Genomic DNA, 57671 nt, shown 5'->3' with positions numbered 1-57671 from the left:
CGCGTGGCCGGGCTGATCGAGGTCGGCGCGGGCTTCCACCCCGACCTCACCGGCCGCGACAACGTCTACCTCAACGGCGCCATCCTCGGCATGACCAAGGAGGACATCGACCGGAAGTTCGACCAGATCGTGGCGTTCTCCGAGATCGAGCAGTTCATCGACACCGAGGTGAAGTTCTACTCGTCCGGCATGTACCTGCGCCTGGCGTTCGCCGTGGCCGTGTTCACCGACCCGGACATCTTCATCATCGACGAGATCCTCTCCGTGGGCGACGAGCCCTTCCAGCGCAAGAGCCTGGGCCGGGTCAAGGAGCTCTCGGAGGAGGGCAAGACGCTGCTGGTCGTCAGCCACGACTTCGACGTGGTCCGCAAGGTCTGCGACCGCGGGGTGTGGATCGAGCACGGCAGGGTCCGCAGCGACGGGCCCATCGACGAGGTGATCGAGCAGTTCCGCGCCGCGGAGAACGCCGGCTGACGCCTCCCCACCCGTGCCGGACGACGGGCCGCCCCGCTCCTCCGGGAGCCGGGCGGCCCGTCGTGCGTCGCAGGCCCGTCGTCCGTCGCCGGACGAGCGACCCTCGCGGGATCAGGGGCCGTCGCAGCCGACGACCTCGTAGAGCGCCGCCCCGCCCTCGCGCTCGACCAGCGCGAGACCGGGGGCGACCTGCGGGTCGACGGCGTTGATCCCCGAGTAGTCCCGGGCCTGGCGGGCCTCGGGGATGATGAACTGTGTGCCGAAGTCCAGGACCCACTGCACGTCCAGCTCCTCGGCGGCCGCGCAGGCCGGGCTGCCCGGGGCGGCGTCGTCGATCCCGGTCGCGATCGCGTACAGCTCCGGGTCCAGCTCCCGCAGCTCGACGGCGGGCGACTCGACGTGGTACTGCGTCACGGCCCGGTCCGCGACCGCGTAGGCGAGGGAGCCGCCGTTCCAGGGATTGACGGCGATGACGTCCCCCGGCTCGGTGAGCTCGTCGAGCTCCTGCAGCAGCTCGTACTCGTCCCGGTTGACGATGCTCTCGGGGCCCTCCCACGCGTAGTACTGCTTGCCCCACCGGGTCGCCTGGGTGAGGGACTCGACCTGGGAGTACGGCACCGCGAGCGCCAGCACCACGACCGCCGCGACGGGGAGGGCGGCGCGCCCGGCCCGGGGCCGGCCGGCGAACGTGGCCAGGGACTCGAGGCCGGCGGCCAGGCCGCCCACCACGTGGGCGGCACCGAGGGCGATGAGCGGCACGGCCGTCAGCGGGAGCGTGGCCGCGAGGCGGTACGAGTCGGTGTACCACCCGCCCACCAGCCACTGCCGGGCCGGGCTCTCCTCGCCCGCGGCGGCCACGGCGTAGAGGTAGACGAGCACGAGGTGGGCGAGCACCAGCCAGCGCAGTCGACGCCGGGAGACGGCGGCGTAGATCCCCGCCCCGGTGAGCAGCACGAGGACCCAGGGGACGTCCTCCCGGCCGTTGGCGCCGAAGAGCAGGGCCTCGCCGACGGCCCGCGCCAGGGTGGTGGACGGCTCCCACACGAACGACGTGGTCAGCACGTTCCACAGCAGCAGCCACGCGGCGACCCCGACGGCGGCGAGCGCCACGAGCGCGAGGACGGCACCGCGGCGCCGGGCGCCGGCGGCAGCCCGCAGACCGGTCCACCACGCCGTGGCCGCCAGGGGCACCGCGACGACGAGCAGGGCCAGGAACGCGTTCGGCTGGGAGACGAACAGCGCGCCCAGGGTGACCACCAGGCTGGCGGCCAGGCGCACCCGGCCGGGCGCGTCCGGGGTGCGCGCCGTCCGGTCCGCGGTCACCGCGGGCCCGAGCAGCCGCACGAGCAGACCGAGGGACACGGGGGCGATCGCCAGGGCGAGGATGTTGGGGAAGAGCGGGCCCCACGCCATCAGGCCCAGCGGGAAGACGCTGAAGCCGGCGGCGGCGGTGCCGGCGAGGACGGCCGCCACCGCGGACGGGCCGACCAGGCAGCGGGTCAGGAAGATGCACGAGGCGGGCCAGACGAACCCCGCCACCGCGAGCAGGGTCAGGTTGTGGGCGACGAACACGCTGTCGCCGGTCAGGGGGACCACGAGGGAGGCCAGTTGGTGCCACGCCGCGGGGTACAGGGCGATCGCGCTGTCCGGGCTGACCATCCGGTTCAGCGTCAGGGTCGAGCCGTTGCCCGTCTCCACGACGTAGCGGATGGCGTTGAGGTGGAAGATGTTGTCCCAGCGCTGGGCCATCGCCTCCGGGGCGCCGACCACGGACGTCAGCCGGCGCAGCAGCAGGACCGCGCCGACCGCGAGACCGGCGGCGGCGCCGGCCGGGAACAGCCAGCGGCGCCCGCCGTCGTCGTGCGCCTCCGGGTCCCCCGGGCCCGCCCCGGCGGTGGGCGGGCCGGGCACGTGCCCGCCCCGGGGGAGCAGCCGCCCCACCAGCCACGCGAGCGCCGCCAGCACCAGGGCGGCGAGCACCTGGGACAGGACACCGTAGGGGACGCCCACCAGGTCCAGGACCACGCCGGTGAGCCCGACGACGGCGACGCTGAACGCCGGTGCCGTCAGCAGGATCCGGCCCCCGCGCTGCCCGAAGGCCCACAGCAGGGCCAGGCCGGGCAGCCACAGGAACGCCAGCAGGACCAGGAACGCCGGGAGGTACGGCCACCAGTCCGTCAGCACGTCGGTCCTGCGGGGCTCGGCCTGGCAGCGGGCACGGTCTCGTCCTCACGGTGGGGGGAAGGGTCGGGACGATCATAGCGGCCGCCCCGGGCCCCGCCTCCGTCCTGACGGGCGGGTCCGGTCCCCTGTGCGAGAATGTCCGGGTGAGTCGTTCGTGGATCGTCATGCCCGTGTACAACGAGGCGGCCGTCGTGGGAGAGGTGCTGAAGGAGCTCCGGAAGACCTTCCCGCACGTCGTCTGCGTCGACGACGGATCCTCCGACGACTCCGCCCGGATCTGCGCCGAGGCCGGCGCCGTCGTCGTCCAGCACCCCATCAACCTGGGGCAGGGCGCGGCGCTGCAGACCGGGTTCGAGTACGCCCTGCAGGACCCGGGGATGGACTGCGTGGTCACGTTCGACTCCGACGGCCAGCACCGCGTGGTGGACGCGTGGGACATGGTCGAGCGGATCCGCTCGGGAGAGGCCGAGGTCGTGCTCGGCTCCCGCTTCCTCGACCGGAGGACTCGGATCTCCGCGCTCAAGCGGATCGTGCTGCGCACCGCCGCGTTCTTCTCGAAGCTGTCCACCGGCATGGACCTCTCCGACGCCCACAACGGGCTGCGCGCCATCGACCGGGGCACCCTGTCCCGGATCCGGCTGACCCAGAACCGGATGGCGCACGCCTCCGAGATCGTCAACCAGCTCGCCGACATCCGGCCCCGCTGGGTCGAGCACCCGGTCGAGATCATCTACACGGACTACTCGAAGTCCAAGGGGCAGTCGCTGCTCAACGGCGTGAACATCCTCGCCGAGCTGTTCGTCAAGTAGTCCGCACCGAGTCCGCATCCAGTCCGCATCCAGTCCGCACCGTCGAAGGGAAGAGCCGTCCGATGATCTACGCCGTCCAGATCCTGCTGGTCCTGGCCGTGGGCTACGGCGCGCTCGCCCTGATCCGCGGCGGGGCCAACGCCAAGCACCAGGCGATCCGCCGCGTGGTGGGCCTGGCGTTCTTCGTCTTCGCCGCACTGTCCATCTTCTTCCCCGACCTGCTCACGGGCGTCGCCCACTTCTTCGGGATCGGGCGCGGCACGGACCTCGTCCTGTACGGCTTCGTGGTGATCTTCATGATCACCCAGGCCACCTCCGCGCTGCGCAACCGCCAGCAGGAGGTCAACGTGACCCGGCTGGCCCGGCACATCGCCGTGACCGAGGCGGAGCGGCCGTGGGCACCGGTCCCGGCCCACGCCGAGCGGTCCTCGGTGCGCTCCTTCGCGAAGACCTCCCCGGGGCAGCGCCCCGCGGGCTGACCGCCCCCGGCGCGGCTCAGGCCTCCCGGAGTACCCGGGAGAGCAGGTCCGGCCGGTCGGTCATGACGCCGTCCACGCCCCACTCCAGCAGGCGGCGCATGTCGTCCTCCCGGTCGATCGTCCACACGTCCACCCGCAGGCCCGCCCGCTGGGCGGCCCGCAGCAGCCCGGGCGTGAGCACGCGCAGCCCCAGGAGCGTGTCGGGCGGCTGCAGGCCCTGGAACGGCAGGGCGTGGTGGTGGTGCCGGCCCAGCAGGCACAGCACCCGGAAGGCCGCGAACTCCGTGACGGCGGCCGCCGTGGGGACCGTCCCGCCCGAGACCTGGCGGAAGCGCCGGATCGAGGCCGTGCGGTTCGTCGCCACGAGCGTGCGCCCCTGGGCGCCGGCCGCCCGGACGGTCCGCCAGACGATCTCCTCGGCGCCGGGACGGTTGCCCTTGAGCTCGATCGCCACGCGGTGCTCGGGGAACGCCTCGTAGACCTCCGCGAGCGTGGGGACGTGCACCCCGCGCCCGCGCCACGGGAAGGTGCTGCCGTCGAGGGTGAACGCGTGCCCGGCGTCCAGGCGCCGCAGCTGCGCGGTGGACATCAGCGCGACGGCCCCGGTCCCGTCCGTCGTGCGGTCCACCGTGAGGTCGTGCATCAGCACGGCCGCGCCATCGGCGGAGGCCTGCACGTCGAGCTCCAGCACGACGTCCCCGAGGTCGGCGGCCGCCCGGAACGCCTCGAGCGTGTTCTCCGGCGCGACCTCGGCGCCGCCACGGTGGGCGAAGGCGGTCGGCCAGTCCCGGGGCACGGGGGCCCTCGGACCCGGCGACGGAGCCTCCAGGTGCCGGCCGAGGGCCGCACCGACCCCGCTCGTGAGCAGGTTCCCGGCGAACGGGACGGCCGCTCGGAGCAGCGCCCTGGCCCGGACGGCGAGATCGGGGTGCGTGCCGTCCGGCGCGGTGGTCATGGGGGTCACGGGGGTCCTTGCGTTCGGCGACGGCGTCGGCAGCACGGGCGGTGCCGTGGTGCGGACGCCCGGTGCGGGGGGCGTGCCCGCCCGTCACACTACGGCCCCGCGGCACGGCGCGCACGCCGGCGAGGGCGGGGCGGGGCGGTGCCGCCACGGGGCAGATTTCATGCGCTCGCATCCTGTGACAGACCGTGTGTTCCCGGACGGGAACAACAGCGCAGGTCAGCGACGGCTGTCCACAGGAGGCCGGCCGGGGGTTGTCGGGACGACGGCGGACTGGCCTATGTTCCTGTGCATGCGCTCCGCAGGGGAGCCGCCGGCGCGGATCCCGCGCAGGGGAACGCACAGGGGAACGCGCAGGGGGACGGATGACGGCACTGCTCTCGGAGGACGCGCTCGGACTCGTCGAGGCCGAGGTGCGCGAGCTGATCCGGCGCCGGGGCCTGGACCCCGTGCTGGAGCTGGAGCGGACCCGGGAGCTGGTGGACGCCGCGGTGCGCGACTACGACCAGCGTTCGGCTCGCGGAGTGCTGCCAGCCCTGGCGGACCTGGACGCCGCCCGCCGGGTGCTGCTGGACCTGGTCGCCGGGTTCGGCCCCCTGCAGCCGCTGCTCGACGACCCGCGGATCGAGGAGATCTGGATCAACGGCCCGGCGGAGGTCTACGCCGCCCGCGGCGGGGAGTCCGAGCTGACGAGCCTGGTGCTGACCGAGGCGCAGATCCGCAACCTCGTGGAGCGCATGCTCAAGTCGTCGGGACGACGCCTGGACCTGTCCTCCCCGTTCGTGGACGCGGCGCTGCCGGACGGGTCGCGGCTGCACGTGGTGATCCCTGACGTGACGCGCCGGCACTGGGCCGTGAACATCAGGAAGTTCGTGGCCCGGGCGCGGCGGCTGGACGACCTCGTGGAGCTGGGCTCGCTGCCGCCGAGGGCGGCGCGGTTCCTCGACGCGGCCGTCGCCGGCGGGCTGAACATCCTGGTCTCGGGCGCCACCCAGGCCGGCAAGACCACGCTTCTGAATTGTCTGTGCGCCTCGATCGGCCCGCGGGAGCGGGTGGTGACGGTCGAGGAGATCTTCGAGCTGCAGGTCCCGCTGCGCGACGTCGTGGGGATGCAGTGCCGTCAGCCCAACCTCGAGGGCACGGGCGAGATCCCGCTGCGCCGGCTCGTGAAGGAGGCGCTGCGGATGCGCCCGGACCGGCTCGTGGTCGGAGAGGTGCGGGAAGCCGAGAGCCTGGACATGCTCATCGCGCTCAACAGCGGTCTGCCGGGGATGTGCAGCCTGCACGCGAACTCGGCCCGGGACGCCGTGACCAAAATCTGCACCCTGCCGCTGCTCGCCGGGGAGAACATCAGCACTGCTTTCGTGGTGCCCACGGTGGCCTCGTGCTTCGACCTCGTGGTGCACTGCCACCGCGACCACCACGGTCGGCGCCGGGTGAGCGAGATCCTCGCGATCGGCAACCGGGTCGAGAACGGCGTGATCGAGACGTACCCGGTCTTCGCCGACGTCGGCGGATCCCTGCAGCCGGTGGCTGTCGAGGCGCCGGCTGCGTGGAAGTTCGAGCGGGCCGGGCACCGGGTGAGCGAGCTGCTGGCGGACGACGGACCGGTCGGAGCAGCGCGGTGAGCGCGGCGCTGGGAGTGCTGCTGGGCGCGGGCGTCTTCCTGCTCTGGTGGTCCTGCTGGGCCGACGACGCGCCGCGCCCGGTCGGCTCGCCCCGGCCCGGCCGGCTGCGCGAGCTGCTGCTGCGCGCGGACCTGCCCCGGGTCGGCCCGGCCGGGCTGCTGGCCGCCTGCGCCGTGGCCGGGACGCTGGGCGGTCTGCTCGTCGCCGCGGTGACCGGCGCGGCCGTCCTCGGCCTGTGCGCCGCGCTCCTGGGGGCGTGGGTCCCCGTGGCGGTGGTCCAGCACCGGGCCCGGAGCCGGGCGGCCGCCCTGCGGGAGGTGTGGCCCGACGTCGTCGACCACCTGCGCTCGGCGATCCGTGCCGGGATGTCGCTGCCCGAGGCGCTGATCCAGCTGCAGTACCGCGGGCCGGAGCCGGTCCGTCCGGCCTTCGCCCGGTTCGCCGCTGACTACCGGGCGTCGGGCCAGCTGCAGGGCGCGCTCACCCTGCTCAAGGACCGGCTGGCCGACCCCGTGGCCGACAACATCGTCGAGGCCCTGCGGGTGACGCGGGAGGTCGGCGGGACCGACCTCGGCCGGCTCCTCGGGACGCTGTCGGAGTTCCTGCGGGAGAACGCCCGCACCCGCGGAGAGCTGGAGGCCCGCCAGTCCTGGACGGTCAACGCCGCCCGCCTGGCGGTCGCCGCACCGTGGATCGTCCTGGCTCTGATGGCCACCCAGCCCGCCGCGATCCGGGCCTACGACACCCCGGCCGGCGCCCTCGTGCTGCTCGGCGGGCTGCTCGTGTCCGTGACCGCCTACCGCCTCATGCTGCGGATCGGGGCGCTGCCCGAGCCCGCCCGGGTGCTGCGGTGAGTGCCTCCCCCGCCCTGCTGGTGCTCCTCGGCCTGGTGCTCGCCGCCGGGCTGTGGCTACTGCTGACCGGGGCCCGGGTGACCGGTGGCCCGTCCTTCGCGACCCGGATCTCCCCGCAGCTGCGCTCCGTGGAGGTCGAGTCTGCGCTGCTCGCCCGCCCCGGGCACCGTTCCGCCCGCGCCCCGGGCCGGGCCACGGGGGGACTGGAGCCGCTCGTGCGAGCCCTGGCCCACCGCGTGTTCCGGCACGCCGCCCCGTCGGCGGGCCTGGAGCGACGGCTGGCCCGCGCGGGCGCCGCGACCACGGTGGCGGACTTCCGCGCCGAGCAGCTCCTGTTCGCGACCGGGGGTCTGCTGGTCGGCGTCCTGCTCGGCGTGGCCGCTGCGGCTCGCTGGGGCACGGGTCCCGGTGGGGTGCTGCTGGCCGTGGGGGTCACGACGGCGGCCGGGCACCTGATGCGCGGACACCTGCTGAGCCGGCGGATCCGGGTCCGTGAGGCCAGGATGCTGGCGGAGTTCCCCGCCGTGGCCGAGCTGATGGCGCTGTCGGTCGGCGCGGGGGAGAGCGCGGTGGGTTCGCTCGAGCGGGTGTGCCGGGTCGCGGAGGGCGAGCTCACCGCGGAGTTCCGCGGCGTGCTCGCGCAGACCCGGTCCGGCGCCGGACTGGTACACGCCCTCCAGGACTTCTCCGCCCGCACGCCGGTGGCACCGATCGGCCGGTTCGTGGACGGCATCGTCGTGGCCATCGAACGCGGCACGCCTCTGGCGGACGTGCTGCGGGCCCAGGCCCAGGACGTGCGGGACAACGACAAGCGCGAGCTGATGGAGGCCGCCGGGCGCAAGGAGATCGCCATGATGGTCCCCCTGGTGTTCTTCGTGCTGCCGCTGACGGTCGTGTTCGCCGTGTACCCGGGTCTCGCCGTCCTCGAGCTCGGCTTCTGACCTCTCATCCGGGCGGCCGGAGACGGGCCGCCCACCAGGAAAGGACACACCCCATGACACACCTCCACCGGCTGGCCGCCCTGCTCGGCGTCCTCGCCCTCACCCTGACCGCCCTGCGCGCGCGGCTCTCCGCCGACGACCCCGACCGCGGCGACGTCCCCGGCTGGGTGATGCTGACCCTGATGTCCGCGGTGCTCGTGGCCGGGCTGCTGCTGGTGGCGCAGCCGGCCCTGGAAGGACTCTTCCAGGACGCGATGGCCCGCGTGAGCCAGAACTGAGGATGGACGAGGAGCGCGCCCGTCCGGGTGTCGGACCCCCGGAGGCGGACCGGGGCAGCGCGGTGGTCGAGTACGTGATGGTGGCCGGTCTCGTGGCGATGATCTTCGCGGCCACGCTGCAGCTCGCCCTGGCCCTGCACGTGCGCAACACGCTGGTCGACGCCGCCGCGGCCGGCGCCCGGTACGGCACCCTGGCCGACCGCTCGCCCGAGGACGGCGTCGAACGGACCCGGAGGATCGTCTCCGGCGCCCTGGGCCCCCGGTACGCCCAGGACGTCGTCGCGACCCCCGTGACGGTGGGCGAGCTGCGGACCCTGGAGATCACGGTGGTCTCGCCGCTGCCCGTGGTGGCGCTGTTCGGCCCGCCCGACTCCCTGGAGGTGCGCGGCCATGCCGTGCTCGGCGACTGAAGCACCTGAAGCACTTGAGACACGTGGGACACGTGGAGCAGCTGGTGCACGTGGTGCACGTGGTGCACGTGGAGCACCTGCAGCGAGCGGAGCACCTGGGGCGACTGCGGCCGCCGAGGAGACCGGATCGACCGGGTCGGCCCGCCGCACCGGGGGGCTGTTCGACGTGCTCGGCAGGCCCGCGGACGGTGACGAGGGCAGTGCGGTCGTGGAGTTCGTCGCGCTGGGCACGCTGCTGCTCGTGCCCGTGGTCTACTTCGTGCTCGCGGTGGCCCAGGTCCAGGCCGGCGCCTTCGCGGTGGTGGCCGCCGCGCAGCAGGCCTCCCAGCTGCTGGCCCGGGCCGAGCCCGGTGAGCTCTCGGACGCCGGGCTCACCGCGGCGGCGCAGCTGGCGGCCGCGGACCAGGGCTTCGCCCCGGACCGGCTGGGGATCCGGCTCGAGTGCTCCGACGGGGCCTGCGCGGCGCCCGGGGCGGTGGCCACGGTGCACGCCACCCTGGAGGTCCCGCTGCCGCTGGTGCCCGGGTTCACCGACCTGGACGTCGCCGTGCTGACCTCCTCGGCCACGGTCGTGATCGGCCGCTACGGATGAGCGGGCGGGCCGCCGGACCGGACCCGCGCCGGGCCGGGAGCCGGGACCACGGCCGGGACCACGACCGGGACCACGACCGGGGCGAGGACCGGGACGACGGGCAGGTCACGATCCTGGTCATCGGCTTCGCGGTCGTGCTGCTCCTGCTGACGGTCGTGGTCATGGGGGTCACCGCGGTCTACCTGGGGGAGCGGAAGCTGCAGGTGCTGGCCGACAACGCCGCGCTCGCCGCGGCCGACACGTTCGTGGAGCTGCGCCCGGGAGCGCCCGGAGCACCACCCCGCACCGTGCTGGACGACGACGCCGTGGCGGGGGCCGCGGCCGCCTACCTCGACACGGTCAGCGCCTGGGCAGGGACACCGGGCCTGGCGCTGGCCGCACCCACCGGGAGCCCGGACGGGCGGACCGCGGAGGTGACCCTGTCCGCCGTCGTGCACCCGCCGGTGGTCAACCTCCTGGTGCCCGACGGCATCCCGATCACCGCCACGAGCGAGGCCCGCGCCCGGTTGGGGCGATGACGTCACCCACCCGGCGCCGTCCACCCGCGCGTGAGCGCTCGGGGGGGTCGGCGCGGCAGGACCGGCCCCGCGCGAGGCGACGGGAATGGTCACCATTCGGGTGCTGTTCGGCGCGATCTCATTGACCGGCCGGGAGCGGGGGCGCACGCTGGTGCCGAGGGATGTTCCTCCGGACCGGCTCTCGTGATCGCATCGGTCCTGGTGGGGAGGAGGTGCCGCGACGACGTCCGGTGCGGCCGCACGGCCGGCACCGCAGTGAGCGGAACGCGCACCACGGAAGCACCCGGTGCGCGCGGTCCCGTCCGACACCACATCGAGGTCTCGACATGAGTACTGTTCGCGCGCGGGGGCGGTGGAGCGCGCCGGTGCAGGGCGTGCTGACGCTGCTGTTCGCGCTGGCGCTGGGCATCGCAGGGCTTCCGTCGTCGGCCGCCCGGGACGATCCCGGGGACGTCCTGCGGACCGCGGCCCGCCCGCTCTCCTACGACGACACCGTCCGGAAGGACGGACCCGCCGCGTACTGGGCCATGCGCAGCCCCGGTGCGAGCACGGAGAAGGACCTCGTGGGCAGGCTCCACGGCAGCTACCACGGCAAGCCGAAGCGGGCGACCCTGCCCAACGGCGACCCGGCCGCGGACTTCGACGGCACCGGTCAGTACCTCCAGGTGCCCGACGCCGCCGCCGTCAGCGCCGGCACGCGCGGCGTGCTCACCGTCGAGGCGTGGATGCGCCCCGACGCGCTGGACCTCCGGTCCCAGGAGGGCTCGGGGTACGTGCACTGGATGGGCAAGGGCGCACCGAGGAACCACGAGTACGTGGCGCGGATGTACTCGAAGAGCAACTCCGAGAACCGGCCCAACCGCATCTCCGGGTACGCGTTCAACCTCTCGGGGGGAGAGGGGCCGGGGTCCTACTTCCAGGTGCCCGTGCGCAAGGGGGAGTGGATCCACTACGTGCTCGTCATCAATGCCAACGACAAGGGCGGGGACTATCCGCACGGCTACACGAAGATCTACCGGAACGGGAAGCGCATGGACCAGGACGACCTGAAGCACGACGGCAGGGTCGTCGTGCCCCGGCGCGGCAGCGCGCCGTTCCGCGTGGGCACCCGGGACCTGAGGTCGTTCTTCGACGGGGCCGTCGGCAAGGTGGCGGTCTACACCAAGGAGCTGCCCGCGGAGCGGATCGAGCAGCACTACCGGGTGATGACCAGGAGATGAGGACCGGGACCCCGCCCGGGCCGGGCGGGGGACGGCGCTCCGGGGACGGCGGGCCGTGACCGGGACGCTCCCCGGCTTCTCAGCCGGCGAGAACACCCCTGGTGCCCACCACCGTGGAGTTCCTACGCTGGCGAGCACCCGGGAGAGGATCCCGAACGGCACGGCGAACGACCTGCCGGCCCCGTCGTCGAAGGAGAAGGCCATGGACGCTCCCGTCCGCTCCGTCATCAGCCCAGGACGCTACGTCCAGGGACCGGGCGCCATCGCACGCCTGGGAGAATATCTCGCCGCCATCGGGCGGACACCCCTCGTCGTGGCCGACGACGTCGTCTGGGGGTTCGTGGGCCACGACGTGGAGGCGTCCCTGACGCGGGCCGGCATGGCGACCACGCGCGAGACGTTCCACGGCATCCCCTCGGCCGGGGAGATCGACCGGCTCACCGCGGTCATCCGCGACACGGGGGCCGACGTGGCCGTGGCCGTGGGCGGCGGCAGCAACATCGACGCAGTCAAGGCCTCGGGGTTCCTCGCCGGGATCCGGTGGGTCAGCGTCCCCACCGTCGCCTCCACCGACGCGCCGACCTCGGCGCTGGCGGTCGTCTACACCGACGAGGGCGTCTTCGAGGAGTACCGCTTCTTCCCCCGCAACCCCGATCTCGTCCTCGTCGACTCGCAGCTGGTGGCCGACGCGCCGGCGACCTTCCTGGCGGCGGGCGTCGGCGACGCCCTGGCCACCTGGCTGGAGGCCCGGGCCACCGCCGCCTCGGGGTCGTTGACGATGGCCGGGGGGACGGCCACCCTCACGGGCACCGCCCTGGCCCGGCTGAGCTGGGACGTGCTCTGGGAGAACGCCCTCGTCGCGATGGACGCCGCCCGCGACCACGTCGTGACCCCGGCGCTGGAGAAGGTCATCGAGGCCAACACGCTGCTGTCCGGCCTCGGTTTCGAGTCGGGAGGACTGGCGGCGGCCCACGCCGTCCACAACGGGCTGACCGCGGCGCCGCAGACCCACGGCCTGGCCCACGGGCAGAAGGTCAACATCGGCTCGATCACCCAGCTCGTGCTGGAGGGCGCCCCGAGCTCGGAGATCGCGGACTTCATCGAGTTCACCACCCGCGTCGGGCTGCCGACCACCCTCACGGAGATCGGGCTGCGCCCGGAGGACACCGAGGAGATCTGGGCGGTGGCACGGGCGGCCACCGTGGAGGGCGAGACCATCCACAGCATGCCCTTTACCGTGCGGGCGGAGGACGTCGCCGCGGCGCTCACCTCGATCGAGCGGCTGGGCCGGCGGGTGCGTGCGCGCGCCGGCCTGCCCGAGCCGCAGCCCTACCGCCAGGCCCACTAGCGGTCCGACCCGCGCAGGACCCTCCCCGCGCAGGGCCTTCCCGGGGCCGACGGGCTCAGAAACCGCCGGGCAGGGCCGCCGCGCGGTCGAACTCCTCCGTGGCGCGGACCATCCCGTCCTCGTCGATGAGCGTCACGCCCTTCGCGGAGCCGCGGCGGCTGCCCCCGGAGATGTCGGCGCCTACGTCGGCCACGACGTTCTCGAGGGTCACCCCGGCCCCCACCCGGACGCGGTCCAGGAGCACCGAGCCGCGCACCGTGGCGCCCTCCTCGACGACGACGCCGGGCCCGAGCACCGAGTGCTCCACGGCGCCGCGCACGATCGCGCCCGCCGCGACCATGGAACCGCGCAGGTCGGCGCTGCCGGCGATCCGGGCGGGCACCCGCTGCGGCTGGGCCGAGAGGATCGGCCAGTCGGGGTCGTCCAGGGTGACGCCCTCGCCGTCGAGCATCTGCATGTGGGCGGTCCAGTAGGACTGCAGGGTGCCCAGGTCCATCCAGTACCCGTCCAGGCGGTGCTCCACCACCGTGCGGTGCGCCACGAACCACGGGACCAGGTCGTTGCCGTAGTCCTCGAGCCGGCCCTCCTGCTGGTGCAGGACGTCCAGGGCCTCCAGCAGCCGGTCCGCGTCGTAGAGGAACATCTCGCCGGCGACCAGCCGCCCCCGGGGCTCGTCGGGCTTGTAGTCGAATGCGGTGACGCGCCCGGCGTCGTCGGTCTGGACCACGCCGTAGCGGGAGGGGTCCTCGTCGACGAGCGTGGTGACCACGGTCAGGTCGGCGTCCTGCGCGAGGTGGGTGTCGATCACGTCGAGGAAGTTCAGCGTGTAGAGATGGTCGGCGCTGAGCACGAGGACCAGGTCCGGGGCGAAGTCGCGGATCAGGTCCTTCTGCCGGTAGAGGGAGTCCGCGTTGCCCTCGGCGAAGCCCTCGCCCTCGGTGCCCTCGTAAGGGGGCAGGACCTGGAGGCCGCCGTGGGTGCGGTCGAGGTCCCAGGGGCGCCCGTTGGCCAGGTGCTGGTTGAGACGGTGCGGGAGGAACTGCTCGACGACCCACACGTCGGAGATGTGGGAGTGCACGAGGTTGGACAGGGCGATGTCGATGAGCCGGTAGGTGCCCGCCACGGGCAGGGCGGGCTTGACCTTCCTCTCGGTCAGGGCACCGAGGCGGGAGCCCTTCCCGCCGGCGAGGACCAGGGCCAGCGTGCGGGGGATGCGCATCGTGCTTCCTCTCTCTCGCCCCCATCCTGCCAGAGCGGGACCGGGCGGGACCGGGGGGATTTGCCCCCATGGGATAATCTTGGCTTCCATGGCCTCCCTTGACTTCCCGGCAGAGATCTCCGCCCTCCGTTCCACGTTCGCGTCCATCGAGGCCGTGAGCGACGTCGACGCCATCAAGCGGGACATCGCCGAGCTCTCGCAGCTGGCGACGGCCCCGGACCTCTGGGACGACCAGGCCGCGGCGCAGAAGATCACCTCCAAGCTCTCGCACAAGCAGTCCGACCTCGAGCGGCTCGAGGAACTGGGCGGCCGCATCGACGACATCGAGGTCATGGTGCAGCTGGCCGCCGAGGAGGACGACGCCGAGACCCTGGAGCTCGCCGTGGAGGAGCTCGCCGCGGTCAAGAAGGCGCTCTCCCGGCTGGAGGTCCAGACGCTGCTCTCGGGCGAGTACGACGAGCGCGAGGCCGTGGTGACGATCCGCTCCGGCGCCGGCGGCGTGGACGCCGCCGACTTCGCCGAGATGCTCATGCGCATGTACCTGCGCTGGGCCGAGCGCCACGGCTACCCGACCACCGTGCTCGACACCTCCTACGCGGAGGAGGCGGGCCTGAAGTCCGCGACCTTCGAGGTCAAGGCGCCCTACGCCTTCGGCACCCTGTCCGTGGAGGCCGGCACCCACCGGCTCGTGCGCATCTCCCCGTTCGACAACCAGGGCCGGCGCCAGACCTCGTTCGCGGCCGTGGAGGTCATCCCGCTCATCGAGCAGGACGACTCGATCGAGATCCCCGAGTCGGAGATCAAGGTGGACGTCTTCCGCTCCTCGGGCCCCGGCGGGCAGTCCGTGAACACCACGGACTCCGCGGTGCGGATGACCCATATCCCCACGGGCATCGTCGTGTCCATGCAGAACGAGAAGTCCCAGATCCAGAACCGCGCCGCCGCGCTGCGGGTGCTCCAGTCGCGGCTGCTCCTGCAGCGCCAGGAGGAGGAGAGCGCCAAGAAGAAGGAGCTGGCGGGGGACGTCAAGGCGTCCTGGGGCGACCAGATGCGCTCCTACGTCCTGAACCCGTACCAGATGGTCAAGGACCTGCGGACCAACCACGAGGAGGGCAACCCCTCCGCGATCTTCGACGGCGCGATCGACGGCTTCGTCGACGCCGGGATCCGCTGGCGCGCCGACCAGCGCCACGCCCCGGCCGACGCCTGAGCGCCCGCGGGATCCCCGTCGGGGCCCCGGCCGGTCCGACGACCGGCCGGGGCCCCGCGCTCAGCGGCGCAGGAAGCGCGCGACCGTCCGTCCCGGCAGGGCACGGGTCTCCGGTGCCGCAGGGCCGTCCTCGGGGGGATCGACCGCCGGGTACAGCTCCTCCGCCTCCCGCAGCTTCGTGCGGTGCAGCCGCGCGGCCGTGGCCGGGAAGGAGGACGACCGGGCGGGTGCGGCCGGTTCCGTGCTGCCGGTCGGCGTGACGGACCAGCCCGTGCCGGCCTCCAGCAGGGACTGGTGCTTGACGCGGTAGTAGTCGGGGCTGACCTCCAGCGCGGTGCCCTCCGCGCCGCACGCGGCGGCGAGCAGGTGGAAGTGGAACCGGGAGGTGAGCCACGTCTGGCCCGGGCGGGCCGGGAAGCCCTCCTGCCACACCCGGGTGAACGGCACGAAGTTCTCCTCCGGGACGAGGTCGGCGAGCCGGTCGAAGGCCGCGCGATCCGCACCCGGGATCGCCTCGAGGTAGCGCACGGTGCGGCCGGCCAGTGCCGGACCCGTCAGCGCGGCCCGCACGGCGGCGACGGCGTCGTCCAGGACCCCGGGCTCGGACATGTCGCTCTGCAGGCACACCCACACGTCGCCGTCGGCGGCTCCCCCGGTCGGGGCGCCGCTGAAACCCGCGAGGCCCGGGAGGCCGAGGAAGGCGTCGTCGGGAGCGCGGTCGGCGCGGGCGAGCCGGGCGCTGGGCGCGTCGCGGACCGTGGCGTGGTCGAAGGCCCCCAGCGCGGCGCGCAGGTCCTCGGCGTCGGCCGCGGGGGACAGGCCCAGGCCGGTGGCGACGAGGCGCGCACCGGAGACCTCGCGCAGCCGCAGGGCCGCGCGCAGCAGGCGCGCGTGGTGCGGCCAGATGGAGTTCAGGTACCCGCCCCCGATGAAGTGGACCGAACCGGCCCGGCGGGCGCCGAGCAGCCCGAGGTCGTAGCGCGGGGACCCCAGGTGCGTCACCACCCGGTCCACGTGGGCGTCCGCCGCGACCGGGTCCATCCCCGCCGTCTCGACGGCGAGCCGCCACAGGGTGTCGGTGGTCCGCAGCCGCGGGTGCAGGCCGTCGAAGAGGTGGGACGCCAGCCCGGGGTTGGGGCAGTCGAGCCACACCTCGGCGCCGGGCCGCGCGCGGGCGAGGAAGCGCAGCCACGAGGCGGCGATGAACTCGTCGCCGAAGTTCGGGTGGCCGCTCGTGCCGACGAGGTACAGGACGTCCGCGGCGGGCGGGCGCTCGGTGGGGGCTGAGTCCAGCATCCGCCCAGCTTAGCGGGTGCCGCGGCGGTGACCTGGGGCGACGCTCCTACGCCGGGGTCATCGGGTCCGGCCGCCGGCCGGCGGTCCCGCGGGAGCGCCGTGGCGTAGGATGGAGGACCTGCCGTGTGCCCCGGTGCGCGGGAGGTCCCCGTCCGCACCGTCCTCAGGGAGGAGGCCCATGGCCAAGAAGGACACCGGCCGCCAGGTGGTCGCCAACAACAAGAAAGCCCGGCACGACTACCACATCCTCGACACCTACGAGGCCGGTCTCTCGCTCATGGGCACCGAGGTGAAGTCCCTGCGCATGGGGCGCGCGTCGCTCGTGGACGGGTTCTGCCAGTTCACCGACGGCGAGCTGTGGCTCGAGGGCGTCCACATCCCCGAGTACCTGCAGGGTTCGTGGACCAACCACTCCGCCCGCCGCCGCCGGAAGCTGCTCCTGCACCGCAGCGAGATGGACAAGATCCAGCAGAAGACCCGGGAGTCCGGTTTCACGATCGTGCCGCTGTCCCTCTACTTCGTCGACGGGAAGAGGGCCAAGGTGGAGATCGCCGTGGCCAAGGGCAAGCGGGAGTACGACAAGCGCCAGAGCCTGCGGGAGCAGCAGGACAACCGTGAGGCCCAGCGGGCCATGCGCTACAAGAACCTGGGCTGAACGGCCCGCCCCGACCCTTGCGGCCGGTCGTACCGCGCGGTAGACTGGGCTGTCCCGCTACGGTGGGGTGCTTGACAAACGAATACGGGGATGATCGGTTTCGACGATGTGAGTTGAGACAGGGGAAGCGGGTCGAGGACGCAGAGTTATCTCGTAAACGCTCTCTGTAAAACAATAGTTGCCAATTCCAAGAGCAACGCCACGCAGTCCACGTTCGCGCTCGCCGCGTAACTAGACTCACCAGTGGCTGTCAGCCCGGGTTCGCCTTCGACCCGGGGCCTGGCATCAGCTAGAAGGCCACTGCTCCAGACGGGTGTCGCGGACGTCTGGGGAACATCAACTCGCGACTGAGTCCGTCGGCCACGTGTCTGCGCGAGGGCCGGGACTGAGAAAACGTCAAGCAGACTGCACCCGGAGAAGCCCTGACAATGCTGCATCGGACGGGGGTTCAATTCCCCCCATCTCCACGAGATCCCTGACCGGGGAGCGCCGCGAGGCGCTCCCCGGTTTTTTCGTGCCCGGTCCCTCGCCCCCGACGACCGGCGTGCCCGCTCCACCGGGGCCGTGCCCCGGTGGAGCAGATGGGAACTCCCGGCGGACCGTGTGACAAGCTGGTGCCGTACCGCCGACGACCGAAAGGGCAACGCCATGAGCCAGAACGACAACACGCCAGACCAGAGCGGCACCGGTGCCGGCGGGTCGTCGAGCTCCGGCCGCCAGGACGTGCCCGAGTACGGCCAGCGCGTCGAAGGAGCGCCCTCCGGTCCCTCCTACGAGCCGCCGCGCTACGGCCAGGGAGCCCCCGGTGACCAGTACTCCGCGCCGCAGTACGGCCAGGGGCAGCAGGGCTACCAGAGCCAGTACCACCAGGGCCAGTACGGTCAGGACTCCGCCGACCAGGGCCAGTACGGCCAGGGTCAGTACAACCAGGGGCAGTACGGCCAGGGTCAGTACAACCAGGGGCAGTACGATCAGGGCCAGTACGGGCAGGGCCCCTACGACCAGGGCCAGTACGGCGGTCAGGGCTACCAGGGGCAGCAGGGGCAGTACGACATGGGCCAGTACGGTCAGGGCCCCTACAACCAGGGCCAGTACGGCGGTCAGGGCTACCAGGGGCAGCAGGGGCAGTACGACATGGGCCAGTACGGTGCGGGTGCCAAGCCCGCGGGCACGGGCCTGGGCATCGCCGCCCTGGTGCTGGGCATCGTGGCGCTGCTGACGTGCTGGTTCGTGCTCGGCATCATCCCGGGTCTCGTCGGCCTGGTGCTGGGCATCGTGGCGCTGCGCAAGCTGGGCAGGACGCCGGGCGCGTCCAAGGCCCTGCCGATCATCGGCATCGTGCTCAGCGTCCTGGCCGTCCTGGCGAGCATCTTCTTCATGGTGGTCTACGGGGCGGTGATCGACTCGATCCTCAACGGCGAGTGCGCCCAGTACCTCCAGGCCAACGACGAGGCCGGCTTCCAGCGCTGCATCGAGCAGGAGTGGGGCGTCAGCACCATGGACCAGTGATCGTCCGGTGATCCCGCCCCGCCCGGGCGGACACGGCGCACGGAGGGGCCCGCACCGACCGGTGCGGGCCCCTCCGTCGTCCGGAGGGTCCGGGCCGGACGGTCCGGACCGGACGGCCGGGACGGGGTGCTTCAGGAGCCGGTGGCCAGCATCCCCAGCACCTCGTCGTGGAGCAGCCCGTTGGTGGCCAGTGCATTGCCGCCGAAGGGGCCGGGCTCGCCCTCGAGGGACGTGAACCGGCCGCCGGCCTCCTCGACCACGGGCACGAGCGCGGCCATGTCGTGCAGGCTGAGCTCGGGCTCGCAGGCGATGTCCACGGCGCCCTCGGCCAGGAGGCAGTAGGACCAGAAGTCGCCGTAGGCCCGGGTCCGCCAGACCTCGTCGGTGAGCTCCAGAAAACGGTCGCGCACGCCGCGGTCCCGCCACCCGGTGAGCGAGGAGTAGGACAGGGAGGCGTCGGACAGCCGTCCGACCTGGGAGACGTGGATGCGCTGGGCGTTGGCGAGGGACTTGCCGGTGAATGCGCCGGTGCCGGACGCCGCCCACCAGCGGCGGCCGAGCGCCGGTGCGGACACCACGCCGACCACCGGCCGGCCCTCGTCGACGAGGGCGATCAGGGTGGCCCACACCGGCACGCCGCGCACGAAGTTCTTGGTGCCGTCGATGGGGTCCACGACCCACTGCCGGGCACCGCTGCCGGTGGCGCCGTACTCCTCGCCGATCACGGCGTCCCGGTTGCGCGTGCGCCCCAGCTGGGCGCGGATGAGCTGCTCGGCCTCGCGGTCGGCGTCGGTGACGGGCGTGAGGTCGGGCTTGGTCTCCACCGCGAGGTCCTGGGCCTTGAACCGGCGCATGGTCAGGCGGTCCACGGCGTCGGCCAGGATGTGGGCGAGGCGGAGGTCGTCGGTGTAGTTGCTGGGGCTGCGCATTGGACCAACCTACCCCGAACCGGTCCCGAGCCTGGTCGGACGGGGGTGGTGCTCCGCGGCCCGGCGGGTCACTGGACGCCGAGCTCCTTGTCCTCGCGGGCCTCCCCGGGGCGCTCCCCGGCCCCGAGCAGCCGGCGCAGGGAGACCAGCCGGGACTCGCCCGCGTCCCCGGCGCGGCCCTGCGCCACCCAGGCGTCCAGGGCGCAGCCGGGGGAGGTGTCCGTGTGCCGGCAGCCCTTGGGGCACTCGGCGATCGCCTCGGCGAGCTCGTCGAAGGACTCCACGATCCGGTCGTGGTCCACGTGCGCCAGGCCGAAGGAGCGGATGCCGGGGGTGTCGATGATCCAGGACCCGGGGGAGGCGTCCTCGACCTTCAGGGCCAGGGCCGACGACGACGTGTGCCGGCCCCGTCCGGTCACCGCGTTCACGCCGCCGGTGGCCCGGTCGGCGCCCGTGAGGGCGTTGACGAGGGTGGACTTGCCCACGCCGGAGTGTCCGAGCAGCACGGAGACGCGTCCGTCGAGGCGCTCGCGCAGGGCCTCGACGAGCGCGGGATCGAGGGGCAGCGTGGTCCCGTCGTCGTCGGCCGGGACGTCGCGGGCGGGTCCCGAGACGAGCACGGGCAGCTCGAGCGCGGTGTAGTGGGAGATCAGCTCGGCGGGGTCCCGCAGGTCGGTCTTGGTGATGCACAGCAGCGGCTCGATGCCGGCGTCGTAGGCGGCCACGAGGGAGCGGTCGATGAACCCGGTGCGGGGCTCGGGGTTGGCGGCGGCCACGACGACCACGAGCTGGTCCGCGTTGGCGACGACGACCCGCTCGACCGGGTCCGTGTCGTCCGCGCTGCGCCGCAGGACGGTGGAGCGCTCCTCGATGCGCACGAGGCGGGCCAGGGTGTCCGGGGCTCCGCTGACGTCCCCGACGAGACCCACGAGGTCCCCGGCGACCACCGGCCGGCGGCGCAGCTCCTTGGCGCGCACCGCCACGACCAGCCGCTCCCGCGGCGTGTCCTCCTCGAGGATCGCGGTGTACCGGCCGCGGTCCACGGTGACGATCCGCCCGGTGACCGCGTCCTCGTGGGCCGGCCGCTCCTTGGTGCGCGGCCGGGAGCCGGACTTGCTGGGGCGCACGCGCACGTCCGACTCGTCCCAGTCGCGCCGGACGGAGTCCCTACGCGCCACGGCTCGTGCCTGTGAGCTCCGCCCACAGCCGCGGGAACTCGGGCAGGGTCTTGGCGGTGGTCGCGATGTTCTCGACCCGGACGTCCGGGACCACGAGGCCGATCACGGCGCCGGCGGTGGCCATGCGGTGGTCCTCGTAGCTGTGGAACGTCCCGCCGTGCAGGGGCGCCGGCCGGATCACCAGCCCGTCCTCGGTCTCCTCGGCGTCGCCGCCGAGCCGGTTGATCTCGGTGACGAGCGCCGCGAGCCGGTCGGTCTCGTGGCCCCGCAGGTGCGCGATGCCGCGCAGCCGCGAGGGCGTGCCGGCGAGCGCGCACACGGCGGCGACGGTGGGCGCGAGCTCCCCGGCCTCGCCGAGGTCGAGGTCGACCCCGGAGACCGCGCCCGGGCCGGTGACGGTGAAGGTCCCGTCCGCGAGCTCCACCGCCGCGCCGAACGCGGGGAGGATGTGCTTCCAGTGGTCGCCGCCCTGGGTGGTGCGGGCGGGCCAGCGGGGCACCGAGACCCGTCCGCCGGTCACCACGGCGGCGGCCAGGAAGGGTCCCGCGTTGGAGAGGTCCTGCTCGATGCTCACGTCGAAGGCCCGCACCGGTCCCGGGGCCACCCGCCACTCGTCGGGCGCGGAGTCGTCCACGGAGACCCCGAGGCCGCGCAGCACCTCGACGGTCATCTCGACGTGCGGCATGGACGGCACGCCGCGCCCGTCGGCGCCGCGGTGGCGCAGCACGAGCCCGTCGTCGAAGCGGGCGCCGGCGAGCAGCAGGGCGGAGACGAACTGGCTCGAGCCGGTGGCGTCGATCTCCAGCTCCCCGCCGCGTGCGCCGCCGGTGCCGTGCACGGTGAAGGGCAGGCGGCCCCGGCCCTCGTCCTCGACGCGCAGACCCAGACCGCGCAGGGCGTCGATCACCGGCCCCATGGGGCGCACCCGGGCGCCCGGGTCGCCGTCGAAGGTGACGGGGCGCCGCGCCAGCGCGGCGAGGGGCGGCACGAAGCGCATCACGGTCCCGGCCAGACCGCAGTCGACCACGACCGGCTCCGTGGCGTCCCACGCGGCGGGCTCGACGAGCAGGTCGGGGCCGAAGTCGCCGTCCCCCGGCACCTCCTGCACGTCGGCCCCCAGCGCGCGCAGGGCGTCGACCATGAGCCGGGAGTCCCGCGAGTGCAGGGGGGAGCGCAGCCGGCACGGACCGTCCGCCAGGGCGGCGAGCAGCAGGTACCGGTTGGTGAGGGACTTCGAGCCCGGCACCGTCAGCTCGGCGACGACGGGACGGGGCCCGACGAACGGAGCCGGCCACAGCTCGTGCTGAGGGACCGGCTCCGCGGCGTCGGGACGGGCTGCGGGGGCGGGGGACTCCGACGGCTTCACGACGGGGGGACCGTGGCCTAGCCCTGCTTGACGGCGTGCTGGAGGGCCTTCTCGGCCTTGGCCACCTGCTTCTGGGTGTCCTTGCCCAGCTTGGAGGCGTTCTTGCGGACGTCCCCGGCGAGGTGCTCGGCGCGCCACAGCAGGGACGGGTTGCCCTCGGTGTCCACGGCGGCGAGCATGACGGCGCCCACCAGGGAGGAGTTCTTGAAGGCGGTGGAGCGGCGGGCGGCCTTCTGCTCCGGGGTGCTCGCCTCCGCGGCGCGGTAGTCGGCGTAGGCGTTGAGCGCGGTGGTGGTGACGAGCACGCCGGCCGAGAGGCGGGGCAGCTTGCCCAGTCCGAAGAGCACGGCGGCGCTGACCTGCGCCGCGGCCAGGCCCTGGGCCACCACGGCGTGGTTCTGCAGCGCGGGTCCGGCCTGGGGGAAGGCCTTCGTGGCGGCGGAGATCGCCGGGGCGAGGTGCTGGGCGGCCTGGGACGAGTTGCGGAAGCTCTCCACCCCGTTGGCGACGTAACCGGTGGCCAGCAGCGGGCGGGCGATGCGACGGACGATGCTCATGGGTTCCTCCTCGGCGGCAGACGGTACCGCGGGGCTGTGTCGGGCGGGTCTGGTGCGGCGGACGGCGCCGCTCGTCCCATCCTATCCACGGGGACCGCACCGGGGGTGAGCGCACGGTTCCCGAGACGGGAATAGGCGTCACCGTGTCCTTCGTTGTGCAGGACAGCAGCCGGCCCACAGGGGTCGGTGACCACCACAGTCCATCGAGCGGACCCGCACGGCCGGGGGAGAGGAGCAGTCATCACCGCCCCCACGAGCGTTCTCGAACCGGCCCCGGCCCGCGCGCACGTCCCCGTAGACTGGTCCGTGATGAACGAGCAGAACCAGCAGGGGGCCGCCCCGCAGCGCACCGAGCCGCCCGTCGACGTCGAGACCGAGAGTCCCGAGGCCCGGAAGGCGCGCTTCGAGCAGGACGCCATGGAGTACGTGGACCAGCTCTACGCCGCCGCCCTGCGCATGGCTCGCAATCCGGCGGACGCGGAGGACCTGGTCCAGGAGGCCTACACGAAGGCCTTCTCCGCGTTCCACCAGTACAAGCCGGGCACGAACCTCAAGGCCTGGCTGTACCGCATCCTCACGAACACGTACATCAACCTCTACCGCAAGCGGCAGCGCGAGCCGCTGCAGGCGAACACCGACACCGTCGAGGACTGGCAGCTGCACCGCGCCGAGTCCCACACGTCCTCGGGGCTGCGCTCCGCGGAGGTCGAGGCGCTGGACCACCTGCCGGACAGCGACGTCAAGCGCGCCCTGCAGGAGCTTCCCGAGGAGTTCCGGCTCGCGGTGTACTTCTCCGACGTGGAGGGCTTCGCGTACAAGGAGATCTCCGAGATCATGGACACGCCGATCGGGACGGTGATGTCCCGCCTGCACCGCGGGCGCAAGCTGCTGCGCGAGAAGCTCGCCGACTACGCCGCCGAGCGCGGCTTCGACACGTCCAGGGTGACCGGCGACAAGAAGAAGGAAAAGGACCAGTAGACATGGCCGACTGCGAGAGCCTCGGAGGCTGCACGGACGAGAGGATCCGCCTGATCTACGAGTACCTCGACGGGGTGCTCCCGGCGGACGACCTCGACGAGATCCACGGCCACCTCCTCGAGTGCGGGGAGTGCGCCCGCGAGTACGACCTGGAGTGCGTGATCCGCTCCGTGGTCCGGCGGTCCTGCGCGGAGACCGCGCCCGCCGACCTGCGGGTCTCCATCCTCGCGCGCCTGCACGGGCAGCGCCAGGGACCCCCGGCCGCCTGAGCACGGCGCCCCGACCCCGGGCGCACGGGAAGGGCCCCGGACCGCTGGCGCGGTCCGGGGCCCTTCCGTCACGGCGTCGCCGGGGTCCGGGGAGGACCTCAGGCGTTGGGGCGCTTGCCGTGGTTGGCGCCGCCCTTGCGGCGGTCCTTGCGCTTGCGTCCTCGCTTGCTCATGCGAGCCTCCTGTCTGTCCGCGGTCGCCCGCGGCGGATCGTGGGTGTCGGCGTCCGTTCCCGCGTGGTCTGGTGATGTCAGCGGCGGCCGGACGGGGCACTGCCCGCCATTCTCTCACACGCGGGGTGGGCGGGGCTCACTGGGGCTCGGGCAGGTCCAGCCAGTCGTACCAGCCGCGGTGCAGCACGAGCCAGGCCATCAGGCCGTAGCCGGCCTGACCGGGATGGCCGTGGTTGGCCGCGAGGTCCTTGCGCCACTGCTCGTGGTGCTGCAGCGGGTTGAACGTGTCCACGTAGACGTGGTTGCGCCGGGTAGTGACGTCCGCGTAGGCGGCCGAGAGGTCCGCGATCCGGCGGTTGCGCTCCGCGTCCATCGTGGGCGGAGGGCCGACGACGAGGACCCGCACGTTGTGCTGGGACGCGGTGTCGATGATGTTCGCCATGTTCAGCCGGGACCGTGCACTCGTGATGGACAGGTCGATGTCCAGGGTGGAGGGCGCGATGACCAGGCGGTTGTCGTGGCCCGGGGAGAAGCGGCGGGCCGCCTCCTCGAACCAGCGCTCGTTCAGCGACTCGCTGCCCTCGCCGGGCGCCGCCAGGTTGTAGGCGGACACGGGCACCACGTGGTGCGGGGTCCGGGCCATGACCCGCCCGAACCAGCCAAGGCCCCGGGGGTCGCCCTCGCCGGCCAGCAGCTCGTCACCGACTGCGACAATTCTGATCCTTCGTTGCTCCACGTCGTTCTTTCTGGTCGGGGGTGCGGGATGTCGGGGGGACGAGCGGCGCCGGCCCGTGGGCACGGGCCGGCGCCGGACTCGCTGGGGACGTGCGGGAGGGCAGGGGCACGGGCCCCCGCCCTGCCGGGACGGTCTCAGTCGCGCTCGAAGGCCGTCTGCACCAGGGTCTCGAGCTCGGCCGCGTGGCGCTTGGCCGAGCCGTTGGCCGGGGACGCGGACGCGGGACGGGACGCCAGCCGGACCGGGCGGTCCAGCTGGGGCACCAGGTTGACCGCCATGAACGGCCAGGCGCCCTGGTTGGCGGGCTCGTCCTGGGCCCACGTGAGCCGGGCCTCCGGGTACTTGCCGAGCTCCTCCCGGAGCTCCGCGAGGGGCAGCGGGTACAGCTGCTCCACGCGCACGATCGCCGTCGTCCGGTCCTTGCGCTCCTCGCGGGCCGAGGCGAGGTCGTAGTAGAGCCGGCCGGAGACCAGCACCACGTCCGTGACCTCGGAGGCCTCGAGCCCGGCCTGGTCGCCGATCACCGGGCGGAACGCGCCGGACGTGAACTCCTCGATCGGGGAGGCCGCCGCCTTGAGGCGCAGCAGCTGCTTCGGAGTGGCCACCACCAGCGGCTTGCGCGGTCGGCTGTAGGCCTGCCGGCGCAGCAGGTGGAAGTGGTTCGACGGCGTCGAGGGGTTGGCCACGACCATGTTCTTCTCGGCGCACAGCGTGAGGAAGCGCTCGATGCGGGCCGAGGAATGGTCCGGGCCCTGCCCCTCGAACCCGTGCGGCAGGAGCATGACCAGCGACGAGCGCTGGCCCCACTTCTGCTCGGCGGAGGAGATGAACTCGTCCAGGATGATCTGGGCGCCGTTGACGAAGTCGCCGAACTGGGCCTCCCATACGGTCAGGGCCTCGGGCCGCTCCACGGAGTAGCCGTACTCGAAGCCCAGCACCCCGTACTCGGACAGCAACGAGTTGTAGATGGCCAGCTGCGCCTGGTTCCCGGAGAGGTGGTTGAGCGGGGTCCACTCCGCGCCGGTGCCGGAGTCGTAGAACACGGCGTGGCGCTGGGTGAAGGTGCCGCGCCGGACGTCCTGGCCGGACATCCGGACCGGGATGCCCTCCATCATGAGGGAGCCGAACGCCATGAGCTCGCCCATGCCCCAGTCCACCCCGCCCTCGCGGGTCATCGCCTCGCGGCGCTCGAGGAGCTTGCGCAGCTTCTTGTGCACGGTGAAGTCCTCGGGGACCTCCACGTGCACCGTGCCGATCCGCTCGGCCGCCTCGGCGGAGATCGCCGTGGTGCGCGGGATCGACACCCCGGAGTCCGCCTGCTGGGCGGAGGGCCGCTCGATGTTCGAGATCGCGGCGGAGTCCCCGGTGACCAGCGGGATGGAGGAGGTCTGCGCCTCGTGGGTCTCGGCGAAGACCCGCTCCAGCCGCTCCTGGTAGTCCTTCAGCGCCCGGTCGGCCTCCTCCTGGGTGATGTCGCCGCGGCCCACGAGGTTCTCGGTGTAGATCTTGCGGGTCGAGCGCTTCTCCTCGATGAGGTTGTACATCAGCGGCTGGGTCATCGAGGGATCGTCGCCCTCGTTGTGGCCGCGGCGCCGGTAGCACACCAGGTCGATGATGACGTCCTTGTGGAAGGCCTGCCGGTAGGCGAACGCCATCTGGCCCACGTGCGTGACGGCCTCGGGGTCGTCGGCGTTGACGTGGAAGATCGGCGCCTGGAGGCCCTTGGCGATGTCCGTGGCGTACGTGGTGGAGCGGGCCGCGGACGGGGCCGTGGTGAAGCCCACCTGGTTGTTCACGACGACGTGGATGGTGCCGCCCACGGTGTAGCCGGGCAGCAGAGCCATCTGCAGGACCTCCGCGACCACGCCCTGGCCCGCGAAGGCGGCGTCGCCGTGCACCTGGATCGGTAGCACGGGGTAGGTGCCGTCGCCCTCGGGGCCGGCCCCCAGGACGTCGGTCTTGGCCCGCGCGATGCCCTCGACGACCGGGTCGGCCGCCTCGAGGTGGGACGGGTTGGCGGCGAGGTAGACCTGGGTCTCGTTGCCGTTGTCGGAGGTGAAGGAGCCCTCCGTGCCGAGGTGGTACTTCACGTCGCCGGAGCCCTCGGTGGTGCGCGGGTCCTGGCTGCCCTCGAACTCGCGGAAGACCTGGGCGTAGGACTTGCCGGCGATGTTGGTGAGCACGTTGAGCCGGCCGCGGTGGGCCATGGCGATGCCCACGCCCGCGAGCCCGCCGTCGGCGGCGTCCGAGATGATCTCGTCCAGCAGCGGGATCAGGGACTCTCCGCCCTCGAGGGAGAACCGCTTCTGGCCCACGTACTTGGTCTGCAGGAACGTCTCGAACGCCTCGGCGGCGTTGAGCCGGCCGAGGATGCGGAACTGCTCCTCACGGCTGGGCTTCTGGTACCCGTGCTCGAGGTGGTCCTGGAACCACTCGCGCTCCTCCGGCTCCTGCAGGTGCATGTACTCCACGCCGAGGGTCCGGCAGTAGGCGTCCCGCAGCCGGCCCAGGATGGTGCGCAGGCTCAGCACGTCCGCGCCGCCGAAGCCGCCGGTGGGCCACTCGCGCTCCAGGTCCCACAGGGACAGCCCGTAGGTGCGGATGTCGAGGTCCGGGTGCTTGCGCATCACGTACTCGAGCGGGTTGGTGTCCGCCATGAGGTGACCGCGCACCCGGTAGGCGTGGATGAGCTGCTGGATCCGGGCGACCTTGTTGACCTGGATCTCGGGGTTGACCTGGTTGTCCACGGCCCAGCGCACGGGCTCGTAGGGGATCCGCAGGGCCTCGAAGATCTCGTCGTAGAAGTCCTCCCCGCCCAGCAGGTAGGACTCGATCAGGCGCAGGAACTCGCCGGATCCCGCGCCCTGGATGACGCGGTGGTCGTAGGTCGAGGTCAGCGTGATGATCTTCGAGACCGCGTGGCGCGCGATGGTCTTGGGGGAGGAGCCGCGGTACTCGGCGGGGTGGTCGAGCGCGCCCACGCCGACGATGCACGCCTGTCCCTTGGACAGCCGGGGCACCGAGTGGACCGTGCCGATGCCGCCCGGGTTGGTCAGGGACACCGTGGTGCCCTGGTAGTCCTCCATGGTCAGCTCGTTGGCGCGCGCGCGGCGGACGACGTCCTCGTACGCGTTCCAGAACTGCATGAAGGACATGTCCTCGGCGCCCTTGATGTTCGGCACCACGAGGTTGCGGGAGCCGTCCTTGTTCGGGATGTCGATGGCGATGCCGAAGTTGACGTGGGCGGGGTGCACCGCGACGGGCTTGCCGTCCTGCTCGTCGTAGACGACGTTCTGGGACGGGTAGTTGGCCAGCGCCTTGATCACGGCGTAGCCGATCAGGTGCGTGAAGGAGACCTTGCCGCCACGGTTGCGGGAGAGGTGGCTGTTGATCACGATGCGGTTGTCGATCAGCAGCTTCGCCGGGACGGCGCGGACCGTGGTGGCGGTGGGCACCGTGAGGGACGCGTCCATGTTGGCGGCCACGGCCTTCGCGGGCCCGCGCAGCTTGACGACCTTGTCCTCGGCCGGCGCGTCGTGGTTGGGGGCCGTGGCGCGGGCGCGGGCGGGCTGGGCCGGGATGGGCCTCTTCGCCTCCGCGGCCTCGCCCTCGCCCTGATCGGACTCGGGACGGCCCTCCGCCTTGGCGCCGGACTTCGTGGGCGCGGGTGCCGCCGCGGGCTTCGCCTTCGGGGCGGAGGAGGTCCGGTCAGCGGTCCCGGAGGCGGTCTTCTGGGCCGCGGGGGGCTCGGGGGCGGCGGCGGTCCGGGGCTTCGCGGCGGCGGCCTCGGGGGCCGCCTCCTTCGCGGTGGACGCCCGGGGGGACGGCGCCGTTCCCTGGGCCTTCGACGCGGGCGCCTTCGACGCCGGGGCCTTCGCGGAGCTCGACTGCTCCGCGGGGGTGCCGTTGTCCGCGCTCATCGACTCGAAGATGGGCCACCACTTCTCGTCCACCGAGTTCTTGTCCGTCCGGTACTTCTCGAACAGTTCGTCGACGAGCCACTCGTTACCTGCGAATTCTTCAGGGATGGGGTGTTGTGGCTGATGTGGCACGGGGAATACGCCTCTTCCATGGTTGATCGCGTGGAGGCCGTCTGCCCGGTCTCCACAGTGTCGGTCCCGGCAGCGTCCGGACCGCCGCCGGTCTTCGTCGCCGGCCGTCTCCCGCGACAGCCGCCGGCGTCCGCCTCCGGACCGGCCGGACGGTCGTGGACCGGGCGCGGCCGTACCTCCGGCGAGTCTAGTGATCCGCGCGGCGGCATGGCTAGTCCGCCGCCCCGCCCCAGGGGCGCGTGTCGCGGGCCCCCGGCTAGACTGGCGCGCGTGCGCTTCCTCAACACCCCCACCTCAGACCTGACCTACAGCGACGTCTTCCTCGTCCCCTCGAGCTCCCGGGTCACCTCCCGCTTCGACGTCGATCTCACCCCGCGCGACGGCACGGGCGCCACGGTGCCGCTCGTGGCCGCGAACATGACGGCGGTCACCGGCCGCCGGATGGTCGAGACGCTCGCCCGGCGCGGCGGACTGGGGATCCTGCCGCAGGACATCCCCCTCGACGTGATCGCGGACGTCACCTCCTGGGTCAAGGACCGCTCGCCGCGCTTCGAGACGCCGGTGGTCCTCGGCGCCGAGGACACGGTCCACGACGCGCTGGGCATCATGCACAAGCGCCCCCACGGCGCCGTGGTGGTGTGCGGGCCGGACCGGTCCTACCGGGGGGTGGTCCTCGCGGCGGACTGCGCCGAGGTGGACCGCTTCACCCAGCTCGGCTCGATCATGCGCACCGACGCCCCGGTGTTCACTCTGGCGGAGGTCCGGGCCGGCTCCGGCGACGATGTCCTCGCCGCCGCCTACGACCGGCTGACCCAGACCCGCGCCCACGTGGCGCCCGTGCTCGACGGGGACACGGTCGTGGGCGTGCTGACCCGCAAGGGCACGGTCCGCTCCACCATCTACACCCCCGCGCTGGACGGCGCCGGCCGGCTCCGGGTGGGCGCCGCCGTGGGCATCAACGGGGACGTCCGGAGCAAGGCCCGTGCCCTGCTCGACGCCGGCGTGGACGTGCTCGTCGTCGACACCGCCCACGGCCACCAGCGCAAGATGGTGGAGGCCCTCGAGCAGGTGCGCGCGGCGGCCCCCGACGTGCCCGTCGTGGCGGGCAACGTGGTCACCGCCGACGGCGTCCAGGACCTCGTCGACGCCGGCGCGGACATCGTGAAGGTCGGCGTGGGACCCGGGGCGATGTGCACCACCCGGATGATGACCGCCGTGGGCCGGCCCCAGTTCTCCGCCGTGCTCGAGTGCGCCGAGGCCGCCGCCGGACTGGGCCGGCACGTCTGGGCGGACGGCGGTGTGAAGCACCCCCGGGACGTCGCCCTGGCGCTCGCGGCCGGCGCCAGCCAGGTGATGGTGGGCTCCTGGTTCGCCGGCACCCACGAGGGCCCCGGCGAGCTGAACGTGGACGCCGACGGCCGCATGTACAAGGAGAGCTTCGGCATGGCCTCGACCCGCGCGGTCCGCGAGCGCACCCGCGGTGAGGGCGCCTTCGCCCGGGCCCGCAAGGGCCTGTTCGAGGAGGGCATCTCGAGCTCCAAGATGTACCTCGACCCCGGGCGTCCCGGCGTGGAGGACCTCGTGGACCAGATCACCGCCGGTGTGCGCAGCTCCATGACCTACGCGGGGGCCACGAGCCTCGAGCAGTTCGCGTCCCGGGCCGTGGTCGGCATCCAGTCCGCCTCCGGCTACGAGGAGGGCAGGGCGCGCCCCGTCAGCTGGTCCTGAGCCACGCGCCGGGCGGGTCCCGCTCCGGTACTCTGGAGCTCTCATGGACTCGTTCAGTAGTTGCCGGCCCGGCCGCGGCGTCCCCCGCCGCGGCCCCCGAGCCGGCTCACCCACCGTCCCCCGCTCCGCCCCCGGCCGCACGGCGGTCGCCCGCCCGGCCCCCGCCCGGCGCGCCGCCACGGGAGGCCGCTCCTGATGGAATGGCTGCTCCTGGCGGCAGGCCTGCTCCTGATCCTCGGCACGGGCTTCTTCGTGGCCGTGGAGTTCTCCCTCGTGGCCCTCGACCAGACCACGGTCCGCCGGGCGGTCGCCGAGGGCGACCGGGCCGCGGAACCGCTGCTCAAGTGCCTCAAGTCCCTGTCCACGCAGCTCTCCAGCTGCCAGCTGGGGATCACCCTGACCACCCTGCTCACCGGCTACACCCTGGACCTGGCCCTCCAGTCCTTCCTGCGGGAGCCGATCGCCGAGCTCACGGGCCTGTCCGTGGCGGCCGCCGGGGGAGCGACCCTCGCGCTGTCGATGCTCATCTCCACGCTGCTGTCCATGCTGCTGGGCGAGCTCGTGCCGAAGAACTGGGCCATCGCGGAGGCGTTCCGGGTGGGCCGGCTGGTCGCCCGCCCCCAGCTCGTGTTCACGGCGGTGTTCAAGCCGTTCGTCGTCACGCTCAACGGCGTGGCCAACCGCGTCCTGCACCTCTTCGGGATGGAGGCCAAGGAGGAGCTCTCGGGCGCGCGCTCCCCGGAGGAGCTGTCCTCGATGGTCCGCCGCTCCGCGAAGATGGGCACCCTGGACGCCGGCACCGCCGCGTTCGTGGCCAAGACCCTCACGTTCGCGGAGCGCACGGCCGCGGACGTCATGACGCCCCGGATCCGCGTGCAGATGCTCGACTCCCACGAGTCCGTCGCGGACGTCGTGGCCGTGGCCTCCCGCACGGGGCACTCCCGCTTCCCCGTGATGGACGACTCCCCGGACGACGTCCGCGGCGTGGTCCACATCAAGAAGGCCGTGGCCGTGCCGTCGGAGCGCCGCGCCGCCCTGGAGTGCGGGGCGATCATGGAGGACGTGCTGCGCGTGCCCGAGACCGTCCACCTGGACTCGCTGCTCGTGCAGCTGCGCTCCGGCGGGCTCCAGATGGCCGTGGTCGTCGACGAGTGGGGCGGCACCGCCGGTGTCGTCACCCTCGAGGACCTCGTGGAGGAGGTGGTCGGGGAGGTCTCCGACGAGCACGACCGGCTCAGCCTCGGCGCCCTGCAGTCCGCGGCGGGCGAGTGGTACTTCCCCGGTCTGATGCGCCCCGACGAGGTCTCCGAGCAGATCACCGAGCTCGACATCGAGGACGGTCCCGCCTACGAGACGATGGGCGGCTTCATGATGGACCGGCTCGGGCAGATCCCGCAGCCCGGGGACGTGGTCCCCGTCCAGGCCGGCGTGCTCGAGGTCGCCCGGATGGAGGGGCGCCGCGTGGACCGCATCCGCTTCGTCCCCGCACCTGCCGAGCCCGAGGACGCCCCCGCAGGGGCCCCCGAGAGCGGCGCACGAGAGGAGGACGCACGATGAGCGACTGGGCAGGCCTCGCGTGGCTCGTGGTGCTCCTGGCGGGCAACGCCTTCTTCGTGGGCGGCGAGTTCGCCGTCATGTCCGCGCGGCGCAGCCAGATCGAACCGCTGGCCGAGGAGGGCAACAAGCGGGCCCGGACGGCGCTGTACGCGATGGAGCACGTGTCCCTCATGCTGGCCTGCTGCCAGCTGGGCATCACCGTGTGCTCGCTGCTGATCCTCAACATCTCCGAGCCGGCGCTGCACCACATCGTCTCGGGCCCGCTGGTCCACCTGGGCGTGCCGGCCGAGGTCGCCGACGTCAGCGGGTTCCTCACGGCCCTGCTCGTGGTCACCTTCCTGCACGTGGTGTTCGGGGAGATGGTGCCGAAGAACATGTCGGTGTCCGCCGCGGACCGGGCCGTGCTGCTGCTGGCGCCCCCGCTCGTGTTCGTCTCCCGCATGGTCAAGCCGGTGATCGCCTCGCTGAACTGGGCGGCGAACCACGTCCTGAAGCTCATGGGCATCGAGCCGAAGGACGAGGTCTCCTCGACCTTCACCCTGGACGAGCTCCAGTCCATCGTGGCGGAGTCCACGAAGGAGGGCACGGTGGCGGACCAGACGGGCCTGCTGTCCGGCGCGCTCGAGTTCTCGTCCAAGCGCACCGCCGACGTCATGGTGCCCCTGCACCAGCTCGTCACGCTGCCCGAGGACGCCTCCGCGGCGGAGGTCGAGAAGGCAGTGGCCCGCACCGGGTTCTCGCGCTTCGCCCTCACGGAGGACGACGGCGAGCTCAACGGCTACCTGCACATCAAGGACGTCCTGTCGATCCCGGAGAGCCGCTACAACGAACCGGTGCCGGTGACCCGCGTCCGCTCGCTGGCCAACCTGCGTCCCGGCATCGAGATCGACGACGCGCTGGCGGCGATGCAGCGCACGGGCTCGCACCTGGCGCGCGTGATCGACGCCGGCGGGCAGACCCTGGGCGTGCTGTTCCTCGAGGACATCATCGAGGAGCTGGTGGGTGAGATCCGCGACACCACCCAGGACCGGCGGCAGCGCCGCGGGGACCGGGTGGACACCTCCGAACCGCCGCGCTGAGCGGCCGACGACCGCCGACCGGCCCGCCGTGGGGACTCCCGCGGCGGGCCGGCGCGTTGTCGTCACCCCGACGGCTCGGTAACATGGAGCGCTCGATGATAATCATTTGCATCAAAGGCGCCGGCCCCGGCGCGCCGCGGCGGTCCCTCCTGGGTCGCGACCGCGGAGAAACGGATCCAGCATGACCGCACTCCTTGCCCCCGCGCGCCCGCGCGCCGTCCTCCGGGCCACCGCCCTCGCCGGCGCCGCGCTCCTGGGCCTGACCGCGTGCGCGGCCGGCGCCGCCGAGGACGCCGGGAGGGACGACGCCCTGACCGTCGTGACCACCACGACGGTCTACGCCGACGTCGTGCGCGAGGTCGGCGGGGACGCCGTGGTGGTCGAGCCCGTCATCGACTCCACGGCCCAGGACCCCCACTCCTACGAGGCCACGGCCCAGGACCGCCTCGCCGTGGCGGACGCCGACCTCGTGGTGCTCAACGGCGGGGGCTACGACGCCTTCATGGAGGACCTCGCCGCCCAGGGCGACGCCCTCGTGGTCGAGGCCTACGGGACCTCGGGCCTGGCAGGTGCGAGCGCCGAGCCGTCCCCGCACGAGGGGCACGAGCACGAGGGCCACGAGCACGGCGGGAGCAACGAGCACGTCTGGTACGACCTCGACGCCATGGACGACGTCGCCGACGCGGTCGCCGACCGGCTCGCCGGGCTCGACCCGGACGGGGCCTCCGCCTACCGGGACAACGCCGCGGCCTTCGCCGACCGGCTCGCGGCCCTGGAGCAGCAGCTCGCCGAGGTGCCCGCCGACAACGCGGCCTTCGTGGCGACCGAGCCCGTGGCGGTCCACCTGCTCGAGGACGCCGGGCTCCACGACGACACCCCCGCGGAGTTCACCGCGGCCGTCGAGAACGGCACCGACGTCCCCCCGCTCGTGCTGCAGCAGGTCCGGGAGGAGCTGCGGAGCGGCCACGTGCAGCTGCTCGCGGTCGACGCGCAGACCGCCTCGGGCCAGACCGCGCAGCTGCGCGACGACGCCCGGGCCGCCGACGCGGCGTTCGTGGAGTTCACGGAGACCCTGCCCGAGGGCACCTCCTACCTGGAGTGGATGGACGGCAACGTCACCGCGGTCGCGGACGCCCTGGGCGCGCTGCGGCCGACGGCCTCGGGCCCGGCCGCCGAGTGAGCACGGGCCCCCGGCCGGCGGCGCTCGATGGGGACCACGTGCTCCCCCCGGTCCTCGTCCTCGACGACCACGGCGAGACGGTCGCGCTGCACAGCACCTCGATCCGGGCGGGCGCCATGCTCGTCCTGGCGCTGCTCATCGATCCGGCGGCCGAGCCCAGGCGCCGCTGAGCAGGTGCGGCCGGTCCGGGGCTCAGGCCAGGACGCGGACCGCGGCGGGGAGGACGTCCACGCGCACCGGCAAGGGGCCGAGGCGTTCCCCGTCGGCGTAGGCGGTGACGTCCGCGGCGTCCACGGCCACGGAGCGGACCCGCTCGATCCGCACGCTCTCCAGGGCCACGTGCCGGCCCGAGAACAGCCGCGGGAACAGGAAGAGGAAGCGGGCCCGCCCCAGGGGCGCCACGGTGAACAGGTCCAGCAGCCCGTCGTCCTCCCGGGCCCCGGGCACGATCGACAGACCGCCCCCGATCGACGAGGTGTTGGCGACGTTCAGCAGGACCCCCTCCCGGCGCTCCGTGCGGCACCGTCCGCCGGCGTCCTCGATCTCGAGCCGGTAGCGGACGGTGCGCAGCCGCACGATCTCCACCAGGACGGCCAGCAGGTACTTGGTGGATCCGCCCAGGCGCAGCCATCTGTTGGCGCGCTCGTTGACCACGGCGTCGAAGCCGGCGCACAGGGCGGTCGCGAAGCAGCACGTGCGCCCGTCCGGGAAGCGCACCCGGCCCACGTCGAGGCGGCGCGGCTCGGGGTCGTCGAGCCGGCGCAGGATCCGGCCCGCCGCGGCCACCGGGTCCCGCAGCGGGACCCGGTAGTGGCGGGCGAGGTCGTTGCCGGTCCCGCAGGGCACCACGCCCAGCGGGATGTCGACGCCCTGGGCGGCGAGCTCCACGAGCACCCCGAGACCGGCCTGGACCATCCCGTCGCCGCCCACGACCACGAGCGCCCGGGTCGTGAGGGCCCGTTCCCGCAGGTGGTCGCGGACGAGTTCCAGCAGGGCGGTGAGGTCCCCGGCGGAGAGCACCACGGCCTCGTCGCCGCCGGTGCGCAGCAGCTCCGCGGCCCGGTGGGCGTCCGCGAGGGCCCGTCCGCGGCCGGCGCAGGGGTTGACCGCGAGGACGAAGACGCCGCGGGGCGGGCCCGGCTCAGCCATCGGCCCGTCGCGCCCCGCAGGCCGCGCACAGGCCGGTGATCTCGACCGTGTGGTCCACCTCGGTGAAGCCGTGGGCCGCGGCGGTGCGCCCGGCCCACTCCTCGATCGTGGGCGCCTCGAGCTCCACGGCGGCGCCGCAGCGGCGGCACACGAGGTGGTGGTGGTGGTGCTCGGCGGCGCAGCGCCGGTAGATCGCCTCGCCGTCGTCGCTGCGCAGGACGTCCAGCTCCCCGAGCTCGGACATCGACTGCAGGATCCGGTAGGTCGTGGCCAGGGACACGGAGTCGCCGCGCTCGCGCAGCAGGGCGTGCAGGTCCTGCGTGGAGATGAAGTCCTCCAGGGACGCGAGGGCCCGGGCCACGGCACGGCGCTGCCGGGTGTTGCGGACCTCCCCGGCACCGCCCCCGCTGGTTCTCACGCTCACGCCTCGTCCTCTCGTCGCTGGTGCCCGGGCTGGTCACCAGCTTAACAAGGACCGCCCGACACGTCCTCCGCCGCCCTGCGGGCCCGGACGGAGCCGGGGATAGGGTGGGCCCATGGAGCTGATCAAGTACACCCACTCGTGCGTGCGGCTCGAGAAGGAGGGCCGGGTCCTGGTCCTCGACCCGGGCAAGTTCTCCGGGCGGGAGGAGCTCGCGGAGGTCCTCGACGGGGCCGACGTCCTGCTCGTCACGCACGTGCACCCCGACCACCTCGACCCCGAGCCGGTGCACGAGCACCTCAGGGCCCACCCGGAGATCCAGGTGTACGCCCCGGCGCCGGTCGCCGCGGGGCTCCGGGAGGCCCTGGGGGAGGGCCACGCGATCCACGACGCCGAGCCGGAGACCGTGCTGGAGCTCGACGGCTTCACCGTGCGGACCTTCGGCGGCCAGCACGCGCTGATCCACCCCCTCATCCGCACCGTGGACAACATCGGCTACCTGGTCGACGACACGGTCTACCACCCCGGCGACTCGCTGGTGGTCCCGCACGGGCTCACCGCCCCGGTGCTGCTGGCCCCGATCCACGCCCCCTGGAACAAGCTGGCGGAGGTCATCGACTTCGTGGTGGCCGTCCGTCCCGAGCGGGTCTTCCAGATCCACGACGGGCTGCTCTCCGACAACGGCTTCGGGGTGATCGAGGGGCAGCTGAGCGCGTTCGCCGCGAAGTACGGGGTCGAGTACCGCCACCTGGCCACCGGCGAGCGCGTGGCCCTGTAGTCGCCGGTCCGCCGCCCCGCGCGGAGGCCGCGGACCGATCCACCCCGACCCACCACCGAAAGGCAGCACCTGTGAGCACCGTCTTCACGAAGATCATCGAGGGGGAGATCCCCGGCCGCTTCGTCTGGCAGGACGAGCGCTGCGTCGGCTTCCTGTCGATCGACCCGCTCTCGCAGGGCCACACCCTCGTGGTCCCGCGCGAGGAGCACGACCACTGGATCGACCTGCCCGAGGACCTGGCGGCGCACCTGATGGTCGTCTCCCAGCGGATCGGCCGGGCCATCGACGCCGTGTGGCGGCCGGCGCGGGTGGGGCAGATGATCCAGGGCTTCGAGGTCCCGCACACCCACGTGCACGTGTGGCCGGCGAACTCGGTCGAGCAGTTCCAGTTCGCCAACGTGCTCCGCGACCCGGAGCCCGCCTGGATGGACGAGGCCGCCGAGCGGATCCGGGCCGCCCTGCTCGAGGCGGGGCACGGGGCCTCCGTCCCCCAGGGCTGACCAGCACGCCCGGACCGCGGACCGGATGCGCGGGCCCGGTGCACAGACCCGACCCGCGGGCACGGTGCACGGAGCGGGTGCGCAGGACCGGTGCGCGGACGTGCGCACCGGTTCCGGCCTGCGCGGACCGCCGGCCGGTCAGGCCCGGGCGCCCTCGAGGGCGTCCTTGAGGGACCTGCGGATCCGCTTCTCCGAGACGGTGTGGGCGGTCCCCAGCTCCTGGGCGAACAGCGAGACCCGCAGCTCCTCGATCATCCAGGCCACCCGGCGCAGCTCGTCCGGGACCGGCGCGTGCGGCGGCAGGGAGTCCAGCGCGGCGTCGTAGTCGTCCTCGAGCTTCTGCACCGCGAGCATGCCGACCGTGTCCCGCTGCAGGTGCCCGGCGAGCTTCTCGAGCCGCACCTCCATCGCCCGCACGTAGCGGGGCAGGTGCTGGAGCTGGTCGTAGCCGGTGGCGGCGACGAAGCCCGGGTGCACCAGGTGCTCGAGCTGCGCCTTCACGTCGTTGAGCGAGTTGACCGCGGCGAGCGAGGACGACCGCTTCAGCTGCTTGCGGATCCGGGCCGCCCCGGAGAGCACCTGCTCCACGAGCGCGGTGACCTGGAAGACGGTGTCGATGAGCTCCGCCCGCACGTGCTCGTGCAGCCCGTCGAACTCCGCGCGGGTGTAGGGGGGCTCGGGCGGCGTGAGCTTGTCGATCGCCGCGACCGTGCAGTCCGCGATGAGCTCGGCCACCGACCCGTGCGGGTTCTGGGTGAAGACCAGCTTCTCCCGGTTGTTGAGGTGCTCCAGCACGTACCGCTCGGGGGAGGGGATGCGCAGCTGCAGCAGCGTGATCACCCCGCGGCGCTGGGCGGCCCGCTGCTCGGCGGCCGAGGAGAGGATGCGCACGGCCACCGTGGCCTCCCGGCCCGCCGCCCGCTGCGCCGTGCCTCGCGGGCGCTCGGGGACGAGCGCCGGCCAGCCGGTGATCCGCCGGCCCGCCACCGTGGTCTCGACGCTGCGCGGCAGGTCCACCTCCGGCCACGCCGTCAGCCCGGAGCGCTCGAGCGCCGGCGGCGCCGGCTCCGCCGCCGGGGGCCGGGGCGCCGGGGAGCGCGAGCCCTTCCGGGCGGGACCCCCGGGCGGGTTCCCGGAGGGGGTGCCGGGCACGGCGCCGAGGGACTCGGCCAGGGCCGAGCGGATCTCGTCGTGCAGCTCCGACCGGAGCACCTCGAGGTCCTCGCCCTCGCCCAGCACCCGGTTGCGGCGGTCCCGCACCTCGAAGCGCATCCGCAGGTGGGCCGGGACCGCCTCCCAGTTCCAGGACCCCGGCGGGACCACGTGGCCCTTGAGCCGGCGGAGGACCAGCTCCAGGGACGGCTCGAGGGCGTCGACGGCGGGGTCGAAGTCGGCCTCGAGCATCGCCACCGCCTGGCGGGCGACGTCCGGGGCCGGCACGAAGTTGCGGCGCACGGCCTTCGGCAGGGACTTGATGAGCGCCGTGACGAGCTCCGTGCGGAAGCCGGGGATCTGCCACCGGAACTGCTCGGGGTCGACCTGGTGGAGGAACAGGACGGGCACGCGCACGGTCACGCCGTCGGCCTGGTCGGAGCCCGGGGCGAACTCGTAGACGAGGTCGAGCACCAGGTCCCCGTCGCGGGTGCGCCGGACCCACTGGCGCGGGTACAGGGACTCGTCGTAGCCGCCGGCCTCCTCGTCGATCAGGTCCTCGGGATCCAGGTCCAGGAGGTGCTCGTCCTGCTGCCGGGCCTTCTTCCACCACGCGTCGAAGTGCCGTGCGGAGACCACGGACGCCGGGATCCGGGCGTCGTAGAACTCGAACAGGGCCTCGTCATCGACCCTCAAATCCTTGCGGCGCAGCCGGTTCTCGAGCTCCTCGACCTCGGCCAGGCGCTTGCGGTTGCGCGCCCAGAACCGGTGCCGGGTCTGCCAGTCGCCCTCCACGAGGGCATGGCGGATGAACAGCTCCCGCGCCAGGTCGGGATCCACCCGCCAGAAGTTGATCCGGCGCTGCGCCACGACGGGCACACCGTAGAGGGTGACCTTCTCGTAGGCCATCACGGAGCCCTGCGCCCGGGACCAGTGCGGCTCCGAGACGCTGCGCTTGACCAGGTGCGGGGCCAGCTCCTCGGCCCACAGCGGGTCGATCGCCGCGTTGACGCGGGCCCACAGCCGGGAGGTCTCCACGAGTTCCGCGGACATGATCCAGTCCGGGGACTTCTTGAACAGGTTCGAGCCCGGGAACACCGCGAACCGCGAGCCGCGCGCCCCCTGGTACTCGCGCTTGCGCTCGTCCTTGAGCCCGATGTGGCTCAGCAGCCCCGCCAGCAGGGAGACGTGGATCTCCCGCTCCTTCCCGGAGGGGTCCACCTCACGGCCCTTCCCGACCCGGATGCCGACCTGCTGGCCCATCTGGCGCAGCTGGGCGTAGAGGTCCTGCCACTCCCGGATCCGCAGGAAGTTCAGGTGCTCCCGCCGGCACAGCTTCCGGAACCGGGTCGAGGACAGCTCCTCCTGCTGCTCCTGGACGTAGCGCCACAGCAGCAGCCAGCTCGTGAAGTCGGAGTTCTCGTCGAAGAAGCGCCTGTGCAGCTCGTCGGCCTGCTGACGCTGCTCGAGCGGGCGCTCGCGGGGGTCCTGCACGGTCAGCGCGGCGGCGAGGACCATGACCTCCCGCGCGCAGCCCCGCCGGTCCGCCTCCACGATCATCCGGCCCAGCCGCGGGTCCACCGGCAGCTGCGCCAGCTGCCGGCCCACCGGGGTCAGCGGCCCGCCGTCGTCCTCCCGGGGACCACGCGGATCCCGCGGGGACGCGCCCCGGGGTTCCTTGAGGGCGCCGAGCTCCCGGAGCAGGGCCACCCCGTCCTTGACGGCCCGGGACTCCGGCGGCTCCACGAACGGGAAGCGCTCGATGTCCCCGGGCTCCTTGACGACCCCCACCGAGGTCATCTGCAGGATCACGGCCGCCAGGGACGTGCGCAGGATCTCGGGATCGGTGAACTCCGGGCGGGAGAGGTAGTCCTCCTCCGAGTAGAGCCGGATGCAGATGCCGTCCGAGACGCGCCCGCAGCGCCCCGCGCGCTGGTTCGCCGAGGCCTGGGAGATGCGCTCGATCGGGAGGCGCTGCACCTTGGTCCGCGCCGAGTAGCGCGAGATGCGGGCCGTGCCCGGGTCGATCACGTACTTGATGCCCGGGACGGTCAGGGACGTCTCGGCCACGTTGGTGGCCAGCACGATCCGGCGGCGGCCCGACGGTGCGAACACCCGGTGCTGCTCCGCCATGGACAGCCGGCCGAACAGGGGCAGGATCTCGGCGTCGGCCAGGCCCCGGACCCGTTTCAGGGTGGCCTGCAGCGCCTCCTGGGCGTCGCGGATCTCCCGCTCCCCGGCGAAGAAGATGAGGATGTCCCCGGGCGGCTCGGAGGAGAGCTCCTCGACGGCGTCGCACACGGCGTCGATCGGGTCCCGGTCCTCGTCCTCCAGCCCGTCGCCGGCGTCCTCGGCGTCCTGGCCGCCGTCCCCCGAGCGCGGCTGGGACAGGGGGCGCCAGCGGACCTCCACCGGGTACGTGCGGCCCGAGACCTCGATGACCGGCGCGGGCTCCTGCTCGGCGCCCTCGGCCGCCTCCGGCGCGAAGTGCCGGGCGAAGCGCTCGGGGTCGATCGTGGCCGACGTGATGACGACCTTGAGGTCCGGGCGCCGGGACAGGATCCGCCGGAGGTAGCCGAGCAGGAAGTCGATGTTCAGGGAGCGCTCGTGGGCCTCGTCGATGATGATCGCCGAGTACTTCTGCAGCAGGCGGTCGTGCTGGATCTCGGCCAGCAGGATGCCGTCGGTCATCAGCTTGACCCGCGAGTCGGCGCCCACCTCGGAGGTGAAGCGCACCTGGTAGCCGACCGTGCCGCCGACCTTCTCGCCCAGCTCCGAGGCGATGCGCTCGGCGACGGAGCGCGCGGCGATCCGCCGCGGCTGGGTGTGCCCGATCAGGCCGCGCTCGCCCAGGCCGAGCTCCAGGCACATCTTGGGGATCTGGGTCGTCTTGCCGGATCCGGTCTCGCCGGCGATCACGACCACCTGGTGAGCGGAGATCGCGTCCATGATGTCCGCGCGGCGCGCGGAGACCGGGAGGTCCTCGGGGTAGACGATGGCGGGGGGGCTGCTCAGGGATGCTGACATGACCTCCCGATCCTACCGGGGACACGGGCCGCGGAGGGTCCGGCCCCGGTGGACGATCGGGCACCTCCGACACGCCGTCGGCGCCGTTCTGTCACCACTTGTGAGCTGCCTCTCATTTTGTGAACGAACGGAAGGTAATATCGCTGACACCACTCGTTCCCGAAAGGACCCACCATGAAGCGACTGTTCCCGATGACGGCGGCCCTCGCCTCCACCGCCCTGCTGCTCACGGCCTGCGGCGGCTCCGACACCCAGACCGCCGGCGGCGGAGGAGGCAGCGGCGAGGCCGTCGAAGAGGCCACCGTCGGGATCAGCCAGTTCGTGGAGCACCCCTCCCTCGACGCCGCGCGGGAGGGCTTCGTCGCCGCGCTCGAGGAGGGCGGCTACACGGAGGGGGAGAACCTCACCCTCGACGTCCAGAACGCCTCCGGCGACCAGGGCACCTCCACCAGCATCGCGTCCAACATGGCGTCCTCGGACGCCGACCTCGTCCTGGCCGTCGCGACGCCGTCCGCCCAGGGCCTGGCCCAGGCGGTCACCGACCGCCCGGTGCTCTTCACGGCCGTCACCGACCCGGTCGAGGCCGGGCTCGTCGACTCGCTCGAGAGCCCCGGCGGCAACATCACCGGGACCACCGACATGAACCCGGTCGCCGAGCAGATCGCGCTGATCAAGCAGCTCGACCCCGAGGCGCAGTCCGTGGGCATCATCTACAGCTCGGGCGAGACGAACTCCCAGGTCCAGGTGGAGCTCGCGAAGAAGGCCGCCGAGGAGGAGGGGCTGGAGGTCGTCGAGAAGGCCGTGACCAACACCTCCGAGGTGGCCCAGGCCGCCGAGTCCTTCGACACGGACGCCATCTACGTGCCCACCGACAACAAGGTGGTCTCCGGCCTCGAGGCCGTGATCGCCGCCGCCGAGTCCAAGCAGATCCCCCTGATCGCGGGCGAGGGCGACTCCGTGGAGCGCGGGGCCCTCATCACCCAGGGCCTGGACTACGAGCAGCTCGGCCGCCAGACCGGCGAGATGGCGGTGCGCATCCTCGCCGAGGGCGCCGACCCCGCCTCCATGCCCGTGGAGTCCCAGGAGGACACGCAGCTCATCATCAACCTCAGGGCCGCCGAGCGGATGGGCGTGGAGGTCCCCCAGGAGCTGCAGGACTCCGCCGACCAGGTCATCGAGTAGTCCCGGGCGGGCCGGGCCGGCGACCGGAGACCCCGGACGCCGGCCCGCCCGGCCCCTCGGCACCCCACCCCGACGGGGGGCGCGCCCGCCCGATCGGCGGACGGACCCCGTCCCACCACCAATCAGAACGGATCCAGCAGAAGTGATAGCCGGTATCGAACTCGGACTGCTCTACGCGGTCATGGCGCTGGGCGTCTACCTCACGTTCCGGGTGCTCGACTTCCCCGACCTCACGGTCGACCAGTCCTTCACCACGGGCGCCGCCACCACGGCGATGATCATCCTCGGCGGCGGCAGCCCCTGGCTCGCCACCGCCGCCGGCTTCGTGACCGGTGCGCTCGCCGGGCTCATCACGGGCCTGCTCCACACCAAGGCCCACATCAACGGGCTGCTCGCGGGCATCCTCACCATGACCGCGCTCTACTCCATCAACCTGCGGGTCATGGACGGGCGGGCGAACCTCTCCCTGCTGCGGGAGGACACGATCTTCACCCCGCTCGCCGAGCTGGGCGTGCAGGGGACGTGGATCGGCATCGCCCTGTTCCTGCTCGGCGTGGCCGTGGTCAAGGTCCTCCTCGACTGGTTCCTCTACACGGACGCCGGCCTCGCGATGCAGGCCACCGGCGACAACCCGGAGATGATCCGCTCCTTCGGCGTGAACACGGACCACCAGAAGATGCTGGGCCTGTGCCTGTCCAACGGGCTCGTGGGCCTCGCCGGGTCCCTCGTGGCCCAGTACCAGGGCTTCGCCGACATCGGCATGGGCATCGGCCTGATCGTCGTCGGGCTCGCCTCCGTGATCCTCGGCCAGGGGCTCTTCGGCTCCCGCACGGTCGTGCTGGCCACCCTGGCCGTCGTCCTCGGCTCGGTCGTCTACCGGCTGGTCATCACCGTGGCCCTGCAGGCGGGCCTGAACCCGTCCGACATGAAGCTGATCTCCGCGGTCCTCGTGGTGGCCGCGCTCGTGGTGCCGCAGCTGCAGTTCTTCAAGCGCCGCCGGGAACGGCACCAGGCGAGCGAGGCGGCACGTCTCGTCGACGACCTCACCGACACCCCCGCGACCACGAAGGCAGGTGCCTGAGCCGTGCTCACCATCGACAACGTCCACAAGACGTTCTTCGCCGGGACCGTCAACGAGCGGCGCGCCCTGGCCGGCGTCTCGCTGACCCTGCAGGAGGGCGACTTCCTGACCGTCATCGGGTCCAACGGCGCCGGCAAGTCGACGATCCTCAACGCCATCTCCGGGTCCCTGATCCCGGACACGGGCACCGTGCGGGTCGACGACACCGACGTCACCCGGCTGCCCGAGCACAAGCGCGCCCGGTACCTGTCCCGGGTGTTCCAGGACCCCATGAAGGGCTCCTCGCCGACCATGACGGTCGAGCAGAACATGGCGATCGCGCTCCAGCGGGGGAAGTCCCGGGGCCTCGCCCCGGGCCTCACGAACACCCGCCGCCAGCTCTTCCGCGACAAGCTGGCGAGCCTCGAACTGGGCCTGGAGAACCGGCTGGGCGCCAAGGTGGGCCTGCTGTCCGGCGGCCAGCGCCAGGCCCTGTCCCTGCTCATGGCGACGTTCTCGGAGCCGCGCATCCTGCTGCTCGACGAGCACACGGCGGCCCTCGACCCGCAGCGCGCGGACCTCGTCTCGCGGCTCACCGCGGACATCGTGGCCGAGCAGAACCTCACCACGGTCATGGTCACGCACAACATGGACCAGGCCCTGCGCCTGGGCAACCGGCTCATCATGATGCACGAGGGCCGGATCCTCTTCGAGCTCGACGCCGACCAGAAGCGGTCGATGACCGTGCCCGGCCTGCTCGAGCAGTTCCGCCGGCTGCAGCCGGGGGCGCGGCAGGAGGCGTTCGACGACGCTACGCTGTTCGAGAGCGTCAAGACCGAGGACGGTTCCTGACCGGCCGCCGCAGCCCGACGACGGTCCCCGACCGGCACGGACGGCGACGGGGCGGGCCGGTTTCGGCCCGCCCCGTCCCGCACGTCCGGGCCGTCCGCCCGGTCCCGTCCAGCACCAGGAGAGCACCACCGTGAGCCAGACCCCCGACCCGCGCCACCCCCGCCGCCGGCGCACCGGGGGGTGGTTGATGGCCGTGGGCGTGCTGGCCCTGTTCCTCTCGACCTTCACCGTGCCGGAGGCCATCCACCTGATCGCGCGCGTCTCCGCAGGAGAGGCCGAGGGCCTGAACGGGCGCGGGCTGGTGGTCACCGTCGTGGGGGCCGTGACCCTGCTCGGCGGAGGCGCCCTGGCGATCGCCGGGTTCAACTGGCGCCGCTCGGCGGGGGAGGCCCCCAGCCCGGAGGACCGGCTGCTGGACGAGCAGTTCGGCGACGGGCCGGTGCTCCCCTACGACCCGGACCGCTTCCGCGGTCCGGGTGACCGGGACCCCGACGCCCGCGACTGATGCGCCGGCGCCGCCCCGCACCGGCGGGACGGGCGCCCCGGCCGGAACGGCGCAGCCGCGGCTCGCCCGACCGCAGCCGGGGCCGGGGGAGCGCCCCGGCGGCCGCGACGGGGCACGACGAAGGCCCCGGACCAGCTGGTCCGGGGCCTTCGTCCCGAGTGGTGCCCGCGGTAGGATTCGAACCTACGGCCTTCTGCTCCGGAGGCAGACGCTCTATCCCCTGAGCTACGCGGGCCTTTCACCGCCTCAGCGATGAACCTCGACGATACTAGCAGGTTTCGCGGGGTGGTCGACGACCACCCCGGCACGGGCGCGCCACAGCACCTGGTTACACTGGTCCGGTGACTCCAGAACAGCTTTCTCTCGCCGTATCCGCATGCCTGCAGGACGCCGTGGCCCAGGGCGACCTCGCCCTCGCCGACGGCGCCCGGCTGCCGGAGGTGCGGATCGAGCGACCGAAGAACCGGGAGCACGGGGACTGGGCGACCAACATCGCCATGCAGCTCGCCAAGAAGGTGGGGCGGGCCCCGCGGGACGTCGCCGCCGTGGTCAGGGACCGGCTGCAGGACACCGCGGGCGTGGCCGCCGTCGACGTGGCCGGCCCGGGCTTCCTCAACATCACCCTGGACGCCGCGGCCGCCGGGGAGATCGCCCGGACCGTCGTGGAGCAGGGCGAGGCCTTCGGCAGGACCCGGTTGCTGGCCGGGACGGCCGTGAACCTGGAGTTCGTCTCCGCGAACCCCACCGGCCCGGTCCACCTGGGCGGCACCCGCTGGGCCGCGGTCGGCGACTCCCTCGCCCGCGTGCTCGAGGCGCAGGGCGCGGACGTGGTGCGCGAGTACTACTTCAACGACGCCGGCGCGCAGATCGACCGCTTCGCCCGCTCCCTGCTGGCCCGCGCCCAGGGCGAGCCCGCCCCCGAGGACGGCTACGGCGGGGAGTACATCACCGACATCGCCGGACGGATCGTCGCCGAGGACCCCGGCGTCCTCGAGTCCGGTGACCCGCAGGAGGCGTTCCGCGCCGCGGGCGTCGAGCTGATGTTCGCCGAGATCAAGTCCTCGCTGCACGACTTCGGCGTGGACTTCGACGTGTACTTCCACGAGCAGTCCCTGTTCGCCAACGGCGCCGTGGAGAAGCTCCTCGAGCAGCTCAAGACCTCCGGCGCCCTCTACTTCGCGGACGGCGCGTGGTGGCTGCGCTCCAGCGCCTACGGCGACGACAAGGACCGCGTGGTCGTCAAGTCGGACGGGCAGGCCGCCTACATCGCCGGGGACATCGCCTACTTCAAGGACAAGCGGGACCGCGGGGCGGACCTGTGCATCTACATGCTCGGGGCCGACCACCACGGCTACGTGGCCCGGCTCAAGGCCGCCGCCGCGGCCCTGGGCGACGCCCCGGACCGGGTCGAGGTGCTCATCGGCCAGATGGTCAACCTCGTCCAGGACGGCGTCCCCGTGCGGATGTCCAAGCGCGCCGGCAACGTGGTGACCATGGAGGACCTGGTCGAGGCCGTCGGCGTGGACGCCGCCCGGTACTCGCTCACCCGCTTCTCCGTGGACTCCAACATCGACATCGACCTGGGCCTGCTGACCCGCCGCTCCAACGAGAACCCGGTCTTCTATGTCCAGTACGCCCACGCCCGCACGTGCGCCGTGGGGCGCAACGCCGAGGCGGCGGGAGTCGCCCGCACGGACGAGCGGGGCGCGGCCGTGTTCGACGCGGCGCTGCTCGACCACCCGATGGAGGGGGAGCTGCTGGCCGCCCTCGGCCAGTACCCGTCGGTGCTCGCCCAGGCCGCCGAGTTCCGCGAGCCGCACCGCGTGGCGCGCCACCTCGAGGTGCTGGCCGGGACCTACCACCGCTGGTACGACGTCTGCCGCGTGGCGCCGCAGGGCGAGGACGAGGTCACCGACCTGCACCGCACCCGCCTGTGGCTCAACGACGCCGCGCGCCAGGTCCTGGCCAACGGCCTCGGCGTGCTCGGCGTGTCCGCCCCGGAGAGGATGTGATCGCATGACCGTCGACCGGACCACCCGCACCGGGGGCTCCCCGCTGGCGCCCGACTGGCTCCGCGTGCCCGAGGACCTCGACGCGCTCGACCCCGTCATCTGGCCCGAGGCGTTCCGCCGCGGCGCGGACGGCGCGCTGGCGGTCTCGGGGATCCCCGTGACGGAGCTCGCCGAGCGCTACGGCACCCCCTCCTACGTGTACTCCGAGGACACCTTCCGGGCCCGCGCCCGCGAGTTCCGCTCCGCCTTCACCGAGGCGTTCGCGCGGATCGGCGCCGAGGTCTCCGTCTACTACGCCGGCAAGTCCTTCCTGACCACCGAGGTGGTGCGCTGGCTGCGCGAGGAGGGCCTCAACGTGGACACCGCCTCGGGCGGGGAGCTGGCCGTCGCCCTGCGCGGCGGCATGGACCCCGCCCGGATCGCCCTGCACGGCAACAACAAGTCCGCGGCCGAGATCACCCGCGCCCTCGACCACGGCCTCGGGCGGATCGTCGTGGACTCCCTCGCCGAGATCGAGCTCGTGGCCCACCTGGCGCGCACCCTCGGTGTCGTCGCCCCCGTGCTGATCCGCGTCACCCCCGGGGTGCACGCGTCCACGCACGAGTTCATCGCCACCGCCCACGAGGACCAGAAGTTCGGCCTGTCCCTCGCCGCCCCCGAGGGCGGCGGGGACAGCCCGGCGATGCAGGCCGTCGCGGCCTGCGTCCTGGAGCCGGAGCTGGACCTGCGCGGGATCCACTGCCACATCGGCTCCCAGATCTTCGACGCCGACGGCTTCGGGATGGCGGCCGAGCGGGTGCTCGCCTTCATGGCCGACGCCGACGAGCGCTTCGGCCTGACCCTGCCGGAGCTCGACCTCGGCGGCGGCTACGGCATCGCCTACACCGAGGCGGACACCCCCCGCCCGGCCCGCGAGATCGCGGAGGCGCTCGCGGACCAGGTGGCCGCCACCGCCCGGTCCCTGCGCATGGCCGTCCCGCACCTGTCCATCGAGCCCGGCCGCGCGATCTCCGGGCCGGCCGCGTGCACCCTCTACACCGTGGGCACCCTGAAGACCGTCACGGCGGAGTCCGGTGCACCGCGCCGGTACGTCTCCGTGGACGGCGGGATGAGCGACAACGCCCGGCCCGTGCTCTACGGCGCCGACTACACCGCCGTGCTCGCGAACCGCCGCGCCGAGGGGGACCCCGTGCTCTCCCGGGTCGTGGGCAAGCACTGCGAGTCCGGGGACATCGTGGTCCGGGACGTCTACCTGCCCGCGGACCTCGCCCCCGGGGACGTCCTGGCGGTGCCCGCCACGGGCGCCTACTGCTGGGCCCTGTCCAGCAACTACAACTGGATCGCCCGCCCGCCGGTCGTCGCCGTCCGCGCCGCCGGAGGCCCGCCGGAAGCACGGCTCATCGTGCGGGGCGAGACCGAAGAAGACCTGTTCGCCCGCGACCTGGGAGCCTGATTGACCGCCTCGACCCCTGAGCCCACCCGCCCGCCCTCGACCGTGAAGGTCGCCCTGCTCGGTGCCGGCAACGTCGGCGCCGAGGTGGCCCGGACCCTGCTCGACCACGGCCCCGAGTTCGCCGCCCGCGTGGGCGCGCCCGTCGAGCTCATCGGGATCGCCGTGCGGGACCTCACCGCCCGGCGGACCGTCGAGCTGCCCGAGGAGCTGCTCATGACCGACGCCGACGCCCTCGTCGACGCCGCGGACGTGGTCATCGAGCTGACCGGTGGCATCGAGCCGGCCCGCAGCCGCATCCTGCGGGCCCTGCACGCGGGCAAGCCGGTGATCTCGGGCAACAAGGCCCTCATCGCCCGGCACGGCCGCCAGCTCCAGGACGCGGCCGACGCCGCCGGCGTGCCGCTGTCCTACGAGGCCGCCGTGGCCGGCGCGATCCCGATCGTGCGGCCCATGCAGGACTCCCTGGCGGGGGACCGGGTGGACCGCGTGCTGGGCATCATGAACGGCACCACGAACTACATCCTCGACCAGATGGACACCACGGGCGCGCCGTTCGACGACGCCCTCGCCGAGGCGCAGCGCCTCGGCTACGCCGAGGCGGACCCCACGGCCGACGTGGAGGGCCACGACGCCGCGGCGAAGGCCGCGATCCTCGCGTCCCTGGCCTTCCACTCGACCTTCACCATCGACGACGTGTACTGCCGGGGCATCACCGGGGTCACCGCCGCGGACGTCGCCGCCGCCCGCGAGGCCGGCTACGTGATCAAGCTCCTGGCGGTCTGCGAGCGCTGCGGGGACGGCGTGAACCTGCGGGTCACCCCGACCATGATCCCGCGGGAGCACCCGCTGGCCGGCGTGCACGGCGCCTACAACGCCGTGTTCGTCGAGGCCGCGAACGCCGGGTCCCTCATGTTCTACGGCGCGGGCGCCGGCGGTGCCGCCACCGCCTCGGCCGTGCTCGGCGACTTCGTCTCGGCCGCGCGCCGGCTCGTGCTCGGCGGCCCGGCCCAGGGCGCGGACCCCCACGCCCAGCTGCCCGCCGCGCCGATGGACGACGTCCGCACGAGCTTCTCGATCACCCTCACGGTCCAGGACCGGCTCGGCGTCCTGGCGCGGATCGCCCAGATCTTCGCCGACCACGGGGTGTCGATCTTCACGATGCAGCAGAAGGACCACCCGCACGGCGACCCGCGGCTGTCGGAGATCCGGCTCGTGACCCACCGGGGCGCCAACAAGGACCTCGTGGCGACGGTGGACGCCCTCCGCGAGCTGCCCTTCGTCGAGGAGGTCGCCGGTGTGATCCGCGTGGAGCACGCCGACTGAACCGCCCGGCGGGGCCGCCCCGGCCCCCGGCGGGCCCCCCCCCCGCGGGGGGGGGGGGGGGGGGGGGGGGGGCGGCGGGGGGCCCCCCCCCCCCCCCCCCCCGGGGGGGCCCCCCCCCCCCCGGGCCCCCCCCCGCCCCCGGAGGCGCCCCCCCCCCCCCCCGCGCACCCCGCGCCGCACGAGCACACCCCCCGCACCATCGAGTCCACAGGAAGAGATCCAGCACATGGCACACGTCTGGCAGGGCGTCATCAACGAGTACCGGGACCGGCTGCCGGTCTCCGAGTCCACCGAGGTCATCACGATGGGGGAGGGCGGCACGCCGCTGATCCGGGCGCGTGCGCTGTCGGAGCTCACCGGCAACACCGTCTGGCTGAAGTTCGAGGGCATGAACCCGACCGGCTCGTTCAAGGACCGGGGCATGACCATGGCCATCACGAAGGCCAAGGAGGAGGGGGCCGAAGCGGTGGTGTGCGCATCGACGGGCAACACGTCCGCCTCCGCCGCGGCGTACGCCAAGCAGGCCGGGCTCACGTGCGCGGTGCTCGTGCCCGAGGGGCGGATCGCCATGGGCAAGCTCTCCCAGGCCGTGGCGCACGGCGCGGACATCATCCAGGTGGACGGCAACTTCGACAACTGCCTCGAGGTGGCCCGCAAGCTCTCCGAGTCCTATCCCGTGTTCCTCGTGAACTCCGTGAACCCGTACCGGATCGAGGGCCAGAAGACCGGGGCGTTCGAGGTCGTCGACACCCTCGGCGACGCGCCGGACCTGCACATCCTCCCCGTCGGCAACGCGGGCAACATCACCGCGTACTGGAAGGGCTACCAGGAGTACGCCCGGCCGTACGACTCCCCGACCTCGGGCGCGCTGCCCGCCGTCTCGACGAAGCTGCCCGTGATGTGGGGCTTCCAGGCCGAGGGGGCGGCGCCGCTGGTCCTCGGCCACCCCGTCACGGAGCCCGAGACGATCGCGACCGCCATCCGGATCGGCAACCCCGCGTCCTGGGACTCCGCGATCGCCGCCCGCGACGAGTCCGGCGGGCTCATCGGCTCCGTCTCGGACGACGAGATCCTGGCCGCCCACCGGTGGCTCTCGGCCAAGGAGGGCGTGTTCGTCGAACCGGGCTCCGCCGCGGGCGTCGCCGGCCTGCTCCAGAAGCACGCCGCGGGGGAGGCCCCCACGGGGAAGACGATCGTCATCACCGTGACCGGCCACGGCCTCAAGGACCCGCAGTGGGCGATCAAGGCCGCCGAGAAGGAGGACCCCGCGCTGGTCGAGCCCCAGCGCGTGCCCTTCGACGTCGTGGCCGTCGCCGCCGCGCTGGGCCTGGAGTAGTCCCGGATGTTCGAGATCGGCCAGCGGGTCGCGGTGAGCGTGCCCGGGTCCAGCGGCAACGTGGGCCCCGGCTACGACAGCCTGGGCCTCGCGCTCGGCCACTACGACGACCTCGCCGTGACCGTGACCGGCGGCGGCCTCCAGTTCGAGCTCCACGGCGAGGGCTCCGCGTCCGTGCCCCGGTCCGCGGAGCACCTGGTGGTCCGCGCCATGCGGGCCGCCTTCCGGGCCGCCGGCGTCGAAGAGCTGCCGGGACTGCGGCTCGAGGCGACCAACCGGATCCCGCACGGCCGCGGCATGGGCTCGAGCGCCTCGGCCGTGGTGGCCGGCGTGCTCGCGGCGAACGCGCTGCTGCCCGCGGACCGCGTGCTCGACGACCGGCGCCTGCTCCAGGTCGCCGCCGCGATGGAGGGCCACCCGGACAACGTGGCCCCGTCCCTCTACGGGGGCCTCGTGATCTCCTGGACCGACGCGGACGGCTACCGCAGCGCCCCCGTGACGGTCCACGAGGACGTCGTCCCGGTGGTCGCGATCCCCGACTTCGAGGTCCCCACCCGCCTCGCCCGCTCCCTGCTGCCCGCGACCGTCCCGCACCACGACGCCGCGGTCAACGCCGGACGGACGGCTCTGCTCGTCGAGGCCCTGACCCGGCGCCCCGAGCTGCTGCTGCCCGCCACCGAGGACCGGCTGCACCAGCCGTACCGGGCCTCCGCCATGCCCCCGAGCGCCCGGCTGATGACCGCGCTGCGGGAGCGCGGGCTGCCGGCCATGATCTCCGGTGCCGGTCCGACCGTCCTGGTCCTGGCTGCGGACCGGCACCAGGCGCAGGAGACGGAACGGGCTCTCGGGGAGCTCGTGGGGCCCGGGGCCGGCACCGGATCCGTCTCCTGGCGTGTCCTCCGTCTGCGGGTCGACGGCCAGGGTGCTAAGCTGGAGAGGCACCCGCAGCAGATCCAGGGGTAGGAGACCGCGCCCGGCGCGGTGAGGACAGCGGGCATCATGAGGGGCAGCGCCCCGGTCCGATGCGCCGAGGTCCTCGGCTCCACCGCCTCAGATCCTCCGGTGATCCCCCGCCGGCACCGGCTTCTTCGATGCCGTCGGCGCACCGGCCCGCACCGACACGGGCCGGGGCGCACCACGATCCTGCGGGCAACACCTTGTTCGCCCAGGCTGCCGCGCCCTGAAGTGCGCCCCGCCGCAGGCGGCCCGCCATCGCGGCCCGCCGGGAACCATCCACGGTCCTGGACTCTGAGATCCATGGGCCCCCCACCGAGGGAGAAGGACACTTCGTGACCGAGACCACCGACCTTTCCACGGGTACGGAAGAGACCACCACCAGCGATCCCCGGAGTGCGGGCCTGTCCGCGCTCAAGCTGGCCCAGCTCCAGGCGCTCGCCTCGCAGCTCGGGATCACCGGCGCCCGCCGGATGCGCAAGAGCCTGCTGGTCGACGCGATCGCCGCCCACCAGCGCGGCGGTGCCGTGGCCGACCGGGACCGGGCCGTCGAGGAGAAGATCGCGCAGACGGTCGAGAAGACCGCCGAGAGCGGCGCCGACCAGGGCCCCGCCCCGGCCGCCGCGAGCTCCGGCGAGGACTCGGCCGGCGCGCAGGGCGCCGAGAGCGGCCAGCCGCAGCGGCGCTCGCGCTCACGCCGGGCCACGAGCACCGGCGTGGTGTCCGACACCGAGCAGCAGGGCACTGCGCAGCAGGGCACTGCGCAGCAGGGCACCGAGCAGCAGCCGGCCGAGCGCCCCGCCGCGTCGTCCGAGCAGACCGCTCCCGCCGAGGACTCCTCCGGCTCCGAGAGCGAGGGCGGCCGCAACCGCAACCGCAGCCGCCGCAACCGCAACCGCGACGACAACGGCCAGGGCGGCGGCCAGGACGCCGGGCAGCAGTCCGAGGGCGCGCGTTCCTCGACCGAGGGCCGTGACGACGACCAGTCGAAGCAGGACCGGAACCGCAACCAGAACCGGGGCCAGGACAACCGGGGTCAGGACAAGGGCGGGCAGGACGGTCGCCAGGACAACCGGGGCCAGGACAAGAGCGGGCAGGACGGTCGCCAGGACAACCGAGGCCAGGACAACCGGGGCCAGGACAAGGGCGACGGCCGCACCAAGCGGGAGAACCGCTCCGAGGGCGGGAAGTCCCAGGACGGCAAGGGCCAGGACGGCAAGGGCCAGGACAACCGTCAGGACAACCGCCAGGACAACCGGGGCCAGGACGGCGACGGCGGCAGCCGCCGCAGCCGGCGCAACCGCAACCGCAACGACCGCGACCGGGACCGCAGCGACCGCAACGACCGCGCCGAGCGCAACGAGCGCCGCAACCGCCGCGGGCGCAGCACCGGCCCCGAGGTCGACGACACGGAGTTCACCGAGGACGACGTCCTGCTGCCCGTCGCGGGCATCCTGGACGTCCTCGACAACTACGCGTTCGTGCGCACCTCCGGCTACCTCCCCGGCCCGAACGACGTCTACGTCAGCCTCGCCCAGGTCAAGAAGCACAACCTGCGCAAGGGCGACGCCGTGGTCGGCGCCATCCGCGCCCCCCGCGAGGGCGAGCAGCAGAACAACACGCGGCAGAAGTTCAACGCGCTGGTCCAGCTGACCACGGTCAACGGCAAGAAGACCGAGGAGAACAAGGACCGCGTGGACTTCGGGAAGCTGATCCCGCTGTACCCGCAGGAGCGGCTGCGCCTCGAGACGGAGCCCAAGAAGATCGGGCCCCGCGTCGTCGACCTCGTCGCGCCCATCGGCAAGGGCCAGCGCGGCCTCATCGTCTCCCCGCCGAAGGCAGGCAAGACGCTGATGCTGCAGGCGATCGCCAACGCGATCACCACGAACAACCCCGAGGTCCACCTCATGATGGTGCTCGTCGACGAGCGCCCCGAGGAGGTCACGGACATGCAGCGCACGGTCAAGGGCGAGGTCATCGCCTCGACCTTCGACCGCCCGGCGGACGACCACACCACGGTCGCCGAGCTCGCGATCGAGCGGGCCAAGCGGCTCGTGGAGATGGGCATGGACGTGGTGGTCCTCCTGGACTCCATGACCCGCCTGGGCCGTGCCTACAACCTCTCGGCCCCCGCGTCCGGGCGCATCCTCTCGGGCGGCGTGGACTCCGCGGCGCTCTACCCGCCGAAGAAGTTCTTCGGCGCGGCCCGCAACATCGAGAACGGCGGCTCGCTCACGATCCTCGCGACCGCCCTCGTGGAGACCGGGTCCAAGATGGACGAGGTCATCTTCGAGGAGTTCAAGGGCACCGGCAACATGGAGCTGCGGCTGTCCCGCTCGCTCGCGGACAAGCGGATCTACCCGGCCGTGGACGTCAACTCCTCGGGCACCCGCCGCGAGGAGAACCTCCTCTCCCCGGACGAGATCAAGATCATGTGGAAGCTGCGCCGCGTCCTCTCCGGGCTCGACCAGCAGCAGGCCCTCGAGCTGCTCACGAACAAGCTGCGGGACACCCAGTCCAACACCGAGTTCCTGCTCCAGGTGCAGAAGACCACGCTGTCGGCCCGCGCCGAGAGCGACCGCTAGCACGCCCGCAGCCGCCGCGGCCCGCTCCGGATCCCCGGACCGGGCCGCGGCGGCGTCGTCGTGCCCGGGCCCCTCCCGCGCGCGACCCGACCGCCGTCGTCACCGCCGCCCGATGAAGGAGCGTCCCATGCCGGACCCGATCCAGTCCCTGCTCGACGAGCACGCCGAGCTGCAGCGGCAGCTCGCCGATCCCGCCGTCCACGCGGAGCAGGGCAAGGCCCGCCGCCTGGGGCGCCGCTACGCCGAGCTCAACGGCATCGTCGAGGCCCACCGCCGGGTCCAGCGCCTCGAGGAGGACCTGGGCGCGGCCCGCGAGCTCGCCGCCGAGGAGCCCGAGTTCGCCGAGGAGATCCCGGCGCTCGAGGAGCAGCTCACGGCCGCCCGCGAGAAGCTGCGCCGGCTGCTCGTCCCCCGCGACCCCGACGACGGGCGCAACGTGATCCTGGAGGTCAAGGCGGGGGAGGGCGGCGACGAGTCGGCGCTCTTCGCCGGGGACCTGCTGCGCATGTACCTGAAGTACGCGGAGGCCCGCGGCTGGAAGACCGAGTTCATCTCGACCAACGACTCCGACCTGGGCGGCTACAAGGACGTGCAGGTCGCGATCAAGTCGAGCGCCACGGACCCCGCCGAGGGCGTGTGGGCGCGGCTGAAGTACGAGGGCGGGGTGCACCGCGTGCAGCGCGTGCCGGTCACCGAGTCGCAGGGGCGGATCCACACCTCCGCCGCGGCGGTGCTCGTCTTCCCGGAGGTCGACGAGCCCGAGGAGGTCGAGATCAGCCAGAACGACCTGAAGATCGACGTCTACCGCTCCTCGGGGCCCGGCGGCCAGTCCGTGAACACCACCGACTCCGCGGTGCGCATCACGCACCTGCCCACGGGCATCGTGGTGGCCATGCAGAACGAGAAGTCGCAGCTGCAGAACCGCGAGGCCGCGATGCGGGTGCTGCGGGCCCGCATCCTGGCCCACCAGCAGGAGCAGATCGACGCGGACAACGCCGCGCAGCGCCGCTCGCAGGTGCGGACCATGGACCGGTCCGAGCGGATCCGCACCTACAACTTCCCCGAGAACCGGATCAACGACCACCGCACCGGGTACAAGGCGTACAACCTCGACCACGTCATGGCGGGGGACCTCGAACCGGTCGTGCGCTCGGCGATCGAGATGGACGAGCAGGCCCGGCTCGAGGCCATCGGCCAGCAGGACGCCTGAGCGGGGTCCCGGGATGACCAGGTCGCTGGGCCAGGCGGTGCGCTGGGCGGAGCAGGTGCTCGCCGAGGCGGGGATCGACTCCGCGCGCACCGACGCGCTGCTGCTCGCCGGGCACCTCACGGGCCTGTCCCGGGGGGAGGTCGAGGCGCGGGCCATCATCGGCGGGGACGAGCCCGAGGGCTACGCGGAGCTGGTGGCCGAGCGCGCCCGCCGGATCCCGCTGCAGCACCTCACGGGCGTCGCGCACTTCCGCTACCTGACGCTGGCCGTGGGGCCCGGCGTGTTCGTGCCCCGGCCCGAGACGGAGACCGTGGTGCAGGCCGTGGTCGACGAGCTGCGCGACCAGCTGGCCGCGGGCGTGCACCGGCCGCGCGTGGTGGACCTGGGCACCGGCTCCGGGGCGATCGCCGCCTCGGTGGCCCACGAGGTCCCGCAGGCGCGCGTGCACGCCGTGGAGCTGTCCGGGGCCGCCCACGCGTGGGCGGCGGAGAACCTGCGCGGGACCCGCGCGGAGCTCGTCCGGGGCGATCTGCGCACGGCGTTCCCGGAGCTCGAGGGCCGCTGCGACGTGGTGGTGTCGAATCCGCCGTACATCCCCCCGGACGCGGTCCCGCGCGAGCCGGAGGCCCGGGAGCACGACCCGGAGCTCGCCCTGTACGGGGGCGGGGAGGACGGGCTCGCGCTCCCGCGGGCCGCCCTGGCCTCGGCGGTGCGGCTGCTGCGCCCCGGGGGGTTCTTCGTCATGGAGCACGCCGAGGTGCAGTCCGGTGCCGTGGCGCACGCGTTCCGGGCCGCCGGCCTCGAGGATGTCGTGAGCCACCAGGACCTGACGGGCCGGGACCGGGCCACGGCGGGCCGGACGCCCCGCGGCGACCGCGCACGCACGACCGGGATGGGAGAATGGACGCCGTGAACCACACCGTCTACGACTGCAGCAGCATCGCCCAGCGCACCGCCGGGCTCAAGCACGCCGCGCGCGCCCTCGCGGCCGACGCGTGCGTGGTCCTGCCCACCGACACCGTCTACGGGATCGGGGCCAACGCGTTCTCCGCCCGCGGCGTCGCGACCCTGCTCGCGGCCAAGGGACGGTCGCGCGCGATGCCCCCACCCGTGCTCATCGCCCACGCCGGGGTGCTCGACGGACTCGCGGACGAGGTCTCCGACGACGCCCGCGCGCTCGCCCACGCCTTCTGGCCCGGCGGGCTGACCCTGATCTTCCACTCCCACCCGTCACTGGGCTGGGACCTGGGGGAGACCCACGGCACCGTCGCCCTGCGGGTGCCCGACGACGAGCTCGCCCAGGCGCTGCTCATCGAGAGCGGTCCGCTGGCCGTCTCCTCGGCCAACCGCACCGGCCACCCGGCCGCGTCGACGGCGCAGGCCGCGGTGGACATGCTCGGGGACTCCGTGGAGCTCTACCTGGACGGCGGCGCACGCCCCGTCGGCGGCCCCGCGGACGCGGACCCGGTGTCCTCCACGATCGTGGACTGCACGGGGGAGACCCCGCTGCTGGTGCGCCACGGCACCGTGAGCCTCGCCCGGCTGCGCTCCGTCGTGCCCTCGGTGGTGCCGGCGGACGGCGACGAGGAGCTCGACGGCCCGTCCACGGCGGACCCCTCCACGGCGGACACCGCTCCCGCGGACGCTGCCTCCGCGGAGCCCGCCGCGGCCGCGGGGTCGCACGCGGTGAGCGAGCCCGACCCGGAGGCCGGTCCGCCCGCCGCGGAGCCGGCCGCGCCGCAGGAAACGGACGCCGCCGCACGGGAGGACCAGCAGCCCCCGGCACCCGGTCCGGCGCGGGCCGC

At 73.2% G+C, this 57671-nt stretch carries 50 protein-coding genes, 1 tRNA gene and 1 other RNA gene (1 of these 52 running past the window's edge); 38 read left to right on the top strand and 14 right to left on the bottom strand.

The genetic code is table 11. The features are described 5' to 3' along the window. A protein-coding gene (locus tag Q0817_RS02790) for an ABC transporter ATP-binding protein (protein WP_298583646.1) crosses the window boundary here: on the top strand, positions 1-474 show its 3' portion. The gene continues 294 nt to the left of window position 1, outside the view; 474 of the gene's 768 nt are visible here — the last part of the coding sequence; the start codon falls outside the window, past its left edge; it ends in the stop codon at positions 472-474. Positions 475-585: 111 nt separating this feature from the next. Here the strand turns inward: Q0817_RS02790 and Q0817_RS02785 are convergent, their stop codons facing one another. Next, entirely contained in the window at positions 586-2658 is a 2073-nt protein-coding gene (locus tag Q0817_RS02785) for a DUF6541 family protein (RefSeq protein WP_298583644.1), read from the bottom strand. 143 nt (positions 2659-2801) lie between these two features. Here Q0817_RS02785 and Q0817_RS02780 point away from each other — a divergent pair, with 143 nt between their 5' ends. Next, complete coding sequence (locus Q0817_RS02780) at positions 2802-3467, top strand: glycosyltransferase family 2 protein (protein ID WP_298583642.1); 666 nt, start codon at positions 2802-2804, stop codon at positions 3465-3467. Between the two features lie 62 nt (positions 3468-3529). Next, on the top strand, positions 3530-3946 hold the full coding sequence (locus Q0817_RS02775) for a DUF2304 domain-containing protein (protein WP_298583640.1): 417 nt from the start codon (positions 3530-3532) through the stop codon (positions 3944-3946). Between the two features lie 16 nt (positions 3947-3962). Here the strand turns inward: Q0817_RS02775 and Q0817_RS02770 are convergent, their stop codons facing one another. Then, positions 3963-4901: a glycerophosphodiester phosphodiesterase gene (locus tag Q0817_RS02770; RefSeq protein ID WP_298584481.1), complete on the bottom strand. Its 939-nt coding sequence runs from the start codon at positions 4899-4901 to the stop codon at positions 3963-3965. Between the two features lie 371 nt (positions 4902-5272). Between Q0817_RS02770 and Q0817_RS02765 the strand changes: the two genes are divergently transcribed. The 9 genes from Q0817_RS02765 (at position 5273) to Q0817_RS02725 (ending at position 12696) form a co-directional block, all read left to right on the top strand. Further along, on the top strand, positions 5273-6535 hold the full coding sequence (locus tag Q0817_RS02765; protein ID WP_298583638.1) for a CpaF family protein: 1263 nt from the start codon (positions 5273-5275) through the stop codon (positions 6533-6535). After that, the gene (locus Q0817_RS02760; protein WP_298583636.1) at positions 6532-7389 is read left to right on the top strand and encodes a type II secretion system F family protein; all 858 of its coding nucleotides are present in this window, start codon (positions 6532-6534) and stop codon (positions 7387-7389) included. Before Q0817_RS02765 ends, Q0817_RS02760 begins: the two co-directional genes overlap by 4 nt. Continuing rightward, complete coding sequence (locus Q0817_RS02755; RefSeq protein WP_298583634.1) at positions 7386-8330, top strand: type II secretion system F family protein; 945 nt, start codon at positions 7386-7388, stop codon at positions 8328-8330. The genes Q0817_RS02760 and Q0817_RS02755 overlap by 4 nt, the downstream gene beginning before the upstream one ends. 53 nt (positions 8331-8383) lie before the next feature. Continuing rightward, positions 8384-8608: a hypothetical protein gene (locus Q0817_RS02750; protein WP_298583632.1), complete on the top strand. Its 225-nt coding sequence runs from the start codon at positions 8384-8386 to the stop codon at positions 8606-8608. 2 nt (positions 8609-8610) lie between these two features. Then, positions 8611-9018 (top strand): TadE family protein, encoded by a 408-nt coding sequence (locus tag Q0817_RS02745; RefSeq protein WP_298583630.1) that lies wholly within the window; start codon positions 8611-8613, stop codon positions 9016-9018. Between the two features lie 166 nt (positions 9019-9184). Next, positions 9185-9610: a hypothetical protein gene (locus tag Q0817_RS02740; protein ID WP_298583628.1), complete on the top strand. Its 426-nt coding sequence runs from the start codon at positions 9185-9187 to the stop codon at positions 9608-9610. Then, positions 9607-10128: a pilus assembly protein TadG-related protein gene (locus tag Q0817_RS02735; RefSeq protein ID WP_298583626.1), complete on the top strand. Its 522-nt coding sequence runs from the start codon at positions 9607-9609 to the stop codon at positions 10126-10128. The genes Q0817_RS02740 and Q0817_RS02735 overlap by 4 nt, the downstream gene beginning before the upstream one ends. Before the next feature lie 326 nt (positions 10129-10454). Next, positions 10455-11348 (top strand): LamG-like jellyroll fold domain-containing protein, encoded by an 894-nt coding sequence (locus Q0817_RS02730; protein ID WP_298583625.1) that lies wholly within the window; start codon positions 10455-10457, stop codon positions 11346-11348. 202 nt (positions 11349-11550) lie between these two features. Next, positions 11551-12696: a glycerol dehydrogenase gene (locus Q0817_RS02725; protein WP_298583623.1), complete on the top strand. Its 1146-nt coding sequence runs from the start codon at positions 11551-11553 to the stop codon at positions 12694-12696. Positions 12697-12751: 55 nt separating this feature from the next. Here Q0817_RS02725 and Q0817_RS02720 read toward each other — a convergent pair whose 3' ends face one another. After that, positions 12752-13915, bottom strand: a complete 1164-nt coding sequence (locus Q0817_RS02720) for a glucose-1-phosphate adenylyltransferase family protein (RefSeq protein WP_298583622.1) — start codon at positions 13913-13915, stop codon at positions 12752-12754. Between the two features lie 88 nt (positions 13916-14003). Between Q0817_RS02720 and prfB the strand changes: the two genes are divergently transcribed. Next, a complete protein-coding gene (prfB, locus tag Q0817_RS02715) occupies positions 14004-15125 on the top strand; it encodes a peptide chain release factor 2 (RefSeq protein ID WP_298583620.1) in 1122 nt (373 codons plus the stop codon). A gap of 60 nt (positions 15126-15185) precedes the next feature. Here prfB and Q0817_RS02710 read toward each other — a convergent pair whose 3' ends face one another. Next, entirely contained in the window at positions 15186-16421 is a 1236-nt protein-coding gene (locus tag Q0817_RS02710) for a polysaccharide pyruvyl transferase family protein (RefSeq protein WP_298583618.1), read from the bottom strand. Between the two features lie 178 nt (positions 16422-16599). Between Q0817_RS02710 and smpB the strand changes: the two genes are divergently transcribed. The 3 genes from smpB (at position 16600) to Q0817_RS02695 (ending at position 18585) form a co-directional block, all read left to right on the top strand. Then, positions 16600-17076, top strand: a complete 477-nt coding sequence (gene smpB, locus Q0817_RS02705) for an SsrA-binding protein SmpB (RefSeq protein WP_298583616.1) — start codon at positions 16600-16602, stop codon at positions 17074-17076. Between the two features lie 86 nt (positions 17077-17162). After that, positions 17163-17546: a transfer-messenger RNA gene (gene ssrA / locus Q0817_RS02700) on the top strand. A gap of 178 nt (positions 17547-17724) precedes the next feature. Beyond that, positions 17725-18585, top strand: coding sequence for a DUF4190 domain-containing protein (locus Q0817_RS02695; protein WP_298583614.1), 861 nt, complete (start codon positions 17725-17727; stop codon positions 18583-18585). Between the two features lie 131 nt (positions 18586-18716). On the opposite strand, the gene hisN is transcribed toward Q0817_RS02695, so the two are convergent. The 4 genes from hisN to Q0817_RS02675 all read right to left on the bottom strand — a co-directional run bounded on the left by hisN (position 18717) and on the right by Q0817_RS02675 (position 22615). Next, a complete protein-coding gene (hisN, locus tag Q0817_RS02690) occupies positions 18717-19514 on the bottom strand; it encodes a histidinol-phosphatase (protein ID WP_298583612.1) in 798 nt (265 codons plus the stop codon). A 68-nt stretch (positions 19515-19582) separates the two neighbouring features. After that, positions 19583-20692: a ribosome small subunit-dependent GTPase A gene (locus Q0817_RS02685; protein WP_298583610.1), complete on the bottom strand. Its 1110-nt coding sequence runs from the start codon at positions 20690-20692 to the stop codon at positions 19583-19585. Then, positions 20682-22058, bottom strand: a complete 1377-nt coding sequence (gene aroA / locus Q0817_RS02680; protein WP_298583608.1) for a 3-phosphoshikimate 1-carboxyvinyltransferase — start codon at positions 22056-22058, stop codon at positions 20682-20684. Before aroA ends, Q0817_RS02685 begins: the two co-directional genes overlap by 11 nt. A gap of 17 nt (positions 22059-22075) precedes the next feature. Then, on the bottom strand, positions 22076-22615 hold the full coding sequence (locus Q0817_RS02675) for a DoxX family membrane protein (protein ID WP_298583606.1): 540 nt from the start codon (positions 22613-22615) through the stop codon (positions 22076-22078). A 309-nt stretch (positions 22616-22924) separates the two neighbouring features. Here Q0817_RS02675 and Q0817_RS02670 point away from each other — a divergent pair, with 309 nt between their 5' ends. Further along, entirely contained in the window at positions 22925-23593 is a 669-nt protein-coding gene (locus Q0817_RS02670) for a sigma-70 family RNA polymerase sigma factor (protein ID WP_298583604.1), read from the top strand. 2 nt (positions 23594-23595) lie between these two features. Further along, positions 23596-23862, top strand: a complete 267-nt coding sequence (gene rsrA, locus Q0817_RS02665; protein WP_298583602.1) for a mycothiol system anti-sigma-R factor — start codon at positions 23596-23598, stop codon at positions 23860-23862. Between the two features lie 309 nt (positions 23863-24171). On the opposite strand, the gene Q0817_RS02660 is transcribed toward rsrA, so the two are convergent. Together Q0817_RS02660 and Q0817_RS02655 are read right to left on the bottom strand one after the other, a co-directional pair. Next, positions 24172-24771, bottom strand: a complete 600-nt coding sequence (locus Q0817_RS02660) for a GDSL-type esterase/lipase family protein (RefSeq protein ID WP_298583601.1) — start codon at positions 24769-24771, stop codon at positions 24172-24174. A 134-nt stretch (positions 24772-24905) separates the two neighbouring features. After that, positions 24906-28823: a multifunctional oxoglutarate decarboxylase/oxoglutarate dehydrogenase thiamine pyrophosphate-binding subunit/dihydrolipoyllysine-residue succinyltransferase subunit gene (locus tag Q0817_RS02655; RefSeq protein ID WP_298583599.1), complete on the bottom strand. Its 3918-nt coding sequence runs from the start codon at positions 28821-28823 to the stop codon at positions 24906-24908. A 270-nt stretch (positions 28824-29093) separates the two neighbouring features. Here Q0817_RS02655 and Q0817_RS02650 point away from each other — a divergent pair, with 270 nt between their 5' ends. The 5 genes from Q0817_RS02650 to Q0817_RS02630 all read left to right on the top strand — a co-directional run bounded on the left by Q0817_RS02650 (position 29094) and on the right by Q0817_RS02630 (position 34537). Further along, positions 29094-30551 carry a GuaB1 family IMP dehydrogenase-related protein gene (locus tag Q0817_RS02650; RefSeq protein WP_298583598.1) on the top strand — a complete coding sequence of 486 codons (1458 nt, stop codon included), beginning with the start codon at positions 29094-29096 and terminating at the stop codon, positions 30549-30551. Between the two features lie 195 nt (positions 30552-30746). After that, on the top strand, positions 30747-32108 hold the full coding sequence (locus tag Q0817_RS02645) for a hemolysin family protein (RefSeq protein ID WP_298583596.1): 1362 nt from the start codon (positions 30747-30749) through the stop codon (positions 32106-32108). After that, on the top strand, positions 32105-33187 hold the full coding sequence (locus Q0817_RS02640) for a hemolysin family protein (RefSeq protein WP_298583594.1): 1083 nt from the start codon (positions 32105-32107) through the stop codon (positions 33185-33187). Before Q0817_RS02645 ends, Q0817_RS02640 begins: the two co-directional genes overlap by 4 nt. A 181-nt stretch (positions 33188-33368) precedes the next feature. After that, complete coding sequence (locus Q0817_RS02635; RefSeq protein ID WP_298583592.1) at positions 33369-34367, top strand: metal ABC transporter solute-binding protein, Zn/Mn family; 999 nt, start codon at positions 33369-33371, stop codon at positions 34365-34367. A gap of 38 nt (positions 34368-34405) precedes the next feature. Beyond that, positions 34406-34537: a hypothetical protein gene (locus tag Q0817_RS02630; RefSeq protein WP_298583590.1), complete on the top strand. Its 132-nt coding sequence runs from the start codon at positions 34406-34408 to the stop codon at positions 34535-34537. A gap of 22 nt (positions 34538-34559) precedes the next feature. Here the strand turns inward: Q0817_RS02630 and Q0817_RS02625 are convergent, their stop codons facing one another. Continuing rightward, positions 34560-35516 (bottom strand): diacylglycerol kinase family protein, encoded by a 957-nt coding sequence (locus tag Q0817_RS02625; RefSeq protein ID WP_298583588.1) that lies wholly within the window; start codon positions 35514-35516, stop codon positions 34560-34562. Continuing rightward, positions 35509-35940: a Fur family transcriptional regulator gene (locus Q0817_RS02620; protein ID WP_298583586.1), complete on the bottom strand. Its 432-nt coding sequence runs from the start codon at positions 35938-35940 to the stop codon at positions 35509-35511. Before Q0817_RS02620 ends, Q0817_RS02625 begins: the two co-directional genes overlap by 8 nt. Positions 35941-36052: 112 nt before the next feature. Here Q0817_RS02620 and Q0817_RS02615 point away from each other — a divergent pair, with 112 nt between their 5' ends. Together Q0817_RS02615 and Q0817_RS02610 are read left to right on the top strand one after the other, a co-directional pair. Then, a complete protein-coding gene (locus tag Q0817_RS02615) occupies positions 36053-36715 on the top strand; it encodes an MBL fold metallo-hydrolase (protein WP_298583584.1) in 663 nt (220 codons plus the stop codon). 71 nt (positions 36716-36786) lie between these two features. Further along, a complete protein-coding gene (locus Q0817_RS02610; protein ID WP_298583581.1) occupies positions 36787-37215 on the top strand; it encodes an HIT family protein in 429 nt (142 codons plus the stop codon). 138 nt (positions 37216-37353) lie between these two features. On the opposite strand, the gene hrpA is transcribed toward Q0817_RS02610, so the two are convergent. Further along, positions 37354-41394, bottom strand: coding sequence for an ATP-dependent RNA helicase HrpA (hrpA, locus tag Q0817_RS02605; protein ID WP_298583579.1), 4041 nt, complete (start codon positions 41392-41394; stop codon positions 37354-37356). 174 nt (positions 41395-41568) lie between these two features. Between hrpA and Q0817_RS02600 the strand changes: the two genes are divergently transcribed. From Q0817_RS02600 to Q0817_RS02585, 4 genes are all read left to right on the top strand, one after another. Continuing rightward, a complete protein-coding gene (locus Q0817_RS02600; protein ID WP_298583577.1) occupies positions 41569-42576 on the top strand; it encodes an ABC transporter substrate-binding protein in 1008 nt (335 codons plus the stop codon). Positions 42577-42718: 142 nt separating this feature from the next. Further along, positions 42719-43657 carry an ABC transporter permease gene (locus Q0817_RS02595; RefSeq protein ID WP_298583575.1) on the top strand — a complete coding sequence of 313 codons (939 nt, stop codon included), beginning with the start codon at positions 42719-42721 and terminating at the stop codon, positions 43655-43657. Between the two features lie 3 nt (positions 43658-43660). After that, the gene (locus tag Q0817_RS02590) at positions 43661-44488 is read left to right on the top strand and encodes an ABC transporter ATP-binding protein (RefSeq protein ID WP_298583573.1); all 828 of its coding nucleotides are present in this window, start codon (positions 43661-43663) and stop codon (positions 44486-44488) included. A gap of 130 nt (positions 44489-44618) precedes the next feature. Then, positions 44619-44993 carry a hypothetical protein gene (locus Q0817_RS02585; protein WP_298583571.1) on the top strand — a complete coding sequence of 125 codons (375 nt, stop codon included), beginning with the start codon at positions 44619-44621 and terminating at the stop codon, positions 44991-44993. 159 nt (positions 44994-45152) lie between these two features. Here Q0817_RS02585 and Q0817_RS02580 read toward each other — a convergent pair. Further along, positions 45153-45228 (bottom strand) — tRNA-Arg (locus Q0817_RS02580). A 106-nt stretch (positions 45229-45334) separates the two neighbouring features. Between Q0817_RS02580 and argS the strand changes: the two genes are divergently transcribed. The 9 genes from argS to Q0817_RS02535 form a co-directional block, all read left to right on the top strand. Then, positions 45335-47005: an arginine--tRNA ligase gene (gene argS, locus Q0817_RS02575; RefSeq protein ID WP_298583569.1), complete on the top strand. Its 1671-nt coding sequence runs from the start codon at positions 45335-45337 to the stop codon at positions 47003-47005. Positions 47006-47009: 4 nt separating this feature from the next. Beyond that, positions 47010-48458 carry a diaminopimelate decarboxylase gene (gene lysA / locus Q0817_RS02570; RefSeq protein ID WP_298583567.1) on the top strand — a complete coding sequence of 483 codons (1449 nt, stop codon included), beginning with the start codon at positions 47010-47012 and terminating at the stop codon, positions 48456-48458. Next, positions 48459-49781, top strand: coding sequence for a homoserine dehydrogenase (locus Q0817_RS02565; protein WP_298583565.1), 1323 nt, complete (start codon positions 48459-48461; stop codon positions 49779-49781). A gap of 226 nt (positions 49782-50007) precedes the next feature. Continuing rightward, positions 50008-51117, top strand: coding sequence for a threonine synthase (gene thrC, locus Q0817_RS02560; protein WP_298583563.1), 1110 nt, complete (start codon positions 50008-50010; stop codon positions 51115-51117). A gap of 6 nt (positions 51118-51123) precedes the next feature. After that, positions 51124-52080 carry a homoserine kinase gene (gene thrB / locus Q0817_RS02555; RefSeq protein ID WP_298583562.1) on the top strand — a complete coding sequence of 319 codons (957 nt, stop codon included), beginning with the start codon at positions 51124-51126 and terminating at the stop codon, positions 52078-52080. Between the two features lie 326 nt (positions 52081-52406). Continuing rightward, positions 52407-54656, top strand: a complete 2250-nt coding sequence (gene rho / locus Q0817_RS02550; RefSeq protein ID WP_298583560.1) for a transcription termination factor Rho — start codon at positions 52407-52409, stop codon at positions 54654-54656. A gap of 127 nt (positions 54657-54783) precedes the next feature. Continuing rightward, on the top strand, positions 54784-55866 hold the full coding sequence (gene prfA, locus Q0817_RS02545; RefSeq protein ID WP_298583558.1) for a peptide chain release factor 1: 1083 nt from the start codon (positions 54784-54786) through the stop codon (positions 55864-55866). A gap of 13 nt (positions 55867-55879) precedes the next feature. Beyond that, positions 55880-56779, top strand: a complete 900-nt coding sequence (gene prmC / locus Q0817_RS02540) for a peptide chain release factor N(5)-glutamine methyltransferase (RefSeq protein ID WP_298583557.1) — start codon at positions 55880-55882, stop codon at positions 56777-56779. Next, positions 56776-57671: L-threonylcarbamoyladenylate synthase (locus Q0817_RS02535; RefSeq protein ID WP_298583555.1), on the top strand; the 896-nt coding region annotated here is incomplete at its 3' end. The genes prmC and Q0817_RS02535, both read left to right, overlap by 4 nt.

The organism is uncultured Kocuria sp. (assembly GCF_947500125.1).
In the GTDB taxonomy this organism is placed as follows: Bacteria; Actinomycetota; Actinomycetes; order Actinomycetales; family Micrococcaceae; genus Kocuria.
The sequence above is the reverse complement of the archived record's forward strand: the minus strand, read 5'-3'. Positions and strand labels throughout refer to the sequence as shown.

Bases quoted from the DNA above. Each gene is read 5' to 3' on its own strand.
- Q0817_RS02775 (WP_298583640.1), top strand. From the start codon at position 3,530: ATGATCTACGCCGTCCAGATCCTGCTGGTCCTGGCCGTGGGCTACGGC.
- Q0817_RS02770 (WP_298584481.1), bottom strand. From the start codon at position 4,901: ATGACCACCGCGCCGGACGGCACGCACCCCGATCTCGCCGTCCGGGCC.
- Q0817_RS02765 (WP_298583638.1), top strand. From the start codon at position 5,273: ATGACGGCACTGCTCTCGGAGGACGCGCTCGGACTCGTCGAGGCCGAG.
- Q0817_RS02750 (WP_298583632.1), top strand. From the start codon at position 8,384: ATGACACACCTCCACCGGCTGGCCGCCCTGCTCGGCGTCCTCGCCCTC.
- Q0817_RS02745 (WP_298583630.1), top strand. From the start codon at position 8,611: ATGGACGAGGAGCGCGCCCGTCCGGGTGTCGGACCCCCGGAGGCGGAC.
- Q0817_RS02735 (WP_298583626.1), top strand. From the start codon at position 9,607: ATGAGCGGGCGGGCCGCCGGACCGGACCCGCGCCGGGCCGGGAGCCGG.
- Q0817_RS02730 (WP_298583625.1), top strand. From the start codon at position 10,455: ATGAGTACTGTTCGCGCGCGGGGGCGGTGGAGCGCGCCGGTGCAGGGC.
- Q0817_RS02725 (WP_298583623.1), top strand. From the start codon at position 11,551: ATGGACGCTCCCGTCCGCTCCGTCATCAGCCCAGGACGCTACGTCCAG.
- Q0817_RS02720 (WP_298583622.1), bottom strand. From the start codon at position 13,915: ATGCGCATCCCCCGCACGCTGGCCCTGGTCCTCGCCGGCGGGAAGGGC.
- prfB (WP_298583620.1), top strand. From the start codon at position 14,004: ATGGCCTCCCTTGACTTCCCGGCAGAGATCTCCGCCCTCCGTTCCACG.
- Q0817_RS02710 (WP_298583618.1), bottom strand. From the start codon at position 16,421: ATGCTGGACTCAGCCCCCACCGAGCGCCCGCCCGCCGCGGACGTCCTG.
- smpB (WP_298583616.1), top strand. From the start codon at position 16,600: ATGGCCAAGAAGGACACCGGCCGCCAGGTGGTCGCCAACAACAAGAAA.
- Q0817_RS02695 (WP_298583614.1), top strand. From the start codon at position 17,725: ATGAGCCAGAACGACAACACGCCAGACCAGAGCGGCACCGGTGCCGGC.
- hisN (WP_298583612.1), bottom strand. From the start codon at position 19,514: ATGCGCAGCCCCAGCAACTACACCGACGACCTCCGCCTCGCCCACATC.
- Q0817_RS02675 (WP_298583606.1), bottom strand. From the start codon at position 22,615: ATGAGCATCGTCCGTCGCATCGCCCGCCCGCTGCTGGCCACCGGTTAC.
- Q0817_RS02670 (WP_298583604.1), top strand. From the start codon at position 22,925: ATGAACGAGCAGAACCAGCAGGGGGCCGCCCCGCAGCGCACCGAGCCG.
- rsrA (WP_298583602.1), top strand. From the start codon at position 23,596: ATGGCCGACTGCGAGAGCCTCGGAGGCTGCACGGACGAGAGGATCCGC.
- Q0817_RS02645 (WP_298583596.1), top strand. From the start codon at position 30,747: ATGGAATGGCTGCTCCTGGCGGCAGGCCTGCTCCTGATCCTCGGCACG.
- Q0817_RS02640 (WP_298583594.1), top strand. From the start codon at position 32,105: ATGAGCGACTGGGCAGGCCTCGCGTGGCTCGTGGTGCTCCTGGCGGGC.
- Q0817_RS02635 (WP_298583592.1), top strand. From the start codon at position 33,369: ATGACCGCACTCCTTGCCCCCGCGCGCCCGCGCGCCGTCCTCCGGGCC.
- Q0817_RS02625 (WP_298583588.1), bottom strand. From the start codon at position 35,516: ATGGCTGAGCCGGGCCCGCCCCGCGGCGTCTTCGTCCTCGCGGTCAAC.
- Q0817_RS02615 (WP_298583584.1), top strand. From the start codon at position 36,053: ATGGAGCTGATCAAGTACACCCACTCGTGCGTGCGGCTCGAGAAGGAG.
- hrpA (WP_298583579.1), bottom strand. From the start codon at position 41,394: ATGTCAGCATCCCTGAGCAGCCCCCCCGCCATCGTCTACCCCGAGGAC.
- Q0817_RS02600 (WP_298583577.1), top strand. From the start codon at position 41,569: ATGAAGCGACTGTTCCCGATGACGGCGGCCCTCGCCTCCACCGCCCTG.
- lysA (WP_298583567.1), top strand. From the start codon at position 47,010: ATGACCGTCGACCGGACCACCCGCACCGGGGGCTCCCCGCTGGCGCCC.
- thrC (WP_298583563.1), top strand. From the start codon at position 50,008: ATGGCACACGTCTGGCAGGGCGTCATCAACGAGTACCGGGACCGGCTG.
- thrB (WP_298583562.1), top strand. From the start codon at position 51,124: ATGTTCGAGATCGGCCAGCGGGTCGCGGTGAGCGTGCCCGGGTCCAGC.
- prfA (WP_298583558.1), top strand. From the start codon at position 54,784: ATGCCGGACCCGATCCAGTCCCTGCTCGACGAGCACGCCGAGCTGCAG.
- prmC (WP_298583557.1), top strand. From the start codon at position 55,880: ATGACCAGGTCGCTGGGCCAGGCGGTGCGCTGGGCGGAGCAGGTGCTC.